The 57,671-nt window shown below is 36.7% G+C and carries 46 protein-coding genes, 3 pseudogenes and 2 riboswitches; of the genes and pseudogenes, 40 read left to right on the top strand and 9 right to left on the bottom strand.

Annotated features, from left to right (window positions below; all coding sequences use genetic code 11):
* Window positions 1-401: 401 nt before the first annotated feature.
* On the bottom strand, window positions 402-3,374 hold the full coding sequence (locus CYK55_RS10425) for an NACHT domain-containing protein (RefSeq protein WP_015508913.1): 2,973 nt from the start codon (window positions 3,372-3,374) through the stop codon (window positions 402-404).
* Between the two features lie 141 nt (window positions 3,375-3,515).
* The gene (locus tag CYK55_RS10420) at window positions 3,516-3,761 is read right to left on the bottom strand and encodes a helix-turn-helix domain-containing protein (RefSeq protein WP_026008143.1); all 246 of its coding nucleotides are present in this window, start codon (window positions 3,759-3,761) and stop codon (window positions 3,516-3,518) included.
* Between the two features lie 105 nt (window positions 3,762-3,866).
* Between CYK55_RS10420 and CYK55_RS10415 the strand changes: the two genes are divergently transcribed.
* Window positions 3,867-4,640 carry a hypothetical protein gene (locus CYK55_RS10415; protein ID WP_002300121.1) on the top strand — a complete coding sequence of 258 codons (774 nt, stop codon included), beginning with the start codon at window positions 3,867-3,869 and terminating at the stop codon, window positions 4,638-4,640.
* A 52-nt stretch (window positions 4,641-4,692) separates the two neighbouring features.
* On the opposite strand, the gene CYK55_RS10410 is transcribed toward CYK55_RS10415, so the two are convergent.
* Together CYK55_RS10410 and CYK55_RS10395 are read right to left on the bottom strand one after the other, a co-directional pair.
* Window positions 4,693-5,007, bottom strand: a complete 315-nt coding sequence (locus CYK55_RS10410; RefSeq protein WP_002329547.1) for a hypothetical protein — start codon at window positions 5,005-5,007, stop codon at window positions 4,693-4,695.
* 951 nt (window positions 5,008-5,958) lie between these two features.
* A protein-coding gene (locus CYK55_RS10395; RefSeq protein WP_109114490.1) for an IS3 family transposase occupies window positions 5,959-7,121 on the bottom strand; the annotation gives its coding sequence in 2 pieces (ribosomal slippage) (window positions 5,959-6,845 and window positions 6,845-7,121; 1,164 coding nt in all).
* A gap of 117 nt (window positions 7,122-7,238) precedes the next feature.
* Between CYK55_RS10395 and CYK55_RS10390 the strand changes: the two genes are divergently transcribed.
* The 6 genes and pseudogenes from CYK55_RS10390 to CYK55_RS10365 all read left to right on the top strand — a co-directional run.
* On the top strand, window positions 7,239-8,087 hold the full coding sequence (locus tag CYK55_RS10390) for a T7SS effector LXG polymorphic toxin (RefSeq protein ID WP_126134272.1): 849 nt from the start codon (window positions 7,239-7,241) through the stop codon (window positions 8,085-8,087).
* A 17-nt stretch (window positions 8,088-8,104) separates the two neighbouring features.
* A complete protein-coding gene (locus tag CYK55_RS13600) occupies window positions 8,105-8,287 on the top strand; it encodes a hypothetical protein (RefSeq protein WP_206437469.1) in 183 nt (60 codons plus the stop codon).
* A 308-nt stretch (window positions 8,288-8,595) separates the two neighbouring features.
* A complete protein-coding gene (locus tag CYK55_RS10380; RefSeq protein ID WP_034686825.1) occupies window positions 8,596-9,081 on the top strand; it encodes a DUF2247 family protein in 486 nt (161 codons plus the stop codon).
* A 396-nt stretch (window positions 9,082-9,477) separates the two neighbouring features.
* A complete protein-coding gene (gene yqeK, locus CYK55_RS10375) occupies window positions 9,478-10,098 on the top strand; it encodes a bis(5'-nucleosyl)-tetraphosphatase (symmetrical) YqeK (RefSeq protein WP_126134271.1) in 621 nt (206 codons plus the stop codon).
* Window positions 10,083-10,286, top strand: a complete 204-nt coding sequence (locus CYK55_RS10370) for a hypothetical protein (protein ID WP_034686821.1) — start codon at window positions 10,083-10,085, stop codon at window positions 10,284-10,286. The genes yqeK and CYK55_RS10370 overlap by 16 nt, the downstream gene beginning before the upstream one ends.
* A 3-nt stretch (window positions 10,287-10,289) precedes the next feature.
* Window positions 10,290-10,415 (top strand): annotated as a pseudogene (locus CYK55_RS10365) (family 1 glycosylhydrolase); the annotation flags it as partial.
* Window positions 10,416-10,562: 147 nt separating this feature from the next.
* Here the strand turns inward: CYK55_RS10365 and CYK55_RS10360 are convergent.
* Window positions 10,563-11,198: a VanZ family protein gene (locus CYK55_RS10360; RefSeq protein WP_034686819.1), complete on the bottom strand. Its 636-nt coding sequence runs from the start codon at window positions 11,196-11,198 to the stop codon at window positions 10,563-10,565.
* A 454-nt stretch (window positions 11,199-11,652) separates the two neighbouring features.
* Here CYK55_RS10360 and CYK55_RS10355 point away from each other — a divergent pair, with 454 nt between their 5' ends.
* The 12 genes and pseudogenes from CYK55_RS10355 (at window position 11,653) to CYK55_RS10295 (ending at window position 26,507) form a co-directional block, all read left to right on the top strand.
* Window positions 11,653-13,227: a hypothetical protein gene (locus CYK55_RS10355; protein WP_126134270.1), complete on the top strand. Its 1,575-nt coding sequence runs from the start codon at window positions 11,653-11,655 to the stop codon at window positions 13,225-13,227.
* 25 nt (window positions 13,228-13,252) lie between these two features.
* Window positions 13,253-14,146, top strand: a complete 894-nt coding sequence (locus tag CYK55_RS10350) for a hypothetical protein (protein WP_034686814.1) — start codon at window positions 13,253-13,255, stop codon at window positions 14,144-14,146.
* Window positions 14,147-14,567: 421 nt separating this feature from the next.
* A riboswitch (cobalamin riboswitch) is annotated at window positions 14,568-14,745 on the top strand.
* 189 nt (window positions 14,746-14,934) lie between these two features.
* A complete protein-coding gene (locus CYK55_RS10345; protein WP_034687228.1) occupies window positions 14,935-15,903 on the top strand; it encodes an ABC transporter substrate-binding protein in 969 nt (322 codons plus the stop codon).
* Window positions 15,896-16,893 (top strand): annotated as a pseudogene (locus CYK55_RS10340) (FecCD family ABC transporter permease). The gene CYK55_RS10345 and the pseudogene CYK55_RS10340 overlap by 8 nt, the downstream one beginning before the upstream one ends.
* Before the next feature lie 13 nt (window positions 16,894-16,906).
* Window positions 16,907-17,431 (top strand): ATP:cob(I)alamin adenosyltransferase, encoded by a 525-nt coding sequence (locus tag CYK55_RS10335; protein ID WP_034687224.1) that lies wholly within the window; start codon window positions 16,907-16,909, stop codon window positions 17,429-17,431.
* A 13-nt stretch (window positions 17,432-17,444) separates the two neighbouring features.
* The gene (locus CYK55_RS10330) at window positions 17,445-18,221 is read left to right on the top strand and encodes an ABC transporter ATP-binding protein (RefSeq protein ID WP_034686811.1); all 777 of its coding nucleotides are present in this window, start codon (window positions 17,445-17,447) and stop codon (window positions 18,219-18,221) included.
* A gap of 908 nt (window positions 18,222-19,129) precedes the next feature.
* The gene (locus tag CYK55_RS10320; RefSeq protein WP_034686809.1) at window positions 19,130-20,533 is read left to right on the top strand and encodes a UvrD-helicase domain-containing protein; all 1,404 of its coding nucleotides are present in this window, start codon (window positions 19,130-19,132) and stop codon (window positions 20,531-20,533) included.
* Window positions 20,526-21,200 carry a DarT ssDNA thymidine ADP-ribosyltransferase family protein gene (locus CYK55_RS10315; RefSeq protein ID WP_034686807.1) on the top strand — a complete coding sequence of 225 codons (675 nt, stop codon included), beginning with the start codon at window positions 20,526-20,528 and terminating at the stop codon, window positions 21,198-21,200. Before CYK55_RS10320 ends, CYK55_RS10315 begins: the two co-directional genes overlap by 8 nt.
* 10 nt (window positions 21,201-21,210) lie before the next feature.
* On the top strand, window positions 21,211-22,782 hold the full coding sequence (locus CYK55_RS10310) for an ADP-ribosylglycohydrolase family protein (protein WP_126134269.1): 1,572 nt from the start codon (window positions 21,211-21,213) through the stop codon (window positions 22,780-22,782).
* A gap of 811 nt (window positions 22,783-23,593) precedes the next feature.
* Window positions 23,594-25,069: a peptidoglycan DD-metalloendopeptidase family protein gene (locus CYK55_RS10305; RefSeq protein WP_034686804.1), complete on the top strand. Its 1,476-nt coding sequence runs from the start codon at window positions 23,594-23,596 to the stop codon at window positions 25,067-25,069.
* 134 nt (window positions 25,070-25,203) lie between these two features.
* Window positions 25,204-25,413 (top strand): annotated as a pseudogene (locus CYK55_RS10300) (transposase); the annotation flags it as partial.
* Between the two features lie 209 nt (window positions 25,414-25,622).
* The gene (locus tag CYK55_RS10295; protein ID WP_126134268.1) at window positions 25,623-26,507 is read left to right on the top strand and encodes a diacylglycerol/lipid kinase family protein; all 885 of its coding nucleotides are present in this window, start codon (window positions 25,623-25,625) and stop codon (window positions 26,505-26,507) included.
* A gap of 443 nt (window positions 26,508-26,950) precedes the next feature.
* On the opposite strand, the gene CYK55_RS10290 is transcribed toward CYK55_RS10295, so the two are convergent.
* Entirely contained in the window at window positions 26,951-27,667 is a 717-nt protein-coding gene (locus CYK55_RS10290; protein ID WP_126134267.1) for an N-acetylmannosamine-6-phosphate 2-epimerase, read from the bottom strand.
* Between the two features lie 240 nt (window positions 27,668-27,907).
* On the opposite strand from CYK55_RS10290, the gene CYK55_RS10285 reads away from it, so the two are divergent.
* The 16 genes from CYK55_RS10285 to CYK55_RS10210 all read left to right on the top strand — a co-directional run bounded on the left by CYK55_RS10285 (window position 27,908) and on the right by CYK55_RS10210 (window position 45,639).
* On the top strand, window positions 27,908-29,101 hold the full coding sequence (locus tag CYK55_RS10285) for an MFS transporter (RefSeq protein WP_034686796.1): 1,194 nt from the start codon (window positions 27,908-27,910) through the stop codon (window positions 29,099-29,101).
* Between the two features lie 301 nt (window positions 29,102-29,402).
* Entirely contained in the window at window positions 29,403-29,732 is a 330-nt protein-coding gene (locus CYK55_RS10280; RefSeq protein ID WP_034686794.1) for a nucleotide pyrophosphohydrolase, read from the top strand.
* Between the two features lie 28 nt (window positions 29,733-29,760).
* Entirely contained in the window at window positions 29,761-30,474 is a 714-nt protein-coding gene (locus tag CYK55_RS10275) for a class A sortase (protein ID WP_034686792.1), read from the top strand.
* Window positions 30,475-31,067: 593 nt separating this feature from the next.
* Window positions 31,068-31,916, top strand: coding sequence for a BglG family transcription antiterminator LicT (licT, locus tag CYK55_RS10270; RefSeq protein ID WP_034686789.1), 849 nt, complete (start codon window positions 31,068-31,070; stop codon window positions 31,914-31,916).
* A 117-nt stretch (window positions 31,917-32,033) separates the two neighbouring features.
* Window positions 32,034-33,905: a beta-glucoside-specific PTS transporter subunit IIABC gene (locus CYK55_RS10265; protein WP_034686786.1), complete on the top strand. Its 1,872-nt coding sequence runs from the start codon at window positions 32,034-32,036 to the stop codon at window positions 33,903-33,905.
* Window positions 33,906-33,921: 16 nt separating this feature from the next.
* Window positions 33,922-35,367, top strand: coding sequence for a glycoside hydrolase family 1 protein (locus CYK55_RS10260; RefSeq protein WP_126134266.1), 1,446 nt, complete (start codon window positions 33,922-33,924; stop codon window positions 35,365-35,367).
* Between the two features lie 289 nt (window positions 35,368-35,656).
* The gene (locus CYK55_RS10255) at window positions 35,657-36,358 is read left to right on the top strand and encodes a GntR family transcriptional regulator (RefSeq protein ID WP_010734698.1); all 702 of its coding nucleotides are present in this window, start codon (window positions 35,657-35,659) and stop codon (window positions 36,356-36,358) included.
* Between the two features lie 278 nt (window positions 36,359-36,636).
* Window positions 36,637-37,971 (top strand): PTS sugar transporter subunit IIC, encoded by a 1,335-nt coding sequence (locus CYK55_RS10250; RefSeq protein ID WP_034686778.1) that lies wholly within the window; start codon window positions 36,637-36,639, stop codon window positions 37,969-37,971.
* Window positions 37,972-37,995: 24 nt separating this feature from the next.
* Window positions 37,996-39,084: a DUF871 domain-containing protein gene (locus CYK55_RS10245; protein ID WP_034686776.1), complete on the top strand. Its 1,089-nt coding sequence runs from the start codon at window positions 37,996-37,998 to the stop codon at window positions 39,082-39,084.
* A gap of 9 nt (window positions 39,085-39,093) precedes the next feature.
* On the top strand, window positions 39,094-40,206 hold the full coding sequence (locus CYK55_RS10240) for an amidohydrolase/deacetylase family metallohydrolase (protein ID WP_034686774.1): 1,113 nt from the start codon (window positions 39,094-39,096) through the stop codon (window positions 40,204-40,206).
* A complete protein-coding gene (locus tag CYK55_RS10235; RefSeq protein WP_034686773.1) occupies window positions 40,190-41,290 on the top strand; it encodes a DgaE family pyridoxal phosphate-dependent ammonia lyase in 1,101 nt (366 codons plus the stop codon). The genes CYK55_RS10240 and CYK55_RS10235 overlap by 17 nt, the downstream gene beginning before the upstream one ends.
* Window positions 41,291-41,295: 5 nt before the next feature.
* Complete coding sequence (gene dagF, locus CYK55_RS10230; protein ID WP_034686772.1) at window positions 41,296-42,045, top strand: 2-dehydro-3-deoxy-phosphogluconate aldolase; 750 nt, start codon at window positions 41,296-41,298, stop codon at window positions 42,043-42,045.
* 2 nt (window positions 42,046-42,047) lie between these two features.
* On the top strand, window positions 42,048-43,055 hold the full coding sequence (locus tag CYK55_RS10225) for a sugar kinase (RefSeq protein ID WP_034686761.1): 1,008 nt from the start codon (window positions 42,048-42,050) through the stop codon (window positions 43,053-43,055).
* A gap of 835 nt (window positions 43,056-43,890) precedes the next feature.
* The gene (locus CYK55_RS10220; RefSeq protein ID WP_034686759.1) at window positions 43,891-44,466 is read left to right on the top strand and encodes a TIGR00730 family Rossman fold protein; all 576 of its coding nucleotides are present in this window, start codon (window positions 43,891-43,893) and stop codon (window positions 44,464-44,466) included.
* On the top strand, window positions 44,466-44,906 hold the full coding sequence (locus CYK55_RS10215) for a nucleoside 2-deoxyribosyltransferase (protein WP_034686757.1): 441 nt from the start codon (window positions 44,466-44,468) through the stop codon (window positions 44,904-44,906). The genes CYK55_RS10220 and CYK55_RS10215 overlap by 1 nt, the downstream gene beginning before the upstream one ends.
* A gap of 16 nt (window positions 44,907-44,922) precedes the next feature.
* A complete protein-coding gene (locus tag CYK55_RS10210; protein ID WP_034686754.1) occupies window positions 44,923-45,639 on the top strand; it encodes a deoxynucleoside kinase in 717 nt (238 codons plus the stop codon).
* A 186-nt stretch (window positions 45,640-45,825) separates the two neighbouring features.
* Here the strand turns inward: CYK55_RS10210 and CYK55_RS13520 are convergent, their stop codons facing one another.
* Both CYK55_RS13520 and CYK55_RS10205 read right to left on the bottom strand, forming a co-directional pair.
* Window positions 45,826-45,987, bottom strand: coding sequence for a hypothetical protein (locus CYK55_RS13520; RefSeq protein ID WP_164546247.1), 162 nt, complete (start codon window positions 45,985-45,987; stop codon window positions 45,826-45,828).
* A 352-nt stretch (window positions 45,988-46,339) separates the two neighbouring features.
* Window positions 46,340-46,756, bottom strand: a complete 417-nt coding sequence (locus CYK55_RS10205) for a hypothetical protein (protein ID WP_034686752.1) — start codon at window positions 46,754-46,756, stop codon at window positions 46,340-46,342.
* A gap of 298 nt (window positions 46,757-47,054) precedes the next feature.
* Here CYK55_RS10205 and CYK55_RS10200 point away from each other — a divergent pair, with 298 nt between their 5' ends.
* The 4 genes from CYK55_RS10200 (at window position 47,055) to CYK55_RS10185 (ending at window position 52,933) form a co-directional block, all read left to right on the top strand.
* Window positions 47,055-48,449 carry a glycoside hydrolase family 1 protein gene (locus CYK55_RS10200; RefSeq protein ID WP_034686750.1) on the top strand — a complete coding sequence of 465 codons (1,395 nt, stop codon included), beginning with the start codon at window positions 47,055-47,057 and terminating at the stop codon, window positions 48,447-48,449.
* Window positions 48,450-48,641: 192 nt separating this feature from the next.
* Window positions 48,642-49,190 (top strand): hypothetical protein, encoded by a 549-nt coding sequence (locus CYK55_RS10195; RefSeq protein ID WP_126134265.1) that lies wholly within the window; start codon window positions 48,642-48,644, stop codon window positions 49,188-49,190.
* 312 nt (window positions 49,191-49,502) lie between these two features.
* Window positions 49,503-51,581 (top strand): LTA synthase family protein, encoded by a 2,079-nt coding sequence (locus CYK55_RS10190; RefSeq protein WP_126134264.1) that lies wholly within the window; start codon window positions 49,503-49,505, stop codon window positions 51,579-51,581.
* A gap of 485 nt (window positions 51,582-52,066) precedes the next feature.
* The gene (locus CYK55_RS10185) at window positions 52,067-52,933 is read left to right on the top strand and encodes a helix-turn-helix domain-containing protein (RefSeq protein WP_126134263.1); all 867 of its coding nucleotides are present in this window, start codon (window positions 52,067-52,069) and stop codon (window positions 52,931-52,933) included.
* 179 nt (window positions 52,934-53,112) lie between these two features.
* Here CYK55_RS10185 and ndk read toward each other — a convergent pair whose 3' ends face one another.
* Complete coding sequence (gene ndk / locus CYK55_RS10180) at window positions 53,113-53,547, bottom strand: nucleoside-diphosphate kinase (protein ID WP_126134262.1); 435 nt, start codon at window positions 53,545-53,547, stop codon at window positions 53,113-53,115.
* Window positions 53,548-53,690: 143 nt separating this feature from the next.
* Window positions 53,691-53,863, top strand: a riboswitch (M-box (ykoK) riboswitch).
* Between the two features lie 343 nt (window positions 53,864-54,206).
* Here ndk and mgtA point away from each other — a divergent pair.
* Window positions 54,207-56,855 (top strand): magnesium-translocating P-type ATPase, encoded by a 2,649-nt coding sequence (gene mgtA / locus CYK55_RS10175; RefSeq protein WP_034686742.1) that lies wholly within the window; start codon window positions 54,207-54,209, stop codon window positions 56,853-56,855.
* The last annotated feature ends 816 nt before the right edge of the window (window positions 56,856-57,671 follow it).

Genomic DNA, 57,671 nt, shown 5'->3' with positions numbered 1-57,671 from the left:
AACGCATCAGCAGTTCTTATTGAAAAAGAGACCGCATAATTATTTACTTAACCAACTGACCCTTCCAATGGCTCTTTTGGGAATCAAGGGAAAGGTATATGCTTTGGATATATAATTCATTTGACAAATTACCATAGACTGACAGTGTATATTATCAGGTACTATCATCGATAACGTAGCCAATATCGTACCCAAAATAGCAGGTAGAGAAGTTATTTGAGGAATTAAATTATTCCATTTTTTCTATAAAAATAAATATAGTTAATTAGAAAGATGATAACATCTGGACTGTGTAGTGTATTTTTGATAAGAAAATCCGATTAGATTCTATACAAATATTATAAAATCTACAAAACAACAATTTAGAAAGTAATATTGTTAGTCATTCCAAATATAATTTACTATTTTGGATCAAAGATTTCTTTAAATTCTTTCCTTAATGTATTATAAACAAAACTTCTCGTATTCATTTTTTTATTAAATAAATAAGTAAGTAGTGAGTCAGAAGTTCCTCCTATAGATAATGTTCTGTTATAAAATTTTGCTTCTTTTCTTAACTGATTATGGTAGTCATCCAAGTCTATAAGTCTTGTATCATTTTCGACAACACTCATTTTCGGATTACAGTTTTTTACACTGTCAACTAAACAAAAACTAGTACCGATACTACCTTGACTAAAGTTATCGTTTGAGGCCCGATCAGGAAGTTTAACTTTTATACTGTACTGAACTGGACCTACTTGGTATAAAGCCAAATCATTCCTAAGATTTGGAAATAATTCTTCAACAATTTTCCTATAAGATTCTTGGCCATACTTATAATAATTCTTAATCCAATTTATAATCTGTTGGTCATTATAATAGTTCCATACCCAATTACCATTTCCTATAGGTTTTTCTAGCTTTGTAGGAAACAAAAGATTATCAAAATCCAAATTGAGTTTTTCCTTATTCTTATAAAGTAAATACCATATTACTCCGAAACTAATTTTTTTCCCATTTTTAGTATTTATTTCATATTTATATAAGCCTCCACATATATCTAATAGTTCATCAATACTTTGTCTTTTTAATGATAGATTATACTGCTTTATTCCATTGCCCTTTGATACGTTTAAAGGAGATGCTGAGTTAAAAAACTCTTCAATAAAAAAAGAAAGCATTTCAGGAGTTTCAAATTCTAATAATTTAGTATTCTTCAAAATCTCATCTACATTAGAAAAAATTATATCTATCGCAATTTCTCTAGCGTAGTCTATCCCTGTGTTTAAATAATTAAGTTCATAATGATAGAAACCAATGTTATTTCTTAACGTTGAATACGGTATAATAACTTCTTTTCCATTTTTTTCTATCATCATGACAGGAGCTGTATCATTATAACTTATTTTTACTAATTGATCATCAACAGCACCTTTATTTACTGCTATTAATTCAATACTTATAGAATTCTTATTTATATCCACAGAACAATCTACCCCGATTACAAAAGAATCAGCATCTTCATTTTTTAATACGTATGGAAGCATATATTTTTTTATATTTGAAAAATAGGTATCTACTAAAAGTTGATAAGTATCACGTACTGTTCTAAAAAAAGTTTCATAAAAATTTCTATCTTTATTCTCTTCAAAATCACGTGAAAAATTATACCTTCGCTTTAAGCATTTTACATAAAGTGATAAATTTTTTACAAGTAAAGTATCGAGTATTTTATCTTGTATTACTTTATCTTTATTTATTCCTACAAGCAGCAATATAATTTCTTCGTAATTAGGATCGACAACATACTTTTCCAAAAAAATGTCTAGCTGATCAGATATATGCTTGGTTATAAACAAAGCATAGTAATACTCCTTTAAAGAGAATTGTTGAAATTCACATCCTTCTGCAGTTTCAAAAATTAAACCACTCTGTAAAAAAATCCTGTAAATCGAGAGTACAGAATTAGGAAATTCTTTTTTTATGATAGTTGTTATATCTGTCTCCTTTCCATGCTTTATAGAATAAGATAAGAATGCAAACTCTGACAAAATATTATGCAATTTAAACAAAGGAACTTCATCTATATCCGAGTTTCCTTTATTATTTACTTGCTTCAAAACATAATTTGTAAAAGATTGATACAGTTCTGCAATATTACTTGGAACCTTATCATTATTTTTATCCATTTCATATGCTAAAAACATATTAAAATAAATAGGTATCTTCAATATTTTTTTCATACTTTTGGGCAATCGATGCATTTCAATAGATGTGCTTCTTTTCAAAACATCTGAAGAGATCTTAATTATTCTATTTTCATCCAGCATTTCCGTTTCATAAGTACTAAAAACTTCCAAGCTGTTATCCATATACAGAGGCCTTGATGATACAATTACATTAAATTTATTCTGTATAATGTCATGAATTAACAGATCACGATTTTGTTTACATTCATCTATCCCATCAATTAATAGTAAAATCTCTCCCGAAAATACCATACTTGTAACAATCTCAATCGTTATATTTGGAACAAAAACTTTTAACTCTTTGAGGATTCCCTCAAGCACTGAATGAAAGCTTCTATGCCAAAGTTTACCAGATAATAAAACAGGTATCACTTTACTTTTTGAATTAATGTAGTTTTGACTTTGGTTCAAAAAAATACTATGAAGGAATGTTGTTTTTCCACTTCCTGCATCTCCTTTGACCAATGCTCGTCCCGTAAAATTTGTGAATACTTCTGGATATATTTCTGATCTCTCTTTTTTTGACTGCTTAATTATATACTGTCGCCATTGCCATCTATACATCTCCTTATATTGCTGTGATAAAGAAATACAATAATTAGTGAATATTTTTTGATCCTTAAATTCACCCATCTCTTTGGTTTCTTTCGATAGTTTTTTAAAAGAAATTGTATTATAAATATCAACCCAATTTTCAGCAATATTTTCGATAGGGCCTTCAAAAATAACTGTATCTGAAAAAAAATCAATCATCTTCAAAATTTTTATATCAATACCGTTCAAAACAATATAAAAAGGACTTCTTGCATTCATTGAGTAAAACATTGCTTGCCCGGTAGCATCTTCGAGACTCTCAGAAGGTTTTTTTAGCTCAATTGAAATCAAAGAATGATCCTGAACCCACGGCCAGGATGATAAATCGCGATTTAAATTCCATTCATCTGAACTAAAACACAAAATGTCAATAAATTTTGTTGGATTCTTTTTTCTTCCAGAATAGCTATAGATTGGAAATTCATCAGCATAATACTTTTCGTCATACCCTAATAATTTAATTAAAGGAACTGCAATCTTAGTTCTTACATCTTGTTCTGACACCAAAGAGTTAGGATCTATACTTTTTACCCATTCACTTACATTCACTAAAAAACCTCCTTCTATTCAAAACACACGTTATACAAAAGTATACCGTATCACTACATAGCTCATTTATGATTATATCAGTATTTCTTTGTTATCCATAAAGGTGTAACAATAGATTATTATACTAAAGACTAAAAGTAGTCATTGAAGCAAATCTTCATAAGGCACCTGTAGAATATCCCTAATGGCTTTCAATTGATCTAACTTAATGTGTTGCCTGCCGCCTTCAATCTTAACCAATGTTTCTCTAGTTATAGCGATTTTCCTGAGTTGTAGGTCTCTAATCAGCTCGGTTTGACCAATTCCTTTTTCTAATCGGAGTCGTCTAATATTGCTACCGATTACATTTTCTTTATCAATAATTTTTTCCTCTTTCAAGAATAGCACACCTTTTGGACTAAAATTAGTCCTTTTTCTTATTAATCTTAAAGATTTGGTATGCTACAATGGGACTAGTATTAGTCCACATTCAATTTTTAAGGAGGAATTTTTTTGAAGAAATTTGCAATCATTCTAACCTGCGCTTTACTCATCGGAACTATAAGTGGGTGTACCACTTCTGACACAAGTTCTACAAGTACGGAAACTAGTACAACAAGCTCAGAAAAGAATTACCCAATACATTTTTTTCCGGTTCCAGATGGATTTGAAGCTTATTATCATGATAAAAAGCTAGATGTCCCTTTATCAGAAACTGAATTTACTGAAAAGATTTTGTCAATTGAAATTGAAAGAAATCAAGACGATATAAAACTAAAAGCTGATCTTCCCTTACTGAACAGCACACAAATTGATAGACATGAAAATATCAAAGCTAATATTGAAAAAGGAGCGTTAGCACAACTTTATACTGAAAAAGTTGAACAGTTTTTTGAGGCTGGTTCCAATAAAGACTTTTCAAAAATAAGCGATTATTCGGATAACTTTTTCAATGAAACCCAAGATGAAATCACGAACTCAACTTTTATGGCTGAAGATATGTATAATATGACGTTACAAAAAATAAAAGCTTACGACCGCCCATTAAATCTGACACTAAATAATGGATCGCTCTCTTTTGTATTAGCAGGTTACGTTGACTATGAATATACAGCAGATTATTTGGAGACGCCCCTTCAACACGATAATAACGATATTAATTTTAGATTTATCTACAATTCAAAAAGTAAAACATGGTTAGTTGATCAATTGAGCACTATAAATACGGGATTTCATGAATTACCTAAGCCTGACAATGAAACTGCTTTGGTCATTAAAACATTCTAAAAAAGAAACGTTGAAGGAATAATTATTCTTTCAACGTTTCTTTTATTGTTTTTCAGTTTACGGTCTTACCTGAGCGAATAATCTGATTTCTAAATGATTGGAAAACTTCTTGTGGTTGATAATAATCTGTATCTATTTCAAATGTTTCTGAGAATAATTCATTGAATTTTTCTACTGAAATGATGATTTTACCATTCTCCTCTCGACTGTTTTCTATTATTTCTGCCTCTAATTCAAATAAATCTAGTGACGAACTAAAATCATAAATCCTGTCATATTGAACAAAAAAATCAAGAAAAAGTTGCTCAAACTCTTCCTTATTTATCACTAGTGTTTCAAGCGGAACAACTTTATTTTCATCAGCCATTCTTCCAATTTCCTCACTTTCATTTTCAATTGTCCATTGTTGCGGACGTATCAGATTTTCTCTATCATTTTTCAGTGTATAGATCACTTGTAATACACAACAATGCTTTGTAAACTTATTTTTTTAGTTAGTCGAATCTTTTTAAATGTGCGTTTCATACCATGCGCTTGATATATTTTCTCCTATTTTTTAAATCGTTTATCACAACTTTTATCGTTTTTTCTTCTGAAAAAAATCTTGTTTACATCGTTACATAGTTTCCAAAAAGATACATTACTAGTAGAAACAACAAGATTAATTTTACTTCCCACTGAAATGGGAAGTATATTTTAAATATTTTTTCTCCTTCAACTTACACTATAAAGTATCTTAATCACACGATATGCTAGCCACTAAATTCATTATATTTGATTCCTTTTTTAAGATAATGTAGCATCTTTTTATCCAATAAAGCAATTGTTTTTAAGGATAAATTTCTTAAGATGGTACATTTCAAAATGGCATTTGACATATGAAACAAAAAAGAAAGAAAAGAGCATAAGGGAAAACTGATAGCACCTTCCTACAGGAAGGTTGCTAAGTTGGCTGTGCCAACTGGTTTTCTTTCAAAATCACTTCATATTTTTTTGATATCACAAAAAAATCCATTTTGGACCTATTTTCGGTCATAATATAGTACCTACTTTTGGTCATAGTTTCGTCCGTAGTTTTGGTCATAGTGACTAAGGCTTTTACGCACAAAAAAAGAGTGGCAAAATAAAGCTTGCCACTCTCTTTTCTATTCACAAAATTGGTTTGAATTTGCTTTCTTTAACACTTCATTTGGAATGGCAACAGTTTTTTTGACAAATTTTATAAGGTGCAGAACTTCTTTCCGTATGCTATTCCGATTGTCCTTGACAATGAGCCTCCTCGGATGTGACGATCTTCGGCAGGAGCTAACAATTAAAGTTAGACTGCCTCGCTAGCGTTAGCACATCCGAGCTCATTATCAAGGATTCGCTGCGCCAATCTCTGGTTACGGTAACCAACCGGTGTCTCGTAGCCAAGTGTACCGTGCAACCGAAGGTGGTTCCACCAATTGACATAGTCAAATAACTCCAAATCCAATTGTTGTAAGGTTTCAAATGTGTATTGATAGACAAATTCTACTTTCAACGACTTATAAGTTGATTCAGCTACGGCATTATCAAAAGGACAGCCTTTATGACTCAATGATCGATTGATGTCAAAAGTTGTTAATAATTCATCAATAGCTTGGTTATCAAACTCTTTTCCACGATCAGTATGAAAAATCTCAACCTCTGTCAGAGGTTGTTTGATACGGCTAAATGCTTTTTTTACTAGAACGGCATCTTTATGTTCTCCACAAGAATAGCCGAGAATTTCTCGATTGAACAGATCCAAAATGAAACAGACATAATTCCATTTTTTCCCGACTCGTACATAAGTCAAGTCTGTTACGATCGCTTCTAATGGGTTGTCTCTTAAGAATTTACGATTCAATACGTTTGTCGTTTTGGCTTCATTGCAAGTAGAATGATGTACTTTAAAATAAGCAACAGTATAGCTCGATTTTAATCCTCTATTTTTCATGATTCTACTAATTTTTCGTCGGCTGATCTGAATGCCTCGTTTTGATAAGGCTTTTTTTATTTTTCTTGAGCCGTAGGCCTTTCGGCTGCGGATAAATTCTTCAGCGACTGCTTCTTCAAGTTCTGATTCGTCTTTCTTTGGTTTTGATTGATAATAATAGGACTGACGTGATAGACCTAATATTCTGCACATCGCTGATATAGGGTAAAGATGCTTATTCGCATCGATTACTTGTCTCTTCGTCCGAATATCAGCGCTGCTTGCTTTAAAATATCATTTTCCATTTCTAATTGCTGGTTTCTTTTACGTAGTTCTAACAATTCTTTTTGTTCAGGCGTAAGATTATCTTTTTCTTTGAATGAACCACTCGTTTTAGATTGCTTTACCCATTTGTCAAATGCTGAAGCCGTTAGTTCATATTCTCGAATGATTTCTACACGTGGCTTTCCAGCTAAGTAAAGATTGACGATTTGTTGCTTGAATTCTTGTGAAAAAGTTCTTCGTGTTCTCTTAGACATAAAAATTCCTCCTGGTATTTTTTCTTCTAGTCTACACACCTTAATTTTTCTGTCTAGTTAATTGTAGCCTATCCAACGGGAAGAATTACAGGTGCAGAGGAGAAACCTCTCAAGGGATTGATTTATGTTAGTAGTGAATCTTCGGACTTTATGTTTGCGCTTAAAAGTAATTTAGAAAGTGGCAAAGAAACAGTTAGTCAATTGAAATCGGGTAGTCAAAAAGTTGTCTTAGCAGTAGATGGCAAGCAATTATCTGGCGCGGCGTATACAGCAGGCAAAGGCTTGTTTGCGGACTTGATCATTCCAACGATCACCCGCACAACAAATGCCATTGAACAGATTGAACAAGAATTGAAAAAATACCAAAATGCCGATAAAATAGTGGCAAGTGAAGGCGAATTGAATGAAGATAAGTTAAATCAACAGATACAAGTCACACGTACAATGAAAAACTCAGTAGACCAGACCTTATTTTTCGTCCGATTACAAACGACACTGAACCCAATTGCAAGTGTACTAGATACCTTGTTGAATGTTCAAAGAGAGTTGGAACGAATGACTGATAGCTTTCAACAAGCTATCGATCATTTACAAAATCAACTAAGAAAACTACAGGATTTCAATACACAAACAAGTGATTTATTTGCTAATAGTTTAAATGAGCTGAAGATAGCGATGCAAGGCGTATTGATATTAAATAATACGACAATCAAAAGTGATGGCTCATACTCATTACCAAAAGGTACAAATAAAAGTTATTTTGAGAAAATAAAAAAAGATGTAGCTTTGGTTGTCGAATCAGGCGATCAAGAAATTGAGTTAATTAAAGAAACAGATAGTCTAGAAGAGATCAATCGCAAAACACTCGCTTGTGCTAGTATAGGAATCAATCCCTACACAGGAAAGAAAATCATCAAGAAGAAGCGAATAAATTCAAGTATGCTGCATGGTCAGGAACACTTATAAATATTGGCGATACAGTGATGGGCGCATATTATGGAAACAAAGGTGCTTCGAGATTAGATGGCATCGATGATGTTGGGAGTGTCAAGAAAAAGTCTAATAGTGAGAGTACTGGTGGGGCTACTCAGAAAGTTATTTCTGAATTTAAGAGTCCTGTGTTAGATGGCAAGCGAGTCGGGGGGGAACAACAGTTGATGATATAAAACCAATTTGGGGAAAAGATCCTTTAGGCAAACCAATTATAGATAAGGAATTTCCACATGTTCCAAAAGAACATGGATTTAGCAACATTGTTGACAATTATCCAACTGTTGCAAATGAGTATTCTTTAGTTGGTGGGGATGGAATTAGTAGAAGATTTTTTCAAATTGAAGGAAGTAACAATGGAAAAATAGGTGTTTTTGAATGGATTGTCGAACCTAATGGTAATATAAGCCATAGAAGATTTATAAATGGTGGTACGTTGACTGGAAAACCAAATCAAGTTCCTAAAAAATAAAAGGAGAAAATAATGAATTTAGCATGTTTTAAAGAAAAAGATGTGAACTATAGTTGGAAAACTATCTATGTTGGAGTAATTCAAAAATTTTTCGATCTAAAAGTAATTTCTGACTATGCGATAGAGCTAATGGATCAGGGAAATGATGATGATTTTATTAATGAACTTGCATGGGGAATAAAACCTGACGAATTACAATCAGTGTTATTTGAATTAAAAAGAAAGTGCTTTCCTAATGTGGATGAAGGCGGTAATGATTACAAATTTGAAGAACAAAAACTTAGATTTATTTATTTATCTAAACTAAATGATACCATGAATGATGAAGATGATTTGTTAAATGGAATTGCAGAATTCTATAATAACAATGGGTATCCAGAAGATATGGTTAGCTTCATAAATTATATGCCTCAAGAAGTTCCTACTACAAAAAAAGATTTGATAGAAAGATTCCATCAATTCTTAGATTCAGAAAATGAAAAACTTAATGAAAGATGAAATAGCACTTTACTCCTAATTAAAATTAAATAGTAAAGTATTGACCGGTAAATATACCACCTAGAGCAATCAAGTCGTCAATAGTTAATAACAAAAAGAAGCGATTCAAATTTATCGTTTCTTTTTCTACATATGAAGTTATTACACACTTATCAAGAAAAGTGATGAAGTGGAATTAAATTACATAAAACAAATCTTTGGCAAAGAAATCCAGTAGTTAGATAAGACCGAGATAATTGTTAAATCAGAAGAAAAATTATGAATATATTTAAAAGTAGAGTATAAAATATCTAATTCTCTATGTATATTTTTTCTATGTAAGGTCGATTTTTTTAATAACCATAAGTAGTAAATAATTCATTTGAAAATACACATAGTAAGTAAATGGAGGAAAAAATGACAATAGTGAATAGTTTGGCATTAAGAGATGATGTTTATCGCTTTCTTGAAGAACATGACCATATAAAAACTTATAAACATTGTATAGCAGTCGGCGATTGTGCGGAGAAACTTGCTGTAAATTACAATATCAATGGCGAAAAAGCCAAAATAGCGGGTTATTTACACGATATATCCGCAATTTATCCAAACAATTGTAGAATTACTATAGCAAAAGAAATGGGGATAGAACTAAATCAAGAAGAGTTGGTATTTCCAATGATCATTCACCAGAAGATCTCAAAAAAAATGGCAGAAAAGATTTTTGACCTCACTGACAACGAGATTTTATCCGCAATTGAGTGTCATACAACTTTAAGGGGGAGGTATACTCAACTAGACTTAGTTGTGTTCGTTGCAGATAAAATAAGTTGGGATCAAGATGGAATTCCTCCGTATCTAGACAGTTTATTATCAGCACTTGACTGTTCTTTAGAAAGTGCTGCATTGTATTATATTAAATATCTATTGGATCAAGGCGTCAAAGTTGTTCATCCATGGCTAAAAGAAGCACATGAATCATTGTCTAAGGCAGTTAGTAAAGGAGAGGACGGGAGAGATATATGCCAGAATTTATAAATTTACCAAACTTTTGTCATGATAGTGAAATTTTAAATAATGTTGATTTACCTGAAGAAGACCAAGCTTTACAAATCCAAAGAACTTTAAAAGAAACAGAGAAAATACAAAAATCCGTTTCTTCTCTGGAAGATAGTGAAGAAAAAAGAAAAAGAAGAAAACAACCGACCTTTCAAAAAGAACAGTAATAAGTGTCGAAACGGTATGGCTTCATCTATGTTGACTTGGATGATGAAGGAAAGGGCAGTGGCAACAGATACAATAAGAAATCGTTTGACTGGTATAAAAGTGTGATTGAAACAAACGGAATAGAATGATAAAAAGCTAGAAGCCTCTAAAGAAATGTTCGTTCATTCTTTAGGGGTCTAGCCTTTTTCATAGAGGTGGTATTTCTAATACAACGAGAGGACAACTGACGTCAAAACATTTAAGTGATGGCGATATGTTTTCCTGTTTCTTGCGTATTAACTAAAAAATGTATTAGCGAAAGCAATAAAAATGACCAATACAGGAATCGTCCATGAAAAACCATGCGTTTTATCAAGGATTTTGTTTGACGAATGATTGATCATTCTTAAGATGACCTCAATCAGAAAATAACCTAGAATCATTCCCAGTACATTTGAAATTAAATCGTCAATGTCTGTTGCTCTAACTATCGTGAACAGTTGGCTTATTTCAATCAACAATGAGGTACCAAATCCAAGTAAAAGAGAATAACTGAATTTTCTATACTTACTGCTAATCAATGGACACAAGAACCCGATGGGTATAAAGCAAAGAATATTAAGAATATAACCTGTATTTATTCCATCGATAAAAGGGATAAGATTGATATTCGGATTGAAAATACTCTCGCCAAATCCACTGATCCTATTCAACTCACGAAGCGTAGGAACGCCGAACACATTGAAGAATGTGAAACTCATATAATAAAATAGTAAAAGTGCTGAGAGAATGTTGATCAATTTAGAGGAATCTTTATTTTTTCTAGTGAGCCAGAATAAAAAACTTGTCAAAATCAGTAGACCTATCAAGAATACTGGCTTTAAAGTCAAGATATCTACTATGGATTCCCAGAATCCGATTTGTTGCGTCATATTTTTCGCCTTCTTTCCTTAAGTGAATGAGTAATTCGTATAGTTAATCATCTCATAGAAGGAGAATCAAGCCATCAGCCTGTAGACTTATTTTAGAAGTTATCCGAGTATACTGACACACTGGTAAATGATACAAAGTGAAATCAATTGAGTGGTACAAAAACAATCACTGAAATAGATAGAAAAAATTATAAAAAATCTAGTTGAAAAAGTCCTAAATACTTATTGAATGAAGTATTTTAGGACTGTTTTAGTGTGCGTATAAGATTAAAAGTGGTCGTATCCGATGCAGATGATTCTTATCCAAACGATTTTCGTTAAAATAAATGGAACTTGCGTATAGTAATAATGAATGAGATGAGGATAAGTAAATAGAAGTGCAAAGAGAAAATACCATCAAGTACTACATTAATAATAGACCGCCAGCACCTATCTAATTGAAAGGACAAAAATTATGGGATTAATCTATTCAGCCACCGAATCTTTTAACTTAATAAGTAATATGACCACTAATTTATCACTTGCTCGTACAACCATCGATCAATTACGAACAGGTAGCCAACAAATTGTTCAGGCAGTTGACGGAAAGACACTCTCTGGGGCGGCTTATCAAGCCGATATAGGACTGTTTTCTGAGTTGATCATTCCTACGATTAATCGGGTAAACACTGCGGTACAAGGGATTCAGACAGACTTGAATCTTTACTCCGCCGCGCATCAAATCGTTGCTAGTGAAGGGTACTTGGATGAAGAGAATTTAAGTGGACAGATTCGTGCCAAATCATTTGCTAAACAATCGATTGAAAACCATGCGCAGGCGATCAGGCACTTCGCCAATACAAGCATCTTACCAGGTATCACAGAAATGCTGTCCGACTTCCATCGCAACTTGATGAGAATGTCAGACAGCCTGCAAGAAGACATTTACAAGTTGCAACGCAAACAGCAAAAACTTTATGCCTTTAATTCTCAAACCAGTGGACTGTTCAACAACAGTCTACTGGAATTAAAACTCGCCATGCAAAGTGTCTTAGTCTTGAATCGAACCACCGTAAAAGCAGACGGAAGTTATATATTGCCGAAAGGGGTGGATGGAAGTTGGTTTGAGAAGTACAAACCAAACGGACAAGCTTTGTTGGGAGAATCTTCAACCAATGCCTACTTAGAACTGTATGCGGAGATCGAAAAATTGGTACAACCTCTGAAAGAAGGAAAAAACGATGCAATCAAACGACTTGAAATGTTGCTCAGCAATTATCCTGATGCATTGATAAACAAATTATTATCTAACGATGAATTTTGGATGTTTGCCAATCATCTACCTTCTGGACTACAAAATAAATTGATCAGCGCTCTTGCAAAATACGAAAGTTTAGGTAAGGCCATTGCCCTAGGGAAATGGCTTCCTAAAATCGACACGATAGGCAAAGCCTATCAATATTTTACTAAATTTACCTCTCCCGTAAAAACCTACGTCAGCGAAGGATTAAAGAACTCCCACTTGATACAAGGAGCTAAAAAATGGGGTGTCGTCAAAGGATTAGGAACGGTAGGCCAAGTAGCTACTTACGCGCAATTAGGAGTCACTTTCGCAGCAAATGCGGTGAATGAATATGGAAAAACAGGAAGTATTGGTAAAGGAATAATAGGCGGTGGAATAGAGATGGTGAAGAGTATTGGTCCGTTAGAGGGGATGACGATTGGGAGTGCTATCGGAGGGGCTATTGGTACCGCAATTCCTATTCCATTTTTGAGAACAGTTTCGGGAGCTGTAGGAGGTGCGCTAATTGGAGGAGCTATAGGCGGGTTAAATAAATTAGTGCAATTTGTTAAACCAGATATCTATAATAGTGCAAAAGAAGGAGCTTATAGTTTGCATGAAAAGGCGTATGAAGCGATAAGTGAGATCACAAAAAAGATAGGGAAATCAGTGACACAAAATATAAGAACAGTAAAATGTGTTTACAGTAATATTCAGGTAGTGGGAAAATCAATAGGAAAGGTGCTATCTCCAGTAGAAAACTATTAGAGAATAGCTTTAGTGGATAAAAATCATGAAACAACTATTCAAAGCAACGTTCGAAGAGAGTTTAAATTTAAGTGATGACACATTTGTTACTTTTATGAATAAAGATGTTAATCAATTGCCGGATCCAACAGGTGGTAAAAAGGTAGTTGCTAGAGTTGTAGGAGTGCTATTACTTGCCTTTTTAATAGGAATTAATTATTTGATCGCCGTTATATCCACGAAAATTAGTGCAGGAGAATTAGGACCTAGTCCAGTTCCTATACCAGACATCAATTTTTTACCAATATGGTTGTTCTATTTATTATTTTTTGTGTGGGTAACTTTAGTTTTCATTTTTAGGGATAGAGGAGAGTATTACTTTACAAGGATACGAGCTCAATTCAACTTAAACTTATATATCATTTGGTTAGTGATAGAGATGAATCTTTTATTCATCACAGTATTTCTCAAACCACTAACCATTTTAGGTATGCTGTTCCTACTAGGATTGATCGGACTAGTAGGTTATCTTGTATTTAGGACTAAAAAACGTTCGCTTGAGTACGTATTATATGAAGTTGAAAGAAAAAAAGGCAAGATAGATAGGTTGGTAGATCAAGTAATGAAATTAGCAATGAAATATGGCTGGGGAATTGTGACCGTAGGTATAATATGGAAATTCGTTTTCCCGAAAAGTGAAGTACGAACAGATTTTGTTGGATTTATCAGTATATTAGGTATGTGGATAGCTATGGATAGTGCAATCATTTTTGCAGAAGCCTATCTATATTTCCCCTATCTATTACATGGTTATTATAAATATAAATATCCAGAAGAATATCGCAATTGGGAAGGTAAGAGTAAACTAGAATGGTACGGAGAAAAATATTTTAACAAGCATATCAAAGGAACAGCCAAAGAAATGAAAGAGGAGAAATAGCCCAAAACCTTGGGCTAAACGTCTATCTAAATGTAAACTTTGGCTTGAATATTAAAATGAATAGCTTTCATCTGATAAATCTTTTCTTTTTTCTAATGAATAACATATGAAATTTTTGCATGATTGTTAACAAATTCTTGTCCTTTTGCCTTACACTTACATGATAAGAATGCCTATTAAGAGCTTTGTTTTATTAAAATAAAAAACGTTAGATAAATCAACGAATGATACAGTGTCGTCAGTTTTTATAGTATAAATGAATACCATTTTAAAAAAAAGAATAAGATATTTTTGTTGGAAGTAGGGTATTTTAGTGCTTTTTTCGCTTGATTTTCGTCTATCTTTTATGAAATCCATATGTTAAAGTATTGGCGGAGATACTTTTGTTGGTATAGCTAAATTTTTCCAAAAGATAATTGATTGAATAAAAGTAAAGTTAAAAATAAATAGCCGATTAGATGTCAGGGAAAGAGGTGAAAGTCCTCTACAGACCTACCTACTGTAAGGTGGATGAAACCAATAGGACCACAGATCATTCTGGAAGGTTTGGGAGTAAAAGGAAGCCAAGTCAGGAGACCGATTTAACGGCAATCATGTTCTTTTGTAGGAGAAAGATCAAGCGTTTTTTTTGTGTGATCAATCAAACTGTCTTCTCCTGTAATAGGAAAGGCAGTTTTTATTTACTTTTAAAAAAGGTTGTTTGTTAAGAGATTGGAAATAGAAGGGTTATCGTAAAAAAGTAATCACTGGGAAAAGTAAAAATGAGTCAAAGAAAGTGGGAATAGATGATGAAAAAATTATCGAAATTAGTTGCTGTGTTGGGATTGAGCGTAGTTTTTGGGTTAAGTGCTTGTTCAAATAATAACAACGAAATAAGCCAAACAGCTGAAACAACGACAGCTTCAGAAGTTGCTTTGCCGACAAAAGATCGTGGTGGCGAAGAAATCGAGATTCCAGAAGAAGTAGATAAGATGGTTTCTTTGGTACCTTCAGTTACACAAGTGATCGATGATTTAGGACGTAAAGATCAATTAGTAGCGGTTGACACACAAAGTCCGGCAATGACGGAAGAACTGGATGAGTTGCCACAACTCGATATGATGGCTGTGGATGCAGAAACATTGATTTCATTGAACCCACAAGTGATCTATGTTTCAGATATTAGTCTGCATGGCTCTGAAAATGTTTGGTCACAAGTAAAAGATGCAGGAATTACTGTCGTGAATATTCCAACAAGTAATAGCATTGAAGATATTGCCTTAGATGTTCAATTTATCGCGGATACTTTACAGGAGCATGAAAAAGGACAAGAATTAGTCGATACAATGAACAAAGAGATCGATGAAATCAAAGAAATTGGTGAAACCATTACAGATAAGAAAAAAGTATTGTTTGAAATTAGCGCATTACCTGAAATCTATAGCTTTGGTAAAGGCGTTTACTTGAATGAAATGATCGAACTTGTCGGTGCAGAAAATGTCTTAGCGGATCAAGAAAGCTGGATTCCAGTAACAGAAGAAGCTGCAATCGCTAGTAAGCCCGATGTAATTTTGACGAACGTGAATTACTTGGATGATGCAGTGCAAGAAATCTTAGATCGTGGCAACTGGAAAGACGTTCCTGCGGTGAAAAATGAAGCAGTATTCTATATCGATAACGCTGCGAGCTCTCTACCAAACCACCATATGACAAAAGCCTTAAAAGAAATGGCATTAGCAATCTACCCTGATGAATACAAATCGTTGGAAAATGAATAAACAAAGTCGGTTGCTGATAGCAGTTGTCTTAAGTATCGTCGTGGTATTATTTGGGATCAAAAACGGGAGTGTATCCATTCCTTTTGATACCTTAATCCAAGCATTATTTTCAAGAGGAGACAAACAGCTAGATGCAACGATCGTCACCATTCTTTGGCAGGTTCGCCTGCCGAGAGTGGTTTTGGCGTTTCTTGTAGGAGCTGCTTTGGCTGTGAGTGGAACGGTCATGCAATCCTTATTAGGTAATCCATTGGCTTCTGCTTATACGCTAGGTGTGTCATCAGGGGCATCACTTGGCGCTGCGTTGATCATTGTCACTGGGATCACTTTACCGTTTTTCCCTAATTTTACATTACCTCTGACCGGCTTTATTTTTGGTTTGGCAACTGTTTTTATTGTCTTGATGATGAGTCAAAGAGTGGATCAGCAATTATCGAACCAAACAGTTATTTTAGTGGGAATGGTCATGACCTTATTTGTGGGCGCGATGTTGACGATCGTCACGGCGTTGTTCAAAGATCATTTGCAGCAATTAGTCTTCTGGCAAATGGGTAGCTTTTCAGGAAGCACTTGGGCAAAAATCCAAATCTTTTTACCTATCTTACTATTTGGAACAATCGCTCTTTGGTTCTCTGCTAGAAGTTTAGATGTGTTATCTTTAGGTGAAGAAGAAGCAATGATTTCTGGTGTAGATGTCCGAACCATCAAGTTATGGATCATGGTCCTTGCAGCATTGCTTGCAGGAAGTGCGGTTTCATTTGTCGGCGTGATCGGATTTGTTGATTTGATTGCCCCCATGTCATTCGACGTTACTTCGGTGCGAGTCATCGTTGGGTCATTCCAGGAGCAGCACTGTTAGGTGGCAGTATGATGGTCGTCGGCGATACGATTTCTCGAACGCTATTATCTCCCCAAGAAATACCAATAGGCGCGGTCACTGCACTGATTGGTGCGCCCTTTTTTGCCTATGTTTATTTCAAACGAAAGTGAGTGTTTTACAACTATGAAAGATATTTATCGAAGTCCTTATGAGGCTTATCCATTTTTAGCAGACGATGCAGATGATTTACGCTGCGATTATGAATTACACACCGATCGCTTATCTTCAGAAATCGGGTTATTGCGCACAAAGTGTGAAGATTCTACTTTTTACGAAGAGTTAGAGAAAATTGGGGAATTAGTTTACCATGCCAATGCGTGCGTGCGTACAAAAATGACGATCACGCAAGAAGAAATCGACTGGTTAAAGAATCGTGTCGATGAATTGAATGCAGAAAGAACAAAACAAAGCGGACCATTTTTCTTGCCTCAAGGAAGCGAACGAGGTGCGTTGGCTCATATCTTACGTGTCGATTGTAAAGTAATCGTTCGTTTGTTGTATCGCCATCTTTACCAAGGTAAAAAAGTCGATTCAGGCTTGCTCGATTTTTTCAATTTGTTGTCTGGTTATTTCTTCATGGTTGCGCTGAAATTCAATCGAGAAGACGACGTAACGGAAATTCCTTTTGTCAGCAGAAATTACCGCTAAAGGAGGAAAAGTGATGACGTTGAAGCTATCGCAAGTCACAGCTGGCTATGGCTCAGTAAAAATCATCAAAGAAGTCTCCTTTGACTTGAACAAAGGCGAAAACCTTTGTATCTTAGGACCTAACGGCTGTGGCAAGACGACCGTATTGAAATCAATTGCGGGCATCCTTTCCTACGAAGGATCGATCACAATCGATGGAAAAGAAGTCCGCACGCTGAAACGCAAAGAAGCCGCACGCAAAGTTGCCTTACTCAGCCAGTTTTCAACCATTGCCTTTGATTACACCGTCTATGAAACCGTCATGATGGGCCGCTATACGCACATCAAACAAGGACTTTGGTCAGTCACCACAGCAGAAGACCGCGAAAAAGTCATGGAGTGCCTGACGCTCACTAATTTGTTGGAGCTGAAAGACCACCCAGTCAACCAACTTTCCGGTGGTCAAAAGCAACGCGTCTTCCTAGCCAAAGTATTAGCCCAAGACCCAGATATCTTATTACTAGACGAACCCAATAATCATCTCGATATCAAGCACCAGCTCGAACTCATCGGGTATTTAAAAGACTGGGGCAAAAACCAAGACAAAACAATCATCGGAGTCTTCCACGACATCCGTTTAGCCCTCTCTTTAAGCGACCAAGTCTTGTTCATGAAAACAGGCCAAGTCATCAAGCAAGGTCCATTTCTGGAAACAGCTTCGAGAAAATTGCTCAAAGATATCTTTGATGTGGATCTAGTGAAGCATTTTCAGGAGCAGAGTGAGATTTGGGAGAAGTTGGGGGAAGGGTAAAGAAACAGTATAAAAGTTAATATGTAAAAAACTAAGACTTTGAACGAAGTCTTAGTTTTTTTATACATAATCGTTTTATCGCAATATTTGGCGTATATATTAGTGCCACGATTTTTCGTTATAACACAAATAAATCAGTTGAAGACAATATTTTTGGGGAGTTGCCAAGTAAGAACAATGTTCATTCGAGTTACATATGACATGAATCAAGTATCGTGACAATTTTAGCAACTATCTTAATAAAATACAGATGGAATCAAGAAGGGAGAATAAATCAAGTTGGATGACATCCAATTTTTTGATGTATGAAGACAGTGAAGAAGTGGTCAAGCTTAGACCATTTGAGCAACACAAAAAACGTTTTCGAAGCTTTTTGATGTTGGCATTCCGGCAATTAGTAAACATCTGAAAAATATATTTGATTCTGGTGAATTGATAGAAGATCGAACTATTTCCAAAATGGAAATAGTTCAAAATGAGGGGAAAGGTCAGTAAAAAAGGCGACCACATTATATAAACATCTTGAAAAAGATAAACACTTATGCAATATAACAATTCTTCAGTTTGTTATATTGCCGGACACAGTATGTTTGGTTAGTTTTAATTGAAATAATTTCATCGAGAATCGGTTTAAGCATGAAATATGCTTAGGTTGTTTCTTTTATTTTTGGTTAAATGATGTTGCTTAAGAGAAGTCGTGAAATAATTTTTCCATAGCCTCTCTTCTTATTTGAAAATAAATGTTATTTTAAAAACAGATTATAACTTTACGGTTTAATGATTTAGTGTATATAATGATAATATAAAATAATTGATAAAGGAGGTTCCGTGACAAACCAACAATTTTTTATACGAGCTTTTCTTCGTGGGGGAGATATCTGGATAAATAAAATAGTGGAGGTTATTTTATGGGATTACCAAAACCTGAAGGAAAACAAGTGGATGTACTATATCTTTCTGATGAAGATAATATTGTTGTTTTAGGTACGGCAGGAAGCGGAAAGACAACTATTGCTTTAGTTAGGGCGGTAAATATGGCAAAAAATTACCCTGATGATATAGTCCTTATACTTACATATAATAGGACACTTATTAAATATATGGAGTTTATATTAGAAGATTCTCCCAAAAATTTATTGATTCAAAACTATCATAAGTTGGCACGAGGGTATCTGAATTCAAGAGGTAAAATGGAGACAAACGCCATCTTACAATCAAAAAATAAACTTATTGCAGAGGCGCTAGATAAAGTGAAAAATAAATATCCTGATGAGAATACGTTAGAACGACATATGGATATTTTTATCGATGAAATTGAATGGATACAAAAAATGGGAATAATGGATCAAGAGACGTATATTAAAATTGAACGAACTGGAAGACGGGATGCTCGGATTTTAAGGAAAAACAGAATCTATTTTTACGAAGTCTACCAACAATATGTAGATCTAAGGAATAAAAGAGGCTATTTATATGATTGGGATAGTATAGCTACAGCGGTGTTTGAAGAAGCGCAAAGAGATGATACGGAAAAGCGATATAAATATATACTTGTTGACGAAGGTCAAGACTTTTCGCCAATGATGTTGAAGTCTTTGAGTATGCTAGTATCGAAAGATGGTAGTATCAATTTCTTTGGTGATGAGAATCAACAAATTTATGGAAGTAGGATTTCATGGCGTTCTGCGGGACTAAATAATGTCAAGATTTGGAAATTGGAAAAAAACTATCGAAACAAATCAGGAGTCGGAAAGTTAGCGAAAGCAATTTCGGAATTACCCTTTTTTGAAATTGATGAGAATGATAAAATCGACTCCATTGTTCCAGATGTGGTTGGTCCAAATCCTCTTGTAATAAAATGTAGAGACAAAAAAGAGGAAATAGAATCTTTGATGGGTTTAGTAGACAACTCGGATGTATCAAGAACCAAAGCAGTGCTAGTCAAAACGAGAGAAGATGTCAATTTAATAGCGTCTATTTTTGCTGAAAAAGGAATTGAGCATACAATATTAAAAAAAGACATGGGTAAATGGAAGAATACTGACAACTTGCACATCGGAACTTATCATTCTGCTAAAGGATTAGAATTTGATTTAGTTTTCTTACCATTTATGAGTGATCGATATATGCCTACAGAAGAGGAAATAGCTAAATATGGTAGCAAACAAGACGCGCTAGTAAAATTTGTCAAATTGATCTATGTAAGTGTGACGCGGGCAAAATCTGGAGTAATAATTACGTATGTGGACAAATTAACTGAACTATTGCCAGAGGATACAAGTTTATATGATTTGAGGAACGGTTATGAATGAGTATGAATCATATATTAGTGAGAGAAAAATTACTCGTTTGTGCCATTTTACTAAGTCCAAAAATTTGCCCAAGATATTGGATAGAGATGGTAAGATCCTTGCGAACAATTTTATCAAAGAAGATCTGGAAAAAAATGATCTAAATAGAATTGATGGTAAAGAAGATTATATTTGTTGTTCAATCGAATACCCTAATGTCTATTATTTATATGAGTTAGAGAAGAGGAATAGGCTTGATTTATTTAAAGAATTCTCTATTTTGTTGATTTCTCCTAGTGTCATTAATGATCAAACTCTTTTTTGTCCATGCAATGCTGCTACAGAAAGTGGGAAACTCATAAGGAGTGGTCTATCGAGTTTCAAGAGTCTGTATAAGTCTAGATCAGTAGGGAAGATGGAATTGAACAGAACAAAGAATATGTTGATCTGCTCACCTACTGATAATCAAGCGGAGGTGCTAATAAGACATTCGATCTCAAAGACAGATATTAAAGGAATTGTATTTAGAGACCAAGCACAAGCGAAGAAAGAATTGAATCGTCTTGAAATTGCTCAATGTGATCTATCCACAATTAAAATTTTTACTTGTGCAGATATGTATGACAAAAATTTGGCGAATAAATTAAGAGCCGGTGATATCCCTGAAGAAAGTCTTTATATGGAATAGGAGTGAGAGGATGAACTCAATAGAAGATAAATATCTGGGATCTTTATTAGGGGTTGCAATCGGTGATGCCATGGGATGGCCACAAGAAAGAAGTCAAACAAAAAATAAATCTGCTAGGAGTACAGATTTTCAAAAATGGGTAAGACGTTCGGGTTATGGTCACACCTATACAGAAGAAATCATAAAAAAAGGAAGTTACAGTGATGATACCCAACTGACGCTAGCGACTGCGAGGGCGTTAAACTATCGTAATTTTCTATCTTATTTTGGAAGAAGCGAATTACCTTCGTGGTTGCTTTATGAACGTGGAGGAGGAGGAGCTACGAAGCGCGCTGCTCGTTCATGGTCGAATGGCAAACCACCGTGGAAGCAGAATAAGAGTGCCATCCAATCCTATTTTGAAGCGGGTGGAAATGGTGTAGTCATGAGGGTCATTTCGCATGCTTATGAGAAAAATATAAGTAGTGAAGAAATGAATCAAAAAATATTTTTGAATGGAATATCTACCCATGGACATCCTAGAGCTATTTTGAGTGCGTTAGTCTATGGAAAAGCTGCGGAGTATCTGATTACCAACAACAAACAAATGAAATATGGGGAATTAGTTGACTATCTCATTAATAAAAAAGAAGAATGGTCTAAGTTTCCTGTACCTAATAATATCAATGATTGGTTGAATGCTTCATTTTCTATAGGTATAAATTATCAAAAACTGTGGGAACAGACGGGAGAAGAGTTATTTGATGGATTAACATTAATAAAAGAAGCGTTAGCAAATGGATTATTTGATCAAACATCTGAGACGTTATCGAAATTAGACTGCAATAATCCGAAAATGAAAGGTTCAGGAGTCGTTACTTGTTTGACAGCGATCTATATCGTATCTAAATTCTCTATAGATCCACAGAATGGATTGTTAGAGATCGCTTTTTTTGAAGGGAGTGACACGGATACAAATGCGGCAGCAACAGGCGGTTTATTAGGAGCAATCCATGGCACACGATGGATCAAATCAGAATGGTTGGGTGTTCAAGATGTTGAGTATATCACTCAGTTGGCTAAAACGATACCGGAAGCAACCATTCCCGAAAGAAGAGATATGTGGAATTTTTCTGAATCAAAAAATTTGATAAAAGAACTACATGGAAATGATAGAAAGAAAAAGTCTGTAAAGCTAGGTCCTTTTGACAATCTAACAGTTGTAGATAAATACCCTATAAGGTCACAGAAAAATAAAGAAGTCTTTGTATTAAAAAATGAAGAGAGTCAAACATTTTACTGTAAGTTACAAAAACCTGTCTTTAAAAATGAGGACACTGAGTTAAGGAGAAGTGAACTCTTTGATTTGGAACTTTCACCAGAACAAATAATCGAACTACAAAATACTTTACCTCAAAGAATTACTCTAGCAAAGTTTACCTCTTTACTAAGTGAAACCATACGTATGCTTCGAAATAAACCTTTAGATATTTTTGGAGAATTAGATGTAGAGCAAATAGAAAATGAAGTTAGAAAAAAATGCTCATATAAAAAAGAGATACGTCTGTTTGTAGAAAAAGTTTACAGATATTATTTTGAATAGACGATGAATTATTGAAGACAGATTGACAAGTGAAAACGACGCCCCACAGCTGCCAAGTCTAATTTATAAAGATAGAACGATCATCGCCGAATATGGAAAAATCAATGATATAAAAGTTTGTTTAAGCATCGTTAAAGTCAAAGTGAATAACGAAGCCACACCAGAAAAAGAGTTTCCTAATCAACCATAGCCAAGGAGATCCGCTCCAAAGAAAAATGGCGTAAGAGAATCATTTCTTCCTAAAACGGGAAAATCTGTTTTTTTATATGCGAATTGCTCTAGGAGGTATCTTAGTAGTAGTTGTACTAATCGTTGCAGTAAAAAAGGAAACAATGATTTGACTGGACGTAAAAAAACTGAATAATCAAACTGTATTTAATTTGTAGTAAACTTCACTAATAGGATTGGTTATTCTATCTTTTTTTCGATATCAATTTAGCAGAGACTGTCCTCCAAATAGTTGAATAGCAATATTTGGAGGGCTTTTTTTATAGATTATTTGATATTACTCGGTAAAAAAAATGGGGGGAAAATCAATGTCAAGTTCAAATTTTGCTCTTAATGATGAAAAAATATGGACTGCTTAACTCTTCTTATTCCTGTTAAAATGAACTATAATAAAGTAAAAGTCTGACGTATTATCTCAGTGTTCGCTAGATGTTTTCACTTAACGTTTGTTATTAGTAGTGGAACGAAGCATAAATACGAGATAAATAATTATTATTACTTTATAAAAATTATTATTTTTTTAACAAAAAATTCATAACTAACATGTATCTTAAAATTAACTAAAGAAAAGGATGTAAGAAAATTGAAAAAAAAGTCTACGTATAAATTAGTTTCATTTGTATTTCTTTCACAAATGTTATTAACTACGCCTTTACAAGTATTAGCAGATGAACAAGTTTTTTCTGCGGACCAACCAGTAACAGCGGAAGCCCAAACAGAAACAACAACGGATTCGTCTGATACCACAGGTGAAGATAACACAACAGATACAACAACAGATGGTACAGAAGAATCAACGCCACCGGCTACTGGTGATTCAAGTGAACCAAGCACACCTGATACTTCAGAACCGACAGAGCCAAGCACACCGGAGGAAACAAAACCAACGGAGCCGACAAAACCAACAGAACCGACGAAGCCGACAGAGCCAACACAGCCGAGTCAGCCACAAAAACCAACGCCACCATCAACTGGCGGTTCTACTGGAGAAACACAACCAACTACACCACAGCCGACACAACCAGTGACACCACCTGCTACACCTGTGGCACCAACGCCTGCTCCTGCAGCGCCAGTTGCTCAAGAGGTACGTCAACCTTCTGCAACTACACCGATCCAAGATCTTGTACCATCAAGTCAAGAAACGGCTGAAGGATCGATCCATTTTGAAAAAGATGAATCAGTTGAGAGCTTCATTCGCAAAATCGGTGAATCTTCTCGAGAAATCGGGCAAGAACATGATTTATACGCATCAGTGATGATCGCCCAAGCGATTTTAGAATCAGCTAGTGGACAAAGCCAGTTGGCGCAAGCGCCTAACTACAATCTTTTTGGGATCAAAGGTACACACGAGGGTAATGGTGTGACATTTGCCACACAAGAAGATGCTGGTGATGGTACATTGTATACGATCCAAGCAACATTCAGAAAATATGCCAACTATGAAGAAAGTCTTGAAGACTATGCTAAATTAATGACTGAAGGCTTGACTGGAAATAGTGAGTTCTATTCAGGTGCTTGGAAATCCAATGCAGAAACTTATAAAGAAGCAACAGAATTTTTAACAGGCCGTTACGCAACAGATACAAGATATAACGAAAAACTAAATGGTCTGATCGAAACGTATGATTTAGAACAATATGACAAAGAAGTTGCCGGACCTGAAGTGAACAAAGAAGGATATATCGTGCCATTAAGAAATTATACGATTTCTAGCCCATTTGGTCCTCGTGGTGGTGAATTCCACCGTGGATTAGATTTTGCGGCACCTCAAGGGGAGCCAATCTATGCTAGCAAAGCGGGTACTGTGATCAAAGCAGAATTCCATCCTTCATGGGGAAATTATGTTGCCATTGAACATGAAGATGGTACAACAGCGCTTTATGCTCATCAACAAGAATACGTCGTGAAAGTTGATGATGAAGTTGAACAAGGACAAATCATTGGGTTTGTCGGTTCTACTGGTAATAGTACAGGCAGCCATCTGCATTTTGAGATCAGTCGTGACAACAGCTTATCTCAAGCGCAATTGATTGATCCAGCAACTGTTTTGTTTTAATTAGTGATAATAAAAACGTCATTGAAAGGAAATTTCTTTCAATGACGTTTTTTTATTATTGACTTCAGTCGGTTTTGTTCACATAGCGTCCGAAACAAAAAACCTGCGTTTCTATGCGTGGATGAGATAGCATTATGCGCTATTTAAAAGGACGCAGCGCAACTTCAATACATGAAAAACATGCGAATTTGAAATATTAGTATGGAAATAAAAGCTTTTGGTCCTAAGGATACTACGTGAGTATGAGTGTGTTAAATCAAAAAAGATTGAATAAATATATTCGAGAACAAGAAGCAGATGATCGAATCAAAGATAAAGAGTATGTAGATCCATTTAATAGTTAAAGAGCAGATAGGGCTGTGAAGAGGTTAGTGGTCATTTAAAAAAGCCCATTCATAGGGGGTAGCGACGGTTAGCCATTCCTGGGCTGTTAAAAAGCTACCCGTTTTCACGGGTAGATATTTACTTGCTTTTCCCAATAGCATCATTTCGTAGAATTTTCTTGTTTTATGTTATTGTAAGAGAAAGAACAAACAAGAAAGGAAGAAATCGGATGAAAAAAGCGTTGTTGATCGTTAACCCTAGTTCTGGAGGAGAAAAAGCAAAAGAATATGAAGAAATGGCAGAAAATAAATTGCGTACTCTTTTTGATGAAGTCCAAGTTTTGCATACTGAAAAAAGTGGTGACGCGACGAAATTTGCTCGTGAAGGGGCGCTAGGGAAAGTCGATAGTGTCTTTGCGATGGGCGGTGATGGAACAGTCAATGAGGCGATCAGTGGTCTCGCAGAGCAAGAGGAACGACCAAATTTTGGCTTCTTCCCTTTAGGAACGGTGAATGATCTAGCACGAGCGTTAAATATGCCGATTGATCCAGAGGAAGCCATTCAACAATCCTCGATCGAACACACGAAACCGTTAGATATCGGGAAAATCAATGATCAATACTTTATGAACGTCGTTGCCATTGGAACGATTCCAGAAGCAATCAATGACGTTGATCCTGAAAAGAAAACCAAATTAGGAAAGATGGCTTATTTTATTTCGGGCTTCAAACAATTGACGAATACCCAGTCCTATACGTTCCGCGTGGAAGCTGATGGCGATGAGGAAGAAATCGAAAGTAGTACACTGTTGATCGGTTTGACGAACTCGGTCGGTGGTTTTGAAACACTCTTACCAGAGGCAGAAATCAATGATGGAAAACTTCATTTTGTATATTTAAAAGACCGCTCATTTTTTGATACCTTAAAAGCAGTGCCTGATTTGATCAAAGGGGTCGATGCGGAAACAGAGAATCTTGCCTATCAGACAGCAGAGAAGTTAGTGATTTCTTTAGTGGACAAAGAAGAACTAGCAACAAATATCGATGGAGATGAAGGAACAAAACTTCCAGTAACGATTCAAGTGTTACCGTCTCATCTATCCGTTTATTGTTAGAATCACATTTAGCAAAATCAACTTGACCAACTACCTAAAACCATGACCATGAAAGATAAAAGATAGAAAAGGGAGACTCGGTGATGAAACAAATCAACCGAGTCTCCCTTTATTTTTTGCGCTTTTTTGTAAACTTTGGATGAATTTGTGAAGAGGATTTTTTATGGTTTTCATTTATTTCAAAAAAACTCAGTTGTCCCAAAGTGTTGGTTGATTATGATCAACCAACACTTGTTTCACAAATGATTTACCCTCTTCGTCTACTCTTATCTTGAAGTCCATTAGAAATTTATAATGAATGTCAGGGGCATCCCCCCTCTAGGACCACCTAAAACCGGATAATCGACTGGAACAGAATAATCTTTTCGAGAAATAAGGCGCCATCCATAAAAGTTTGCAGAACAATTTTCGTGGATGGTAGGATGGTACCTTATTTTTCGGGATTAAACACCTCCGTCCCGACCTCTCGCGCCATCTAACGCAGCAACAAATCGTTGCGTGATTTCTTGTGGGCGGGTAATGGCGCCCCCAACCACGATACCAGCTACACCTAACGCTTGGATTTCCTTGGCTTGTTGGGGCGTGTGGATCTTTCCTTCTGCAATCACGCACACATCTGCTTCAAGAAGTCGTTTGATCAACTGCACATCGGGCCCTTCTGTTTCTTCACTTTCTTCGGTATAGCCGCTTAATGTCGTCCCGACAAAATCAATCCCGGCTTTATAAGCATTGATTCCTTCTTCAAAGGTCGCAATATCTGCCATAAATAATTGATTAGGATATTTTGTTTTGATTTGTTCAATAAATGCGTTGATCGATAAGCCATCGTGTCGTTTACGCAGGGTACAATCAAGTGCGATCACTTCTACGCCAGTGGCGACTAATTCATCCACTTCTTTCATCGTTGCAGTGATAAACGGTTTTTCAGGTGGATAATCCCGTTTGATAATACCGATCATCGGTAAATCAACTTTTTCTTTGATCTCTAAAATATCTCTGACCGAATTTGCCCGAATACCGACTGCGCCAGCTTTCTTTGCAGCTAGTGCAAAATAAGGCATCAAGCCACCTTCTTCTGAATAAAAAACTTCGCCAGGCAATGCTTGGCAAGAAACGATCAATCCATGACTGATTTGCTCTAAAAATTCTTGTTTGTCCATTTGTCAAAAACTCCAATCTGAAAACAATAGTAAGCCATTTCTACCAAGAAATATAGCATCCGCTTTCATGCGTGTAAAGAGAAAGGACCTTATTCATAGCACCTTCTATTGGAAAAATCATTCGTTTACAAAAGAAGGATCAAAATTTTTTAATATATACTGAAAAAGTTCTTGATTTTTTCTTGAATTTTGGATATGATTTTAACAATTTAGGGTGATTTAAAGAAAAGGGGAAGAAAAATGACGAAGTATCAACGAAAGGTATTATTATCAACATCGGCGGGTATTGCTTTAGAAAATATGGACATTATGTTTTTAGCTTTTTCATTATCTTCAATGATCGCAACTTTTAATATTAGTGGAACGCAAGCAGGATTGATTGCAACGATTACTAATTTAGGGATGCTCGTTGGAGGTATTTTTTTTGGATTGATGGCGGATAAATATGGGAGAGTCAAAGTATTTTCGCAAACAGTCATTTTGTTCTCAATTGCTTCTTTACTCATGTATTTTGCATCGAATATTTATCTTGTTTATCTGTTTCGTTTTATCGCAGGAATCGGCGCTGGCGGAGAATACGGCGCATGTATGTCATTGATTTCTGAAAGCTTTTCAAAGAAACAAATTGGTCGTGCATCTTCGGTAGCTGCAGTCGGCGCACAAGTTGGTGCAGCTTTGGCCGCCATCTTAGCAGCAGTGATCATTCCTTTGTTTGGCTGGAAAATGCTTTATGTCATCGGTGTCTTGCCGGTCTTGATGGTTTTGTTTATTCGAAGAGGGCTAAAAGAACCAGAGGCATTTGAAGAAACAAAAGAAACTGGGAAAAAGACAAAGCTGAGTCATTTGTTCCAAACGAAACGCATGGCATGGCAAACGACAGGTCTTAGTCTGATGGTTACTGTACAGATTGCTGGTTATTTCGGCTTGATGAATTGGTTGCCTTCAATCATGCAAGCACAATTAGGTCTATCAGTATCGGGTTCCTCTTTATGGATGATCAGCACGATTTTGGGGATGTCATTAGGGATGATGACGTTTGGGATCATCATGGATAAAGTTGGTCCAACCCTCGCATTTGGTTTGTTCCTGATTTGTTCCTCTTTATCTGTCTTTTTACTCGTACTTGCACACAGTCAATGGAGCTTAATTGCAGCAGCAGTAGTTGTAGGTTATTTCATCAACGGAATGTATGGTGGGTATGGAGCAATTATCAGTAGTTTGTATCCAACAGAGATCCGTGCGACGGCGAATAACTTTATCATGAACCTAGGTCGAGCAGTCGGTGGTTTTTCATCGATCGCGATTGGATTTCTAATGGATCATTATAGTTTGACGGCTGTTATTCTATTTCTAAGTGGAATTTATTTAATCAGTTTACTTGTCTTGATGACTTTATCAGGAGTAAGAGATCTGAAAACAAGTTTACAACAATAGTAAATAGATCAAAGCAATTATCTAACATATGATTAAATTGAGGCTGTGACAGAAGCGTTTGTTCTAAGTAGGAGAAGACGAATGTCACAGCCCCAGTTTTACATAAAGCACCGACCAACCAATCCAAACTACGAACTTAGCGTGGATGAGAAGTAAATGATTCTTTCCCTTGATTGAAAACCGGCGATAAGATATTTCTTTTTTCTGAAAAATAGAACAGATTATTAAAATAAGTATAAACTATTTTCTCGCTAAACATGGTATGATTAATGTGACTTGATTTAAAATTAGGAGAAGATCAATGGAAAAAAGCATGGAAAAAATCAATCAGTTTAGAGATGATCGCAATTGGCGACAATTTCATAATGAAAAAGATTTAGCAATTTCGATTTCTTTAGAAGCTTCAGAATTATTAGAGTTATTCCAATGGAAGCAACCAGAAGAAGTGACAACCACTCAGCTTGAACGAATCAAAGAAGAACTAGCAGATGTGTTGATATACTCTTATATGATGGCCGACAATCTAAATTTAGATATCGATACGATGATTGAGGAAAAATTAGAAAAAAACAATCAGAAATATCCAGTAGAAAAAAGTAAAAACAACAAAGTAAAATATACGGAGCTATGATAGATAGTGCAAGAGTGGAGGAAGATACATGAAAAAAAAAGGAAGAGTCAAAAAGTGGCTGGTCAATTTTTTATTGTTTCTACTATTAATAGTAGGATTAGCCTTGATCTTTAATGAACAGATCAAAGATTTTTTTGTTAAAAATACGGGAGATGCGTACGCTATTTCTAATGTGACTCGTGATGATATTGTCAAAAATAATCAAAAAGAGGCAAACTTTGACTTTGATTCAGTTGAATCAATGAGTTCAGAAGCGGTGTTAAGAGCCCAATTGAATCGACCGGAGCTACCAGTCATTGGAAGTATCGCCGTCCCTTCCGTCTCGATCAATTTACCGATTTTTAGAGGGTTGGATAATGCAAACTTATTGTACGGTGCCGGAACATTGGATCCAGATCAAGAAATGGGGAAAGGAAACTATGCCTTAGCAAGTCACCGTGCCAACAATCCCGAATTACTTTTTACTCCGTTAGAAAATCTAAACTTAGGTGATAAAATCTATATCGTCGATTTGGAAAACGTCTACACGTACAAAGCGACATTCAAAGAAAAAGTCGCCCCTTCGGCAACAGAATTATTGAACATCGAAGAAGGAAAAGAATTGATCACCTTGATCACTTGTGGGGATATGGACGCCATTACACGCCTAGTCGTCCAAGGAGAACTCGAAAGCATCACACCAATGAAAGAAGCCACCCAAGAAATGAAAAATGCCTTTGACATGCCAACGAGAACGTTTTAGAAGAGGTTGTGAAAAAGCCGTTCAGCTCCAAGTAATAAGGGCCTCCCTGAGAAAATAGTTTTCTATATTTTCTCAGGGAGGCCCTTATTATCGTAGGAGTTGGCTTTTGAACACCATTTGTCAAGGTTGTGAAAGCAGCGATTAGCACTAAGGCATAAGACAGAAAAATTGAAAATGGCTTTTTCATTTTTGATTTTTTTGGCTTATGATCGAAGTGTTGCTTCTTGAACACCGTTTATGGTGGTTGTGAGAAAAACGTTCTAATCTAAGCAGTATTATAGAACAAAGCTTTTCATATTCTGATCATCAACATCACAATAGAGAAAAAAGGATAGAAATGGCTCGTTCATTTTCATCCTTTTTTGTTACTCTCATCGCATGTATATTGGATTCAGTGTTACAAAATACTAAAAGTTCTTCTCCTTTTGAAAAAATAAAAACGATGAAAAGGGTTGCATAGCGAATGTAACAGTGATATAGTAAATGTAGTTAAGCAATGGATTGTTACTGTTCGGCAGGCAAAACCAGAATTCAGCTAGTAATTACGGGTGGATTCTAGGTTTTTTTATTTTTTAGTTGGGAGGTCGATGTAGATGGTCATAGAAAAAGTTTTGAATAATAATGTCGTCATCTCAAAAAATGAATTAGGCGAAGAAATCATCTGCATGGGAAAAGGTCTTGCTTTTCAAAAAAAATCAGGCGATACGATCTCTGAAGAATCGATCCAAAAAGAATTTGTGCTAAAAGATTCTTTTACTACGCATCAGTTCCAACAATTGATGGCAGATGTCCCATTAGAAGAGGTCGAGCTTGTGAAGCAGATCGTCGACCTTGCCGAAGAACAATTAAACATCCAATTATCGCCAAACATCTATTTGACACTGACCGACCATATCCATTATGCGATCAGTCGAGCAAAGGAAAACATCGAATTACCGAATCCTTTATTATTTGAAACAAAAAAGTTTTATCCTAAAGAATATCGAGCAGCCAAACAAGCCCTTCAACTTGTTGAAGAAAAGCTCGGTGTGACCTTACCAATGGATGAAGCAGGCTTCATAGCCTTTCATTTCGTCAATAGTGAGCAAGGAAATGGCGACATGCAAGTAACGATGGCGGCAACGAAAATGGTGCGAGATATCCTAAGTATCATCAGTAAATTTTTCGGCATCGCCTTTGACGAAGATTCCTTGAATTATCAACGGATCATCACACATTTACAATTTTTCACACAACGATACTTAAAAGATGAAGCTTCAGATGAGAAAGATGAATTTCTTTATGCGCTTGTCCAAGGAAAATATCCAAAAGCGTTTCGCTGTGTGGAACGGATCAATGAGTATCTTGTACAAACGCAACAAAAAGAGATGGGACCAGGGGAACAAATCTACCTGACGATCCACATCCAACGTGTAGTAACAGAAAAACAAACCCAATCATAAGGATTGTTACTGGATCAAGCAGGCAAAACCTAGATTGAAAATATGGACACGTCTAATCACGTGACCGTTTTTTCAATCTAGGTTTTTTATTTTATCAAAAAGAAAGAAGGAAAGAATATGGATAATCAAGCAGTAGGACGGAGAGTCTGGGAAGCCGTAGGTGGAGAAAAAAATGTCAATAGTTTAGTGCATTGTGCGACAAGATTACGTTTCAAATTGAAAGATGAATCGATTGCCGATACGCAGAAATTAAAAAATGACCCCGATGTCATCCAAGTCGTTCAAAGTGGCGGCCAGTATCAAGTCGTTATCGGCAGTAATGTGTCGGATGTCTACCAGGCGATTGTTGATGAGCAAGGGTTAGGAGAAGGTGCAGGAGCGGATAGTGAGGATACAAGTAAAAACCCTCTAAATCGCTTGATCGATATTATTTCAAGTATTTTCACACCGTTTTTAGGTGCAATGGCAGCTGCGGGGATATTGAAAGGTTTCTTATCCCTTGCATCAGTACTAGGTTGGTTGACAGCTGATAGCGGAGCTTATCAAATCTTGTTTGCAGCAGCAGACGGGGTCTTTACTTTCCTACCAGTGATGCTAGCTTTTACAGCTGCAAAGAAATTCAAGACTAATCAGTTTTTATCGGTAGCGATCGCTATGGCGCTAGTCTATCCAGCAATCACACAGTTAGCAGGTTCAGGATCGGCAGTAGACTTTTTTGGTCTACCAGTGATCTTGTCTCAATCAGGCTATACTTCTTCTGTTATTCCAATCATCTTAGCCGTTTGGGTACAAAGTAAGTTTGAGCCACTTGTGAAGAAAGTTATTCCACAATTTTTACAAATGATTTTTGTGCCAATGATTGTCTTGTTAGTTATGGTGCCTTTGACTTTCTTAGTATTAGGGCCAATTGGAACCGTTATCGGTAATGCCTTAGGTGGGTTGTTCAATTCGATTTATAGCTTTAGTCCATTAGTTGCTGGAGTCATCATGGGTAGCATGTGGCAAGTGTTGGTTATGTTCGGGATGCACTGGGGCTTTGTGCCAATCATCTTCTTGAATATCGAACAATATGGCTTTGATGTTTTGATGCCAATGCTTTTACCAGCAATATTGGCACAAGGTGGTGCAGCATTAGGTGTGGCTTTACGTACGAAAGATTCAAAATTACGCTCATTAGGAATTTCTTCAATGATTACTTCGTTCTTTGGAATCACTGAACCGACTGTTTACGGTGTGACTTTACCTTTGAAAAAACCATTTATCGTTGCCTGTATTTCCGGTGGGATCGGTGGAGGCATCATCGGGTTTGCTGGCGTAAAAGCATTCTCTAGTGGTTTGATCAGTTTACTGACCATCCCAACATTTATCAGTACCGATCCAGCACTGGAATCAAGTGTAATCATGGCGATCATCGGTACAGCAGTTGCTTTTGTTCTTGGTTTTGTCGGTACTTACTTGATTGGTTTTGATGAAGAAGTACAAGATGAAAAATTAGAAGCAACAGAAACTACCACAGGGGATACGATCAGCACAGCACGTCACAATTTGAAAAGTCCATTGACTGGAAAAGTCTTACCACTGACAGAAGTACCAGATAAAGTCTTCTCTTCTGGAGCAATGGGAAAAGGGATTGCGATTGATCCTGAGAAGGGTGAATTAGTTGCTCCGGCAGATGGCGAAATCACGACGATTTTCCCAACAGGTCATGCAGTTGGTTTGACAACCACAGATGGTGTAGAGATTTTGATGCATATCGGAATGGATACTGTCGAATTAAATGGTGAAGGATTTGCAACATTTGTCAAACAAGGAGACAAAGTAAAAGCAGGTGACTTGCTTGTCCGCTTTGATATTGAGAAAATAAAAGCAGCAGGCTATAGCGTGGTCACTCCTGTGATCGTAACGAATACCGATCAATTTGCAGATGTGTTAGAACTTGATCAACAAGAAATTATTGCTAATGAAGATTTTCTGGCAATTGTAAAATAAAAGGAGGAAAACAAACATGACAGCACGATTCAAAAAAGACTTTTTATGGGGTGGCGCAACAGCTGCCAATCAATTAGAAGGTGCTTTCGACCGCGATGGGAAAGGCTTATCTGTCGCCGATGCTATGCCTGGTGGTAAACAACGTTTTGCAATCATCGGGAGTGAAGAATTTGATTGGACGATCGATGAGGAGAAATACCTTTACCCCAATCATCGTGGAATCGAACATTACGATCACTTCAAAGAAGATATTGCTTTATTTGCAGAAATGGGCTTTAAAAGTTATCGTTTCTCCATTGCTTGGACACGAATTTTCCCTCAAGGTGATGAGCAAACACCAAATGAAGCGGGCTTAGCTTTTTATGATGAACTGATCGATACGTGCTTGAGCTATGACATCGAGCCAGTCATTACGATTTCTCATTATGAAATGCCATTACACTTAGCAAAAGAATACGGTGGGTGGAAAAACCGTCAGTTGATTGAGTTTTATGAACGTTTTGCTCGTACAGTGTTAGAACGTTACAGCAGCAAAGTGAAGTATTGGATGACGTTCAATGAGATCAATTCAGCTTTCCATTTCCCAGCATTGAGTCAAGGATTGGTCAAAAGCAATGGCGCAAGTGATTACCAAAATATTTTTCAAGCATGGCATAATCAGTTTGTCGCTAGCAGCAAAGCGGTGAAGATCGCACATGAGTTGCGCTCGGATATCCAAGTAGGCTGTATGATCATTTATGCAACGACCTATAGTATTGATGCAAATCCGATCAATCAAGTGGCTACATTGATCCAAAATCAAGAGTTCAACTTCTTCTGTACAGATGTGCAAGTTCGTGGCGAATATCCAGCCTATACAGCACGTACGTATAAGAAATATGGAGTTGACGCAGCAAAACTAGAACAAACAGAAGAAGATTTCCAATTATTAAAAGAGTATCCAGTGGATTATATCGGGTTTAGTTACTATATGTCATCAGCTATCGATGAAATCAATCCAGATGCCGATACATCGAATGGAAACCTACTAGGCGGCGTGAAGAATCCATTCCTTGAAGCAAGTGAGTGGGGCTGGCAAATCGACCCTGAAGGATTGCGCGTGGCGTTGAATGAATTATATAACCGCTATGAAAAACCACTGTTTATTGTTGAAAATGGCCTGGGTGCGATCGATAAAGTGGAAGAAGATGGCTCAATCAATGATGATTATCGTATCGATTACTTGCGTCGTCATATCGAAGCAATGGCTGATGCAGTTGCTGATGGGGTCGATTTGATGGGCTACACACCATGGGGCTGTATCGATTTAGTTAGCGCATCTACAGGAGAAATGAGTAAACGCTATGGATTTATTTATGTCGACCTTGATGATGAAGGGAATGGGACTTTAGCACGTACCAAGAAAAAATCTTTTGACTGGTACAAGGCAGTCATTAAAACGAACGGCGAAGAATTAGGATAAATAACGACTGGGCCATTTTTGTAGAAAGGCCTTTCACCACAAAAGTCCTTACAAATTTAATGATTGTTTGAAATTTCTGATAAAATTCTCCTTGTTTTTATAATCAGTAATTATGTTATTAAAACAAGGGTATAACAAAGGTACGAAAAAAGTAGGGTAATAAGCTTAGATGTTTTGTTATATCTAAGCTTATTATTTGTACATAGGTAGACCAATTATCAATATTTCTATTCTTTTTTTTGTTTATTTATGTTATTCTCTTACTAACATAAAGGTGAAAGGTGAAGCTATGAAAAGAACGCGTGTATTATATTTAGAAGTAGCAGACAAGATCAAAGAGGATATTTTTTCAGGAAAGTATCCGGTGGGGAGTATGCTACCGACTGAAAATGAGTTAGAAGAATTGTTCCAAGTGAGTAAAATCACTGTGCGAAAAGCTATCGAGTTATTAGCCACAGATGAATATGTCGAAAAGAAAAGTGGTCGGGGAACGACAGTATTAAGCAATCGTCCTTACAATCGTTTATCTAAAGCCGAAAGTTTTACTCAGATCTTAAAAGATTCCCAATACGAGGTTCGCAAAGAAACGATTGGTTTAGAAAAAATCAGTATCAAAAAAGATCATCCATTATATTCGATGTTTGGTTCAGCTGCGGTATGCTTCAAGCGTTTGTATTATTTAAATGACCAACCATATATCTATTTTGTTCACTATTTACCAAAAGACATGAATAAAATGAAACAAAAAGAATTTGATAAAGAATCTTTATATCGGTTGCTCACACAGAATAATCACATTATCGACTCTTTTTCAGATGACTTTTCTGCCACGTTTTTAACAGATGAAGAAAAAGCACTATTAAAGACGACTTCAGAAATCGGTATCAAGCGTGTACGTCGATCAACGACGGAAGATCGAGAAGTGGTCGAGTATTCAGAGGCAATTTATCATACGGATCTACATCCTTATCATATCAACTACGAAACATAGACAATCGCAATGAGGTCGGGGCAGAAGTGTGTAGCCTCGAGAAACAAGGCGTCATCCATGAAAATTGTTCTTCAAATTTTTGTGGATGGCGCCTTGTTTCTCGAAGAGGTTACTTCTGTTCCCGCCGTTTATTCGGTTTCAGGAGGTGGGAGAGGCCGATTGTCTCAGTCTCTTTTTGTCAGAATAATCATATATTTTAATGAAAATGTTTACATTATATCATTAATATGTTATCTTTTATTTAAACATTATAATGTTTTGGTAAGGGGGAATAACAAATGGATAAATTTGTAGGGTTGATCGAACAAAAAATCATGCCTGTTGCGAATCGGATTGGTACACAGCGTCACATGACAGCGATTCGAAAAGGAATCATTGCGACGATGCCATTAACGATCGTTGGTTCATTTTTTACGATATTATTGAACATCCCGATTGCGTCGGTCGCGGCAGTCATTGAACCATATCGTGCAATTTTAGATATCCCATTTCGATATACAGTGGGGATCTTAGCTTTATATGCCACATTTGGGATTGCCTCTTCATTAGCAAAGAGCTATCGTTTAGATTCATTAACTGCCGGTATTTTAGCCTTGATGTCCTTTCTGATCGTAGCTGCGCCACCAACTCAAGTGTTGGAAGATCTTGAAGGAATAACCGCTGGACGCTATATCAATATTGCGAATCTTGGTTCAGGTTCTTTATTTGGGGCAATCGTAACAGCAATTTTGTCTGTTGAGATCTATCGTTTCTTTATTGAAAAGAAAATCACGATAAAAATGCCAGATGGTGTGCCGCCAGAAGTGACGAATTCTTTTGTCGCATTGATCCCAGGAGCAGTGATCTTGATTTTCTTTTGGGTCATCCGACATTTGCTTGGCTTTGACTTGAATGGTTTCTTGAGTCAATTGTTGATGCCACTTAAAGGCGTGTTAGCAGGGAACAGTTTATTTGGTGGACTACTTACGGTTTTCTTGATTTGTTTCTTCTGGGTATTAGGGATTCATGGACCAGCTATCATGGGACCGGTGATTCGTCCGTTTTGGGATATCTCGATTGCTGAAAATATTGACGCATTCAATGCAGGAACCAATGCACATGATATGCCAAATATCTTTACAGAACAATTTTTACAATGGTTTGTCTGGATCGGTGGGGCAGGTACGACACTTGCATTAGTCGTACTGTTCATGTTCTCCAAATCCAAGTATCTGAAAAGCTTAGGACGTCTGTCGATCCTTCCTGGTTTGTTCAATATCAATGAACCAATGATTTTTGGGGCACCAATCGTCATGAATCCAGTATTGGGTATCCCATTTATTGTCGCACCCTTAGTAACGACAACGATTTCTTATGTCCTTACGGTAAGTGGTTTAGTGCCAATGATGGTCGCACGGTTGCCTTTCGCGATACCAGCGCCACTTGCGGCTTGGATGAGTACCAATTGGAGTGTCGCTGCGGGTGTCTTAGTCGTGTTCAACTTCTTTATCACTTTGGCGATCTATTATCCATTCTTCAAAGTATTTGAAAAACAACAGCTGGCACAGGAGAGAGAAGAAGAACAAGCAGAACAAGCCTCTGTCCAGATCACAGATGGTATCACGAACGAGTAAATAGAAAAGAAAGCAGGAGTTAATATGAAACGTTCACTAGGAATCTCTCTTTATCCTGATCACAGCAATCCGCAAGAAGATCGTGCTTATCTCGAAATGGCACATAAATATGGGTTTACTCGAATTTTTATGAGCATGTTAGAAGTGACTGAGGAAACAGAACAAATCAAACAGAAATTTCAGCAATTGATCGAATATGCTTCATCACTTGGGTTTGAAACGATTTTAGATGTCGCACCATCGATTTTCGAACAGTTGAATATTTCATATGATGACATGAGTTTTTTTCATGAACTAGGTGCAGATGGGATTCGTTTAGATTTAGGATTTGATGGCAGAAAAGAAGCGCTACTGACTTACAATCCTTACCAGTTAGCAATTGAATTGAATATGAGTAATGATGTGGCTTATTTAGAAAATATTTTGAGCCATCAAGCGAATACCCCGTTTTTATACGGGTGTCATAATTTTTATCCTCAAGCAGGAACTGGACTTCCTTATGAATTTTTTGAAACATGCAGTCGCCGATTTAAACGCCAAGGCATCCGTACTGCCGCTTTTATTACTTCTCAAACGGGCACAATCGGTCCTTGGGATGTAAACGATGGCTTGCCAACATTGGAAATGCATCGCCAGTTAGGCGTCGTTCCAGCGGCTAAACATTTATTTGCGACTAACCTTATTGATGATGTCATTATCGGCAATGCGTATGCTTCGGAAGAAGAGTTGCAAGCATTAGGTGCAGTTGATCGATACCAAACTGTTTTTGCTATTGAGTTTCTTCCTCAGACCCATGAAGTCGAACGAGGAATTGTTTTGAACGAGCAACACGTTCGCAGAGGGGATATCACGTCGCAAGTGATCCGTTCGACAGAAGTGAGAAAAATGTATCAAGCAGATGCTAATCCTCCCCATGACAATGAAGAAATGTTTCAAGTGGGAGATGTCGTCATTGGAAATGATTGCTTTGGGAAATATAAGAATGAGTTACAGATCGTATTAACGCCACATCAAGATCCAAGAAAAAATAAAGTGGGTGCCATTGTTGCGGATGAACAACTGTTACTATCTTTCGTCCACCCTTGGTCAAAATTCAAATTTAAAGAAAAGTAGGCGTTTGTCATGTTTGATTTAATTATAAGAAAAGGTCAGGAGTTAGGCAAAGAACCTGTTGATATCGCTGTGAAGAACGGTAAGATTGTCTTGATCAGTAAGCACATCGAAGAATCTGGGAAACAAGAACTGGTACTTTCAGATGAACAGTATCTCTCCGCAGGGTGGATCGATGATCATGTCCATTGTTTTGAAGAAATGACATTATATTACGACTATCCCGATGAAATTGGTGTAGATAAAGGGGTAACAACGGTCATTGATGCTGGAACGACAGGTGCGGAAAATATCCACACATTTTATGAACATGCAAAGCAAGCAAAGACAAATGTTTTTGCTTTATTGAATATTTCAAAATGGGGGATTGTGGAACAAGATGAGTTGGCAGATTTATCAAAAATCCAAACGGATCTGGTTCATCAAAAACTAACAGAATTGCCTGATTTTATTGTAGGGTTAAAAGCTCGGATGAGTAAAACAGTCGTGGGTAAAAATGGGATTACGCCTTTAAAGTTAGCAAAAGAAATCCAAAAGCAAAATGCTGGATTACCACTAATGGTCCATATCGGTTCTGCGCCTCCACGTTTAGATGAAATTTTAGCGCAGATGGGAAAGAATGATGTGATGACCCATTGTTTCAATGGAAAGCCTAATGGCATCATTGATCCAGTGACCAATGAAATCAAATCCTTCGTCAAACAAGCCATTGCTGATGGTGTGGTGTTCGACATCGGTCATGGGACTGATAGTTTCAACTTTGACGTGGCAGAAACTGCGCTCCATGCGGGAATCAAAACCGATTCGATCAGCACAGATATCTATATCAGAAATCGTAAAAATGGTCCGGTATATGATTTAGCAACGACGATGGAGAAACTCTACGTTATCGGTTATTCTTGGCAAGAAATTCTTGAAAAAGTGACCAGCGCACCAGCGAGACAGTTCAACCTAGCGACAAAAGGCAATATCAAAGAAGGCTTTGATGCAGACTTTACGATTTATAAGTTTCTCGATCAAGAAAAACAATTGACGGACTCGAATGGCAATATACGAACGACCACACAGCAAATTATTCCTGTAAGCGTTATTATTGGGGGTGTCAGTTATGACTGTGAATCATGAGAAATTTGGCTTGAATGAAGTGATCAATGCTTCTGGTCGAATGACGGTCTTAGGCGTGTCCACCGTGAGCGAATCGGTGTTAGAAGCCCAGCGTTTTGGGGGCGAACATTTTTTTGAAATGGCTGAATTGATGAAGAAAACCGGTGCATACTTGGCAAAACAATTAGAAGTAGACGATGTTCAAATCGTTTCTTCCGCATCTGCTGGAATCGCTCAATCCGTTGCTGCGGTGATCGGTCAAGGATCGATGTACCATGTGCATCACCCTTATGACGAAACAATCAAACGCAGAGAAATCATTTTACCTAAAGGTCATAATGTCGATTATGGTGTGCCAGTGGAATTAATGATCCAACAAGGAGGAGGGCATGTCATTGAGGCAGGGTATGCCAACCAATGTACACCCAACCACATCGAGGCGATGATCACCGAGCAAACAGCAGGTATTTTGTACATCAAAAGTCATCATACCGTACAGAAAAGTATGTTGGAGGTGGCAGAAGCGGTAACAGTGGCTAATCACTACGAACTGCCTTTGATCGTTGATGCAGCAGCCGAAGAAGACTTACTTAAATATACCGCATTAGGCGCTGATCTAGTGATCTATTCAGGTGCCAAAGCGATTGAAGGTCCAAGTGCAGGGATGGTGATTGGTAAAGATCCGTTCGTTTCTTGGGTTCGTCTGCAATCACAAGGCATTGGTCGATCGATGAAGATCGGCAAAGAAAATGTTTTAGGATTTGTCCAAGCAGTCGACGATTATTTGATACATGGTAGCGAATCAGGTGAATCGATGAAAAAAAGAGTTCAGCCATTTGTCGAAGCACTTGAAAAGTTGCCAGGTATCAGGGCTAAAGTCGTCCAAGATCCTGCTGGGCGAGAAATCTATCGTGCCAGTATCCAAGTCGTTACAGGCTCTGCCAGGACGATCATCGAGCAGCTAAAAGCAAAAGCCCCAGTCATTTATACCAGAGAGTACCAAGCGAACAATGGGATCATTGAGTTCGATATTCGCTCAGTGACGCAAAAAGAGATGGAACAAATCATCCAACGTTTAAATGAAATCTTACAACCAAAGGAGTAATCATGATGTCATTGACCCCAAATTATCTTGAAGATAGAATCTGTTTGAATGTGCTAGCCAATTCTGTCGAAAATGCAAAAAAATGTTATGAAGAAGCCGAAGGGCATATCTTACTAGGTGTTTTGTCTAAAAATTATCCAAGTGATGATGCAGCTATCACAGACATGAAAAAATACCAAGAAGCAACAAATAATGCCTTATCGATCGGCTTAGGTGCCGGCGATCCAAAGCAAAGCCAGATGGTGACTCGCTTGGCGAAAGTATTACAACCCCAACATGTCAACCAAGTTTTCACAGGTGTTGGCGCTTCTCGTGCGGTCTTAGGACAGTCAGACACGATCGTCAATGGTTTAGTTTCTCCAACTGGAAAAGAAGGATACGTCAATCTTGCCACTGGTCCTTTAAGTAGCCAAGGCCCTGCTGCGATGGTACCGATCGAAACAGCCATTCGTTTGTTACAGGATATGGGTGGAAGCTCGATCAAATATTTTCCAATGAAGGGATTAGCGCATAAGAAAGAATATGAAGCTGTTGCAGCAGCTTGTGCAGCGTTTGATTTTTATTTAGAGCCAACGGGTGGAATCGATTTGACGAATTTTGAAGAAATCGTTCAGATCGCATTAGATGCAGGAGTCAAAAAAATTATCCCTCACGTCTATAGTTCGATCATTGATCCAGAGACAGGTGATACTCGACCAGAGGAAGTCCGTCAGTTGTTGGATATGATGAAAAAATTAGTGAGAACAGGTGAGTGACCATGAAAATCGGTGCATTTGGTGAAGTGATGTTGAGGCTGACACCCCCTGAATATCTGATGTTGGAACAAACGCACACTTTGCGTATGGCATATACTGGAACAGGTGTGAATCTAGTTGGTAATCTAGCACATTTTGGAGTAGAAAGTTACTTGTTGACGGCACTACCAGCCAATCGTTTGGGGGATGCAGCGTTAGCTAATTTGAAGAGTTTAGGTATCAATACCTCCTATGTCATTCAAAAAGAACGACATATCGGTACTTATTTTGCTGAGATGGGCTATGGAATCAGACCAACAGAAATTACCTATCAAAATCGTAAAAATAGTTCTTTTGGTTTAGCGACAGTGGCTGATTATACCATCGAGGACTTTATCGAAACAGTTGATTTAGTCCACATCTGTGGCATCAGTTTGAGTTTAAATGAGCATTCCGCGGAAGTGGCGCTTGCTGTAGCAAAAACAGCGCATAGAAAAGGAAAAAAAGTTTGTTTTGATTTTAATTTTCGTCCGAGTCTAAACCAAGAGCCAGATAAAAAAAGAGTGATGAAAGAACGTTATCAAGAAATACTGCCCTATTGCACGATCATCTTTGGTTCTGTTCGTGATTTGTCTGAATTATTAGAGAGGCCGATCGACCTTTCCAGTCGTTCTGCCAAGATTCGCTCGTTCCAAGAATTTTTAAGTGATTATCAAATCGATTGGTTTGCTGGTACGACACGGCAAGCAACCAGTGAAAAGAAACAACTAAGTGGCTATCTGATGTCTTCGACAGAATGGATCGAAACAGAAGCGTATCCACTGGATAGTTTAGATCGTATTGGAGCAGGTGATGCCTTTGCTGCGGGGATTTTATTAGGCTATAGTGAGGATTGGTCATTGGATCGAACCGTTCAATTTGCATTAGGTAATTCACGCTTAGCCCACACGATACAAGGGGATGTGCCACTCACGACTAGAAAGCAAGTGGACCAATTATTGACGCATCCATTGATAGATTTAAACCGATAACTAAAGTTATACAAAAAACTGGGGCAAAAATGGTACAGTTTTTTGTAGCTTTTCAGATTTGCTTGACTCTCAATCTAGGAATCAGTATCATAAATGGCAGATAGAAACAGTCAAATAAAAAAGGCCCCCCAATTTTTAGTGGCAGCTAAAAATTGAGGGCTTGAGTAGTCAACGCATTGACCAATCAAGTTTGCCATAGTCAATGGAAACCATCGACCGAGTTCATTGTATCGAATCTTAAAGGAGATTGCTAGCTTTTTTGTCGATTAAATGAATAAAATGTATGGGCTTTTATTTACTGTGCCAAAAGAGGAGGGACAATCGTTCCCTCTTCTTTTTTTGTCCAACACGTATACCCAAGGACGATTGATCAAACTATAAGTCTGAAAGAACAAGTAATGATCCACAACATCGTTTATTGCTTTTTTTTATGCTTCCTTATCAATGATCAAGGCAAGTCATGCGTTTTGACCTCATGGATCGTTTGACTGTTTTCTATCTTCTATCGGATCAGCCGTTGAGAATTTGTTGATCGATATAAATAAAAATAACAAAAGAAATAAAATGGATTTCTTTCTTCAACAGAAGTCAAATGTTATTCGTAAGAAAGTCGAAAGAAAGAGAATATCACAAAGTAAGACCATACTTTTTTTAGTTTTTAGTTATTTAAAAAATAGTATTAAAACATAATTCATTGAAATGTTACCCGAAGACAAAACACTATATATAGTGTTTTTTGTTTTGTATAACACTAAAATATAACTAAATCTAGTCTTTTATTTTAAAAAAACAAGAGTAGAATAAAGGTAGATCGATTAGTAAGGATGTGTTTTTTTTGAAGTTGACTATTTTTTGCGGTTCACGTTCTGGGCAAGATCAGAAGTATATTCTGTTAGCTGAAACGATTGGAAAATATATGGCAGAAAAACAAATTGAATTGGTTTATGGTGGATCAGATTCAGGTATCATGGGTGTTTTTAGTCGCACGATCTTACAAAATGGCGGACAAGTAACAGGGATCTATCCAGTCGGGCTGTTTTCTGCAGAATTACCAAAAACAGATGTTACCACGTTTATACCAACGGAAACGATCGATAAACGTAAGGAACTACTATTCGAAAAAGGAGAAGCAGTGCTGGTCTTTCCTGGAGGACTAGGTACACTCGAAGAATTTTCGCAACTACTCTCCTGGATGGCGATCGGCCTGATACCAGAAAAACCTATTGGTATCCTTGATGTTCATGGGTATTATTCAGGATTGAAAGAATTGATTGGGAATTTCGCGAGAGAAGGATTTATGGCTGAGAAATGGCTCAACCATCTTTATTTTTCAAATGATCCTTTTGAGCTGATCAATCAATTATGTGCAACAGAAAAACAAACGAAATCAATGATGCAGGAGATTAAATAATGAGTTATATTTATTTAGCAGGACCATTCTTTTCAGATGAACAAATCGAGCGGATTGCTCAGGTTGAAACGGCATTGACTGCCAATCCAACGGTGGATAGTTTCTACTCACCAAGACACCATCAACACAGTAATTATGAGATGTTTAGTGGCGGATGGGCGCAAGAAGTCTACGAGAGAGACATGAAAGAACTTGCCTCGGCAGAGCAAGTTGTAGCAATCCTAGACTTTGAACATCAGACGATCGATCCTGGCACTGCCTATGAATTAGGTGTCGCCACAGTGATGGACAAACCGATCATCATTTTTCAAGAAGAAACGGTACCAACTAATTTGATGATCACTCAAAGTTTACATTCATATGTAAAAACGTTCGAAGCAATCCAAGTATATGATTTTAAGATGTTACCCAAAAGTACTTATAAAGGCGAATATTTATAGAATGAGAAGGGATTAGATGTCAGTGATATTGATTTCAGGAACAATTGGCGCAGGAAAGAGTAGTTTGACCGATATGCTTGCCAAAAAGATTGATTCAACACCATTTTATGAAAATGTAGAGGACAATGAGGTACTACCTTTGTTTTACTCGAATCCAGAGCAATATGCGTTTTTATTACAGATCTTCTTTTTGAATAAACGATTTTTAGCGATGAAAAATGCACTGAACCATGATGATAACGTATTGGATCGTTCGATTTATGAAGACAGTTTATTGTTTCATCTAAATGCTGATTTGGGTCGTGTGTCAGACATTGAAGTCCGACAATACGATAACCTCTTAGATACGATGCTTCATGAATTAGATGATGTTGCACCTAAAAAAAGACCCGATTTACTCGTGCATATCAAAGTCTCTCTTGATACGATGTTGGCACGAATCAAAAAACGTGGACGAGACTATGAACAATTGGATAGTGATGAAACGCTTTATCAGTATTACCGCTCATTGAATGAACGGTATGATCAATGGTACGAAGACTTTGATGTTTGTCCAAAAATCCAAATAGATGGTGATGCCTTTGATTTTGTTGAAAGACCTGAAGATGCACAAGTCGTGATAGAGCAGATCCAAGCAAAATTAGCTGAATTAGAAGAACAGCAGTCTGGAAGTTACTATACAGACAATCAACATGCTAAAGGGCAGCAATTAGATTCGTCAGGTGCTATGTAAGACAAAAGCAAAATTCGCTTATTGTTTTCAAACTAGAACCGAATAAACAGTGGAGATAAAGTTTCCTCTTCAAAAAAAGGCAACAACTACAAAAAGTGGAAGAATGATTTTTGTAGTTGTTGCCTTATTTTTAGAGACTAAACACTTCGGTTCCGCGCTCTATTTTTAATTATTTGTTTCTTTATTCTACTTTTCTCGGCTTGTAAAAAACTCAAAAGGTTGATTCGAACCCTCGATCATTTTATGGCAATGGTCACAAAAATTGACTCTTCCTTGGTCGTTGATCTCTGTGTGTACATTTTGATTCGTCGTACAGGTACAGTAATCTTGAGTATTTGCTGTCTGCATAATCTTTCTCCTTAGTATATCAAGTGCTTCTTTACTATAGCAGAAACACAGGATAGAAACAAAATTAATTAAGAAAACTTAGAATTTTTAGCGATGAGCATGTGTCAAAAAATTGACTCATCATTTTGAGCTTTCATAGTGAAAAACGGCTAAAAGATGCACGATCTAATGAAAAGAAACATGAGTGGGACAGCATATTCTAAAACTGAATAAACGTCGCAATAGAAGTAATCACTTCGAAAAATAAGGCGCCATCCACAAAAATTAGAAGAACAATTTTCGTGGATGGCGCCTTATTTTTCGAGATTAAACATTTCTGTTTCGACTGCTGCTTTTATGTTATGCACTCAAACTATAACGTATAGATATTACCTTCTTCATCTTCTATACGAAAATTACCGATTTTTCTAAAATGAAAAGTCTGAGTCGAACCGTCTTTTTTACCAACGATCGTATACTCCTCATTTTCAGTTGTGATCTTGATATCGGTTAACACGATTTTCTCTGGAGTCGTGCTTGCTGTATCAGTTTCAGACTCAGCATATGTTCGTGTCCATTCCATCGTGTCATCTTTAAATTTGATCTCTGCATTGGCAAGGTCCATGTTTTTTCGGACCTTCAGTGTATAGGTGCTATTTACTATATCAGATTTATCCGCCTGAAAAGTGGTCGTATTCGTTGTTTCTTCCGTTGAGTGATTTGATTGATTACAGCCAGAAAAAGCGAATAAGGCAAAAATCAACGTAAAGTAAATCAATGTTTTTTTCAAAATAATGCCCCCAGTAGATTGGATAAAGTGATTATACCATTGAATCCAGCAACATGAAATAAATGGCTACAAAAAGTAAGTTTTTGTAGCCATTGGTGTTTCAGAGTGGTCCTATGAGAAGTTTTCTGGAAAGTAAATATTTTTAGTCTCGTGGGTTCTATTTTATTATTTACCCTAATTGGTCTAGTCTTTTTTGGGAAAACGGTTTATAATAATGGTTGTAAGTGAAGAAAACGTTTGCTATATTGTGATGTGCGACATAAAAAACTTAAATGAAAAGAATCAACGAGGTGCAAAAATGACAACATATCAATTTCCAGAAAAATTTTGGTGGGGCTCTGCAGCAAGTGGACCACAAACAGAAGGACGGATACCTGGAGATCATAAAGGAGACAATATTTTCGATTATTGGTTTTCCAAAGAGCCAGAAAAATTCTTTGATCAAGTCGGTCCGGAAAAAGCATCACAAGTCTATACAAAATATAAAGAAGATGTCCAGTTGATGAAACAAACCGGACATAATTCATTTCGGACATCTATTCAATGGAGTCGCTTGATTCCAGATGAAACAGGTGCAGTCAATCCCCAAGCAGTCGCATTTTACAATAGTTATTTTGATGAACTGATTGCACATGGTATTGAGCCATTTGTTAACTTGTATCATTTCGATATGCCGATGTACCTTCAAGAAAAAGGTGGTTGGTTAGCTCGTGAAACTGTCGAAGCTTATGAAACGTATGCCAAAACTTGTTTTGAATTATTTGGAACAAAGGTAAAAAAATGGTTCACGCATAATGAACCAATCGTTCCTGTCGAGGCTGGTTATTTATATCGTTGGCATTATCCTGAAGAGTCGGATATGAAAAAAGCAGTTCAAGTTGGTTATCACGAGGCATTATCTTCTGCTTTAGCTATCAAAGCCTATCATGAAACAAAACAAGACGGTAAAATCGGAATCATCTTAAATTTAACACCTAGTTATCCAAGAAATGAGAACGATCCTGCCGATGTGAAAGCTGCGCAAATCGCCGATGCCTTTTTCAATCGCTCATTTTTAGATCCCGCTGTGAAAGGAGAATTTCCACAAGAATTGATCGATATCGTAACCGAGCTAGATCTTCTTCCGGACATGCAGGAAGAAGATCTAGCAATTATCAAAAATAATACGGTGGATCTTTTAGGAATCAATTATTATCAGCCACGCCGTGTCAAAGCCAAAGAAACAGCAGTCGATACAACAAATGGCCCGATGCCCGAAGATTACTTTGATAACTATGAAATGCCGGGACGTAAAATGAATCCTTATCGCGGGTGGGAGATTTATGAAAAAGGTATTTACGATATCTTAATCAATGTTCGAGACAACTACGGCAATATCGACTGTTTTATCTCAGAAAACGGTATGGGGGTTGAAAATGAAGCCCGCTTTATTGAAGCTGACGGAATGATCCATGATGATTATCGCATCGAATTTGTCCAAGAACACTTAAAATATGTGCATCAAGCCATTGAAGAAGGTGCGAACTGCTTAGGGTATCACATGTGGACGTGTATGGATAACTGGTCATGGACGAATGCGTATAAAAATCGCTATGGCTTTATTTCAGTCGATCTAGCTAATGGCAAACGGACGATCAAAAAATCTGGCTACTGGTTCAAAGAAGTAGCTGATACAAGTAGTTTTTCTGTTTGATTAGAAATTTGTTCTTTTTTGAAATTTTTTAATTTAAAAAATGATCCCGAGATGCACGATGATCTCGGGATTTTCACTTTTATACATCATCGGTATGTGTTATTTTTTATCTTTTTCTTTAATTTCTTCGCTTAAAGTTTCATTTTTTGTATATAATAGAATAGGTAAATTTGAATGGGAGTGGAAGAAGGTATGCGAAAAAAAAGGCCTTTTCTTCTCTTTTGGTTAATTGGCTTTTTTATAATACTTATGTTATCCGCAGTATTTTCTGGTAAAATGACCGCTGATCTTGCGCACAAAGAACCAGAAACAACCATTGCAAATAAAGCTTCAGTAGATGAATTCAAAAAAGAATTTTCAACCTATTGGTGGGCGGACTACGAAGTTGTAGCGAACTACGAAAAGGGAGAACTAGAGATTTATCTGCCAAAAGACAAGGAAAAAAATCAATTCATCAATGTGAATGATGTATTAAGTGCCATTTCAATCAGGCAAGTCCAACACGGGGACAAGCACTTGAGCGTGCTGCTTTTGACCGAAGATAAAGAGAAAGTCGCACGATTAAAAAATGGAAAGGTATCTTCTAGTTATTCTGACAAAGTAGACCCAGAGATGGTCAATCAACGCTTGACTGAATGGCGGAAAACGACAGAAGAAATCCAAGAAATAACTGAAACCACCGCCTCTTCATCCGAAGAGACGTCCAATACGACTAATTCTAGTGTAGTAACTGGACCGTAACAGCGACAAGCGCATAAACAAGTGAAAAAAGTTCACATTTTCTAACGTAAAAATACTGAGATCAGCTCGTTGAAGAGTTGGCGCAAGAAATGTTCAACTCTGATCAATAAGACGGAATCTAGGCAAATTAAGACAATTTGCCTAGATTCCGTCTTATTTTCGAAGTAGTTACTTTCCAGAAAGTAGAAAAGCAACTATAGAACACCAGTGATTAATTTATAAAAAAGAGTAAAAAAACAGATTTTTTTAGCAAAAACTAAATGTTTAGGAGCAAAATAGACAGGAACAATAATTTAGAGAGAAGTGGTGACTTTGACACAACTAAAAAAAATTGGCCAACATCAAGTACTCATCGTTTTGATTGCTGGCTTTTTCTTTTGGATGAAAACGATTTTTGCCTACTATACTGATTTTTCTTTAGGCGTAGAAGGAAGCATCCAAACGTTTATTTTATGGATCAATCCAATAGCGACAACGCTATTATTTTTTGGTATTTCTTTGTATTTTAAGAAAGTCAGAACAAGTTTGATCGTTTTATTTATCATCGATTTTTTAAATACGTTATTGCTATATTTGAATATTATTTTCTATCGTGAGTTCACAGATTTCATTACCGTTAAATCAGCACTAGGTTTCTCCAAGGTTTCCCAAGGATTATCTGGTAGCTCTTTTTCTTTGATGAAGCCTCATGATATCCTTTATTGGATCGATATCGCCGTCTTTGCTTTTCTGCTGATTCGCGTATTTATAAAAAAGGTACCATTGAAAGCTCCTGCAGTACGTAAGCCGGTGGCGATTGCGGTGACTTGTTTGTCTGCTTTGATCTTCTCTGGGAATCTGGCAATGAGTGAGGCGAATCGCCCTCAATTATTGCAACGGACATTCGATCGTTCTTATATTGTCAAATATCTTGGACTTGATGCCTATACGATCTATGATGGGATAAAAACAGGGATTACTAGTAGTGTTAGAGCGCATGCAAGTAGCAATGGCTTAGATGAAGTCCTCGATTATACAAAATCTCATTACGCTGCTCCTGATCCAGAGATGTTTGGACTTGCAAAAGGGAGAAATGTGATCGTATTGCATTTGGAAAGTTTTCAACAATTTTTGATCAATATGAAAGTAGATGGACAAGAAGTCACTCCTTTTTTAAATAGTCTCTTTACCAATCAGGGAACAATCAGTTTTGATAACTTTTTCCATGAAGTTGGGCAAGGGAAAACCAGTGATGCTGAGAACATGTTGGAAACCGGGACGTTTGGGTTGCCTCAAGGTTCGTTGTTTACAGAATTAGGTTCAGATAATGTGTTCCAAGCTGCTCCAGCCATCTTGGATCAGACACAAGGCTATACCAGTGCGGTTTTTCATGGGAATGTCGGTAGTTTCTGGAATCGTGATCATGTATACAAAAATCTAGGGTATGATAATTTCTTTGATCGCTCATATTTCGATGAATCAGATGAGATGCTTGGCTATGGTATTTTAGATAAAAATCTATTTCGAGAATCCGCAAATTATCTCGAACATTTGCAACAACCATTTTATGCGAAGTTTCTTTCTGTCACGAATCACACACCTTATTATACAGATGACAAAAACTTTGATTTTCCTTCGCTGAATACAGGAAATAGTACCGTTGATAATTATGTGCGAACGGCCCATTATTTAGACCAGTCTCTCAAACAGTTTTTTACTTATTTGAAAGCTTCTGGGATTTATGACCATTCGATGTTCGTGATTTACGGGGATCATTTTGGTATCTCAAATACAGACAATAAAGACCTTGCTTCAGCACTAGGAAAAGATCCAGAAACATGGGGCGATTTTGACAACGCACAGATGCAAAGAGTACCACTGATGTTCCATATCCCAGGTTATACAAAAGGAACAGTCAAACATGAGTATGGTGGTGAAATCGATGTTTTACCAACGTTACTCCATTTATTAGGAATCGAGGACAAAAATTATATCCATTTTGGTACAGATTTACTTTCACCTCAACATGATCAAGTCGTGGCATTTAGAAATGGGAATTTTGTCGCGCCGGATTACACCGTACTAGGTGGAAAAATCTATGATACAAAAACAGGGGCATTACTTGAAGAAAACCAAGCAGCGGAACAAAAAGTCGCACAAGAACAAAATCAGGTAAAAACAGCTTTGAGTCTTTCTGATAAACTCAATCAAGAAAATCTCTTGCGATTCTATGTGCCAAATGGATTTACGACGATCGACCCTGCAAAGTATGACTATAAGAATCAAGTACAACGGAATCAACAAATTGAAAAAGACAAAGGTGCAGCCTCAACAAGTGTCTATTCTAAAAATCATGATCAAACAACAACCAATCTATACCCTGTAGAGGATGAATTGGCGGACAAACCATAAACATGGCTAGATGTCGGTGAAGGAGCAAGCTAGCTGAAGGCTTCTTTCACAACCGATGATAAACGGTGTTCGAAAGCCAGTTCCTTCAATATTAAGTCAAAACTTGAAAAAACATAGAAAGCTATTTTCTCAAGTTTCGTCTTAATATTCGGAGCTGAACGGCTTTCTCACAACCTTGATCAACGGTGTTCAAGTAGCTGACCTTCAACACTAAACTGAAAAATCAAAAAATATGGGGAGCTATTTTCTGTTTTTTCAGTTTGCTGTTCAGGTCAAAGCGCTTCTTTCACAACCTTACTAAACTTCTAAAAAAGTTGTAATTTCATTTTTTAGAAGTTTTTTTATTGTTCTTCAAATATTTTTTTTATTTATGCGTACTTAATTAGTGAATGCAATAAATATTTCGATAGTTATTTCTCTTTTTCGATTGTTGTTCTGACGAAGAGGATCTTATTGGAAAATGCACACACTAAAGGAGGCATATTATGCACGATGGAGAATTGATCAAAAAATTACGGGTAAGTCGCAAGTTGACACAGTCACAATTAGCAGAGGGGATCTGTTCAAAAACTTCGCTTGTGGGGATCGAGAATCGTACGATCAAAAAAATTTCTTTTTTAACACTGATGGCATTCCTTGATCGGTTGAATATCACACTTACTGAATACGAATCGCTACGAAATCAAGTGGAAGAACCACGGAAAACGAGAAAAACACGTAATCTTTTGAATAAAGTTCAGGAGGATGATTTTGATCCCTACAAAGAAATCGCCGACAATCGCAAGCAATTTAAGCGAACGGCTGATCTTTACTATCTCGTACTGAATATACATATGTATTGGAAATCAAGTGTGAAGCCAGATATCCAATTGGAATTTTTGGGATATGAGATACGAATGATCGAAGATTACTTTATGAAATTGAAAGAATTTGGCCGATATGAACTAGACTTATTAGCAGAGTTCCCCTTTATTTTCAGCGATTCCTTTATCGAAAACAATTATTTGAAAATTAAAAAAAGAATGCGTAAAGCAATGAAGTCAGGTTATGACCAGTGTTTGTTTCTTTTTTTAAAGAATTTGACTGTCTATTATATCGACAAAAGAAGATATAAAAAAGCACGAAGCATCAATGAAGATATGTATCGTTGTTTAGGTTTGAAATCAAAGACAGCAGTCATTTACGAGAGTTTGATGTCCGATTATTATCGTCGATTGATCGCCACAGCATTAGGGGAACCCATCAAAAAAGAGGAGTTTGAGACACTATTTGCAGTGATCGAGTATACCTTAGGTAAAGAAGAGCGAGATGAATTAGAAGAAAAACTATTGTCTATCCAAGCACAACGCTAGAGATTTGGTGAAAGCGGCTATTTAGTGGGCATTGACTTAATACAAAAGGAAAACCAGTCCCTCTAGTATTGAGTCAATCCTCTCACTAAACGTGTGGAGCATGACCTCGAACCGAAGGACTGGCAGATCAATAAGATAATCAAAAATTTATGCACTCAAAAAGTCAGTGAGCAAAAAAATCATTTTTTCGCAGCTTCTACTTTCTTTGTATCGAATGGCGGAAAGAAACGTGTGATCTCAGTATTGGCTGCATCTCGTGAATCCGAAGCGTGAATGATATTTTCTGTACCAGGTAAGGCAAAATCGCCTCGGATCGTCCCAGGAACAGCATCCGCTGCTTTTGTTGCACCGACCATTTTGCGTACGAGATCGATCACATCTTCACCTGTTAATACCAGATAGACGACTGGACCAGAAGTCATATAGTCGATCAAGTCATCGAAAAAGCTTCGATTAGATAGATGTTGATAGTGTTCTTTTGCTAGTTTTTCAGTCATCGTCGCGAATTTCATTTCAGCGATTGCGAATCCTTTTTCTTCAAAACGCTGGATGATTCGGCCAATCAAATGACGTCTTACCCCATCAGGTTTGATAATAACAAGTGTACGTTCCATATCCTTCACTCCGATCTGTTGTGATAAGTTCATTATACCTAGAGAAAGAAAACATGACAAACGAATCCCATATAGTTTCAATTTTTTTGAAAATGTGTTTGACATTCCAGCCAATAGTTGTTACATTAGGTGAGGAAAAACTGAATAAGATTTGTTAGGTGAGGCTCCTATACAAACATAGGCTACTGCCCAAAAATGTCGAGAGACGCCAATGGGTAGAACAGGAATTGTCGAGATAAGGCTTTTCATAAGGTAGCTAAAAGCTCTTTTGCTTTTTACGTTGTATAGTGCCAAAACTCAACGAGTAGATCATCCATGCTTTTTTTTGTGCACTTTTTTGACCTTTCGCTGAGTTTTGGCGAAAGGTTTTTTGTTTCTCACCGATCTGTTTTTTCAAATAAAAAGGTGTTAGAGGGTGATCAAGTTGGGAAGTTGAAGTATCCAGTAGTCGGCCAAGAAAGTAATTTAAGTAAACGAAAGGAGATGAGAACAAATGGATGAAAGTCCGGTGTACAAGGAGACAAAGCGTTGGTATGTTGAGACTATTATCTATCTGTTCTCAGCGCCTTTGAAACACTCTGTCTCCGTTGATTAGATAAACGATCAAGCGCACAGCAGATATCAGTGTGTGTTTGGTAAGATCAAAGGAGGAACATGAGATGGAAAAAAAGAAAGAAACAAAACAAGTCTACGCTGGTTTTGCTAGTAAAAATAAGCAACAGTTATTTGACTTATTTCAAACAACACAAAAAGGCTTGTCTTCAGAACAAGTTGAAAATTTAAGAGAAGCTTATGGAAATAACAGTATTTCATATGGAAAGAAAACGCCGTTTATTGTGGAAGTGATCAAGGCGTTTATCACCCCTTTTACATTAGTATTGATTGCTTTAGGAATTATTTCTTTTATCACCGAGTATCTATTAGCTGCTCCAGCAGATAAAGATTTGTTTGGTGTAATCATTATTTTTGCCATGGTGTTAGTCAGTGGCACGATGACCTTGATCCAATCCGTACGTTCGAACCAAGCTGCTGAAAAGTTGAAATCATTGGTGAAAGTAACAGCTGCCGTAAAACGAGATGGTGGATACAAAGAAATTCCTATGGAAGAGATCGTTTGTGGCGATCAAGTTCGTTTGTCAGCTGGTGATATGATCCCAGCAGACATGCGGTTGCTCTCTGCCAAAGATTTATTTATCTCACAAGCGGCATTAACGGGTGAAAGCTATCCTGTTGAAAAGCATGCAACTGTGTGCTCTGGAAGAACACAAAGTGAAACGAGTTATGAAAATATTGCATTCATGGGAAGTAATGTGATTAGTGGTAGTGCAGAAGGTATCATCATCTCTGTTGGAAATGACACGATGTTTGGACATGTGGCACAAAACTTGTCACAAAAACCTGTAAAAACAAGCTTTGAATTAGGCATCCAAAAAACATCAATGTTGTTAATCAAATTTATGGCATTGATGGCACCAACTGTGATCGTTATCAATGGATTCACAAAAGGTGATTGGTTAGAAGCATTCTTGTTTGGCTTATCAGTCGCTGTTGGATTAACGCCAGAAATGCTACCGATGATCGTTACAACAAATCTGGTCAAAGGTGCCAGTGCTATGGCGAAAAAAGGAACAGTCATCAAAAATTTGAACGCCATTCAAAATTTTGGTGCGATCGATGTCCTTTGTACAGACAAAACAGGTACATTGACTCAAGATAAGATTATTTTAGAATATCACATGGATTGTGAAGGAAAAGAAAATGACCGAGTATTGCGCCATGCGTACTTGAATAGTTACTACCAAACTGGATTAAAAAATCTTTTAGATGTTGCCATTATCGACGAAGCAGTTGAGACGTTAGATACAGAGAAGATTCGTTATCAAAAAGTAGATGAGATCCCCTTTGATTTTGAACGTAGAAGAATGAGTGTCGTGGTGGCTGACCCAGCTGGAAAAACGCAAATGATCACAAAGGGTGCGATCGAAGAAATGTTAAGTATCTCTTCATACATCGACCTTGGCGGTGAAGTCAAACCATTGACTACTGAACAAAGAGAAACAGTTTTGGCGAAAGTGAAGGACTTGAATGAAGATGGTTTGCGTGTGATCGGTGTCGCGCAAAAAACGAATCCAAGTGTGGTTGGAGAATTTTCAGTAAAAGATGAGTCAGAAATGGTCTTGATTGGCTATCTTGCTTTCCTTGATCCACCAAAAGAAACAACCAAACAAGCCTTGAAAGCTTTGAAAGATCATGGTGTTGCTGTCAAAGTATTGACTGGTGACAACGAGTTGGTCACACGCTCTGTTTGCCGACAAGTAGGCTTACAAATTAATGAATTGATCACTGGCGAGAAAATCGCTGAGATGTCTGATAAGGAATTAGGAAAAGTTGCTGAGGCACATGATGTCTTTGTCAAATTGAATCCACAACAAAAAGCACGATTAACCACTGCCTTACGTAACAATGGTCACACAGTAGGCTTTTTAGGCGATGGCATCAACGATGCACCAGCAATGAAAGTAGCAGATATCGGTATTTCAGTAGATACAGCAGTAGATATTGCGAAAGAATCAGCGGATGTTATCTTGTTAGAAAAAGATTTGATGATTTTAGAAAAAGGATTATTGTCAGGTAGAGAGACTTTCGGCAATATTATGAAATACATCAAAGCGACAGCTAGTTCAAACTTTGGCAATATGTTTTCTGTCTTGGTAGCTAGTACATTCCTTCCATTTTTACCTATGCTACCGTTACAAATTTTATTTTTAAATTTGATTTATGATGTATCTTGTATCTCTTTGCCATGGGATAGAATGGATAAAGAATATTTACATGAACCAAAAAAATGGGAAGCATCAAGTATTGGCAAATTTATGGTGTACTTCGGACCAACGAGTTCCGTTTTTGACATCACGACCTATCTATTGATGTACTTTGTGATTTGTCCAGCAGTAGTTGGTGGGAGTTACCATACATTGACTGGCTCACAACAAGTTCTATTTATCGCATTGTTCCATGCTGGTTGGTTTGTTGAATCTTTATGGACGCAAACCTTAGTGTTACATGCGTTACGGACACCTAAAGTGCCTTTCTTGCAAAGTAATGCCACTTTTATTATGTTTTCAATTACAACATTAGGTATTCTAGTAGGTTCTGTTCTCCCCTTTACTAATTTTGGTGAAGAACTAGGATTGTTACCATTACCTGGTAACTATTGGATTTGGTTGATCGTGACAGTTATCGCTTATTTAGGATTAGTTACATTCATGAAAAAAATCTATATCAATAAATTTGGCGAACTATTGTAAGAGAAAGTCTTTTCTGCACTTTAGTACGAGGGATTTGAGCATCCTTCGGATACGATTTCAATAAAAAATCATGAATCATTTGCATGATTCACTTATACTATAAAATTTTTGCGAATCATTGCATAGTAACATCAATAATCAAATACTGATAGATTAGGTAGTGTAAATGCCTAATCTATTTTTTATTTGGGTTAGTACAAAAGTCGAGCGTTCTCAGAAGTTATATTTAAATATAACGGAAACAAGCGTTATACAATATATTTGAACGATTGTGGAAAAGCAATCTATTATTATCTGTTGTTGGTTATTGTATTGTTTAAACGAAGAAAATCAACGATTCAATGAAGGAACAAAATGCTTGATTTAAAAACGTAAAATAGCCATAAACCATTGATATAGCAACAAGATCAAACATTGAATCAAATGGATTATTTGTGTCATGCCTTTACTTGTAACGAGATAAGGGGGCGAAGGAAGATCAATTGAAATAATCCAACGGGGAAATACTCTTGATAAACACGATCATAAGAGTATGTGGGGAATCGAAGCTTCAATAGAAGTGGGAATGATATATTGTCGTAGTTACTCTAAATAGATTTAATTGAATAAATAATTATTAGTGAGAGTAGTTGGGGTCACGGTCACGAATAATTGCACTATCGTTTATAAAAATAGCTGTTTGTTTAGATCGGTAGCTAATAATGTTGAGACAGGTAGATAAAATATTTGTTACAAAGGTTTGAGTTGAAAATAGTGGAGTCTAAAATTGATCATTTAAGGTCGAAACGTAAGTGTCCAAACAAAATAAGCCATCAT

Source organism: Enterococcus mundtii, assembly GCF_003957375.1.
Lineage (GTDB): Bacteria > Bacillota > Bacilli > Lactobacillales > Enterococcaceae > Enterococcus_B > Enterococcus_B spodopteracolus.
The sequence above is the reverse complement of the archived record's forward strand: the minus strand, read 5'-3'. Positions and strand labels throughout refer to the sequence as shown.

Bases quoted from the DNA above. Each gene is read 5' to 3' on its own strand.
- CYK55_RS10240 (WP_034686774.1), top strand. From the start codon at position 39,094: ATGTTTGATTTAATTATAAGAAAAGGTCAGGAGTTAGGCAAAGAACCT.
- mgtA (WP_034686742.1), top strand. From the start codon at position 54,207: ATGGAAAAAAAGAAAGAAACAAAACAAGTCTACGCTGGTTTTGCTAGT.
- CYK55_RS13600 (WP_206437469.1), top strand. From the start codon at position 8,105: ATGGGCGCATATTATGGAAACAAAGGTGCTTCGAGATTAGATGGCATC.
- CYK55_RS10295 (WP_126134268.1), top strand. From the start codon at position 25,623: ATGAAAAAAGCGTTGTTGATCGTTAACCCTAGTTCTGGAGGAGAAAAA.
- CYK55_RS10280 (WP_034686794.1), top strand. From the start codon at position 29,403: ATGGAAAAAAGCATGGAAAAAATCAATCAGTTTAGAGATGATCGCAAT.
- CYK55_RS10315 (WP_034686807.1), top strand. From the start codon at position 20,526: ATGAATGAGTATGAATCATATATTAGTGAGAGAAAAATTACTCGTTTG.
- CYK55_RS10185 (WP_126134263.1), top strand. From the start codon at position 52,067: ATGCACGATGGAGAATTGATCAAAAAATTACGGGTAAGTCGCAAGTTG.
- CYK55_RS10285 (WP_034686796.1), top strand. From the start codon at position 27,908: ATGACGAAGTATCAACGAAAGGTATTATTATCAACATCGGCGGGTATT.
- ndk (WP_126134262.1), bottom strand. From the start codon at position 53,547: ATGGAACGTACACTTGTTATTATCAAACCTGATGGGGTAAGACGTCAT.
- CYK55_RS10195 (WP_126134265.1), top strand. From the start codon at position 48,642: ATGCGAAAAAAAAGGCCTTTTCTTCTCTTTTGGTTAATTGGCTTTTTT.
- CYK55_RS10215 (WP_034686757.1), top strand. From the start codon at position 44,466: ATGAGTTATATTTATTTAGCAGGACCATTCTTTTCAGATGAACAAATC.
- CYK55_RS10290 (WP_126134267.1), bottom strand. From the start codon at position 27,667: ATGGACAAACAAGAATTTTTAGAGCAAATCAGTCATGGATTGATCGTT.
- CYK55_RS10255 (WP_010734698.1), top strand. From the start codon at position 35,657: ATGAAAAGAACGCGTGTATTATATTTAGAAGTAGCAGACAAGATCAAA.
- licT (WP_034686789.1), top strand. From the start codon at position 31,068: ATGGTCATAGAAAAAGTTTTGAATAATAATGTCGTCATCTCAAAAAAT.
- CYK55_RS10275 (WP_034686792.1), top strand. From the start codon at position 29,761: ATGAAAAAAAAAGGAAGAGTCAAAAAGTGGCTGGTCAATTTTTTATTG.
- CYK55_RS10225 (WP_034686761.1), top strand. From the start codon at position 42,048: ATGAAAATCGGTGCATTTGGTGAAGTGATGTTGAGGCTGACACCCCCT.
- CYK55_RS10345 (WP_034687228.1), top strand. From the start codon at position 14,935: ATGAAAAAATTATCGAAATTAGTTGCTGTGTTGGGATTGAGCGTAGTT.
- CYK55_RS10335 (WP_034687224.1), top strand. From the start codon at position 16,907: ATGAAAGATATTTATCGAAGTCCTTATGAGGCTTATCCATTTTTAGCA.
- CYK55_RS10380 (WP_034686825.1), top strand. From the start codon at position 8,596: ATGAATTTAGCATGTTTTAAAGAAAAAGATGTGAACTATAGTTGGAAA.
- CYK55_RS10235 (WP_034686773.1), top strand. From the start codon at position 40,190: ATGACTGTGAATCATGAGAAATTTGGCTTGAATGAAGTGATCAATGCT.
- CYK55_RS10370 (WP_034686821.1), top strand. From the start codon at position 10,083: ATGCCAGAATTTATAAATTTACCAAACTTTTGTCATGATAGTGAAATT.
- dagF (WP_034686772.1), top strand. From the start codon at position 41,296: ATGTCATTGACCCCAAATTATCTTGAAGATAGAATCTGTTTGAATGTG.
- CYK55_RS10250 (WP_034686778.1), top strand. From the start codon at position 36,637: ATGGATAAATTTGTAGGGTTGATCGAACAAAAAATCATGCCTGTTGCG.
- CYK55_RS10410 (WP_002329547.1), bottom strand. From the start codon at position 5,007: ATGGCTGATGAAAATAAAGTTGTTCCGCTTGAAACACTAGTGATAAAT.
- CYK55_RS10245 (WP_034686776.1), top strand. From the start codon at position 37,996: ATGAAACGTTCACTAGGAATCTCTCTTTATCCTGATCACAGCAATCCG.
- CYK55_RS10260 (WP_126134266.1), top strand. From the start codon at position 33,922: ATGACAGCACGATTCAAAAAAGACTTTTTATGGGGTGGCGCAACAGCT.
- CYK55_RS10350 (WP_034686814.1), top strand. From the start codon at position 13,253: ATGAAACAACTATTCAAAGCAACGTTCGAAGAGAGTTTAAATTTAAGT.
- CYK55_RS10200 (WP_034686750.1), top strand. From the start codon at position 47,055: ATGACAACATATCAATTTCCAGAAAAATTTTGGTGGGGCTCTGCAGCA.
- CYK55_RS10265 (WP_034686786.1), top strand. From the start codon at position 32,034: ATGGATAATCAAGCAGTAGGACGGAGAGTCTGGGAAGCCGTAGGTGGA.
- CYK55_RS10320 (WP_034686809.1), top strand. From the start codon at position 19,130: ATGGGATTACCAAAACCTGAAGGAAAACAAGTGGATGTACTATATCTT.
- CYK55_RS10360 (WP_034686819.1), bottom strand. From the start codon at position 11,198: ATGACGCAACAAATCGGATTCTGGGAATCCATAGTAGATATCTTGACT.
- CYK55_RS13520 (WP_164546247.1), bottom strand. From the start codon at position 45,987: ATGCAGACAGCAAATACTCAAGATTACTGTACCTGTACGACGAATCAA.
- CYK55_RS10310 (WP_126134269.1), top strand. From the start codon at position 21,211: ATGAACTCAATAGAAGATAAATATCTGGGATCTTTATTAGGGGTTGCA.
- CYK55_RS10330 (WP_034686811.1), top strand. From the start codon at position 17,445: ATGACGTTGAAGCTATCGCAAGTCACAGCTGGCTATGGCTCAGTAAAA.
- CYK55_RS10355 (WP_126134270.1), top strand. From the start codon at position 11,653: ATGGGATTAATCTATTCAGCCACCGAATCTTTTAACTTAATAAGTAAT.
- yqeK (WP_126134271.1), top strand. From the start codon at position 9,478: ATGACAATAGTGAATAGTTTGGCATTAAGAGATGATGTTTATCGCTTT.
- CYK55_RS10210 (WP_034686754.1), top strand. From the start codon at position 44,923: ATGTCAGTGATATTGATTTCAGGAACAATTGGCGCAGGAAAGAGTAGT.